Here is a 56,698-nt window from a genome sequence, read left to right as displayed (position 1 = left end):
ATCGTCAACGACATCGAAGCCGCGGTCGAGGGCGCCAAACTCGACGCGATGATCTGCCTCAGCTCGTGCGACAAGACCACCCCCGCGCATCTGATGGCGGCCGGGCGTCTGGACATCCCCACCATCATCGTGCCCTGCGGGTACCAGCATTCCGGACTCGCGGAGGGCCGCGAAGCCGACGTCGAGGAGGTGTTCCTGCTGGCCGCCAAGGCGGCCGTCACCGGCGAGTCCACCGAGCACCTCGAGGAGCTCGCCGACGACGCGATCCTCGGCCCGGGGGTGTGCGCGGGGCTGGCGACGGCGAACTCGATGCACATGGTCGCCGAGGCGATCGGCATGGCCGTCCCCGGCGCGGCTCCGGTCCGCGCCAACAGCGAACCGATGTGGGATTCGGTCCGCCGGTCCGCGGTCGCCCTGGTCGACCTCATCGAACGGGACATCCGGCCGCGTGCCATCATCACGGACGGCTCCATCCGCAACGCCGTGCGCACGATGCTGGCTGTGGGCGGCTCGATCAACACGATCAAGCACCTCCAGGCGATCGCGGTCGAATCCGGTCTGGACATCGACGTGTGGGAGACCTTCCGCACGCTAGGCCGCGACACGCCCCTCCTGGCCTCGGTGCGCCCGAACGGTCCGTGGCTCGTGGAGCAGTTCGAAGACGTCGGCGGCGGGGCGACCATCCTGCGCGAGCTGCTGCCGCTGCTCGACGGCGACCAGCTCACCGTGACCGGCAAGACGATCGCCGAGAACGCCGCCGACGCCCGGCCGGCCGACGGGGAGATCATCCGCCCGATCGCCGACCCGTTCGGCACCGATCCCGCGATCGCGGTGCTGCGAGGCACGCTCGCGCCGGGCGGAGCCGTCGCCAAGCGTCCGGTGCCCGACCCCGGGCCGCGCCGGTTCACCGGCCCCGCCCGCATCTTCGCCAACCGCGAGGAGGCCATCGACGGCATCTCGAACGGGCGGCTGCGCCATGGCGATGTCGCCGTGATCCGCGGCATCGGCGTCTCGGGCGCACCCGGCATGGGGCTGACCAGCGCGTTCATCTTCGCCCTGCACGCGAAGGGCCTCGCCCAGAGCGTCGCTCTGGTCACCGACGGACAGTTCAGCGGCCTGGTCAACCAGGGCATGACGGTGGGCGAGGTCTCCCCCGAGGCCTCGGCCCCCGGGGCGCCGCTCGGCCTCGTGCAGGACGACGACATCATCGACATCGACCTGGCCACCGGCAGCCTCGATCTGCTCGTGGATCCGGCCGAGCTCGCCGCCCGGCCGCCGTACGCGCCCCCTGCGGACCGCGACACCGGCGGCGGCATGCTCGACCAGTACGAGCAGCTCGTCCAGCCGCTCAGCTGCGGAGCCGTGCTGTGCGCACGCCCCGCCGGGCCCTGCACGTCGGACGCCTCGGACGAGGCATCCGCCCTTTCACTGACGGAGACCGCATGAGCACCCCCACCATCCACCTGCCCGCCGCCGACGTGCCGGTCATCGGCGAGTACGACGTCGTCGTGGTCGGTGGCGGCCCCGCCGGCATCATGGCCGCCACCGCCGCGGCGCGCGCGGGCCGATCGACTCTGCTCATCGAGCGCTACGGCTTCCTCGGCGGCGCCGGGACCATGGGCGGCCTCGCCACGTTCTGCGGGCTGCACGCGCGGATCTACGGCGAGGACCGACGCGTCATCCGCGGCTACGCCGACGAACTGCTGGACCGCATGGCCGCGATGGACGGACTGAACGAGCCGCACCTCTCGGTGGACAACCGCATCCAGGCGCTCTCGTACGACATCTCCGTCCTGAAGATCGCCGCCGACGAGCTTGTCCTGGCCAGCGGCGCCGAGCTGCTCTTCCATACCGCCGTCGTCGACGTCGTGATGGCCGACACTGCAAAGATCGACGCTGTCGTGGTGGAGTCCAAGTCCGGTCGCGCCGCGATCCGCGGCCGCTTCTTCATCGACGGCTCGGGCGACGGCGACCTGGCCGCCTGGTCGGGGGCGCCGTTCGAGCGCTCCGAACACCTCATGTACCCGTCGCTGATGTTCCGCATCAACGGGGTGCACCCCGAAGAGGCCGGCGAGGCGTGGAAGACCATCCGCCGGATCATGGAGGAGGCCGAAGAGGCCGGCACGCACAGCTTTCCCCGCAAGAAGCCGATCGTGCGCCCGCAGCGCAACCCGCTGGAATGGCGCTCGAACCTGACGCAGCTCTCCAACGAGGACGGCTCGGCCGTCGACGGCACGAACGTGGAGCAGCTCACCCGCGGCGAGATCCAGGGCCGCCAGCAGGTCAAGGACACGTTCGCATTCATCAAAGCCGTCACCCCCGGCTTCCAGGACTCCTACATCGTGGACATCGCCCCCTCGATCGGAATCCGCGAGACCCGCCGCATCGTCGGGCCGTACCAGCTGACCGAGGACGACGTCCTCGGCTGCGCCGACTTCGACGACACCATCGGCGTGAACGGCTGGCCCGTCGAGGCGCACGTGGTCGGCGACGTGGAATTCCGCTTCGCGCCGGTCGACTCCCGCGGGTACAACCAGCTCCCGTACCGGATGCTGGTGCCTCAGGTCGTCGAGAACCTGCTGGTCGCCGGGCGCTGCGCATCGATGACCCAGGGTGGCCAGTCCTCCGGGCGGGTCACCGGACCGTGCTTCGTGATGGGCCAGGCCGCAGGCACGGCCGCCGACCTGGCGCTCAGTGGGGGCACCAGCGCTGCCGGCATCGACATCGGCGAGCTCCAGGCCCGCCTCACCGCCGCAGGCGCCTACCTGGGCACCACCCTTCCGACCGGCATCGCCGCGCCGGTCAGCTAGCCAGTGCGCCCGGCATTGCGCGCGACACGCGCGCGATGACCGGGCGCCGCTATGCCCGGGCCGCCCGGAACAGCTGCGGATTCGCGCTGCGATAGGTGCGCGCGACCCGCACAGCGGCATCCCGCAGGACCGGGACGACGTCCTCGATCATGCTCTGCTCCGACTCGCGCACCGTGGTCGATGACGCTGCCAGCGCCCCGACCGCCTCGGAGTCGACGAGGATCGGCACGGCGGCCGCGAGCATCCCGGGATGAAGCTCCTCGACCGAGACGTCGAAGCCGCGCTCACGCACCAGCGCGAGTCGGTCGCGCAGGTCGGACTCGTCCACGATCGTCTGCGGTGTGTGACCCTCGAGGGGGGCGACGCGGAAGTAGTCGTCCACCGCCGTATCCGGCGCGTTCGCGAGCAGCACCTTGCCGAGCGCCGTCGCGTGCGCCGGCAGGCGCATCCCCACACGCACCGCGTCGGGAAGCGGACGGCGGTCCTCCACGCGGGCGACGTGGATGATGTCGACGCCGTCCAGCACGCCCACACTGCAGGTCTCGCCCGTGCGCTCGACCACCTCTCCCATGAAGGGGTAGGCGACCTCGGGCAGCGAGGCGGTGGAGAAGTATCCGGCGCTGAGCTCGAGGATCCGGGGGGTCAGGCTCCACATGCCGTTCTGCGAGCGGGCGTAGCCGAGGTGGGCGAAGGTGAGCAGGATGCGTCGCACCACCGGGCGCGGAAGGCCGACCCGGGCGACGATCTCACTGGGGCTCAGCGCCGCGTCGTGACCACCGAAGGCCCGGAGCACCTCGATGCCGCGCTCGATGCTCTGGATTCGATCGCGGGACCTGTCTTCCGCCACTGGTATGCCGCCGTCCCGATACACGCGCGCTTCGCGTTGCGATCCCATCCTAGGGATCGCAACGCGAAGCGACGTGGAGACCCGCTGCTGCTACGCGCTGACGTTCCGCAGCCCGTACACGGACTCGTGCCACGGGATCACGAACCGCTTGGCCTCGTTGACGATCAGATACAGCACGAGGCCGATGATCGACAGCAAGAGGATCAGCGCGAACGTCCTCGCCGCATCCAGGGAGTTCATCGCGGAGACGACCATGTTTCCGAGGCCGTTGTTGCCGCCCAGGTACTCGCCCACGATGGCGCCGATCGTCGCCAGGACGATGCCGACCTCCATGCCCGCGAACAGGTACGGCTGCAGGCTGCGCATGTCCAGCTGCAGGAACGTCTGACGCCTGCTCGCGTTCAGGCTCTGCATCACCTCACGGTGGCCCTGCTCGACCGAACGCACGCCGAGCAGCACGTTGAGCATGATCGGGAAGAACGCCAGCAGCGCCGCCAGGACGACCTTGGAGGTCAGACCGAAACCGAACCAGATCACGAACAGGGGCACGAAGGCCACCTTCGGAGCAACCTGCGCGATGACGATCAGGGGCCGGAGGCTGAGTTCCAGCCATTGCACCTTGCCCAGGACGACGCCCACCACCACACCGCACACGACCGCGATCACGAAGCCGATGATGACCTCGCTCACCGTCACGACGACGGCCGCCCACGTGCGCGGTTCGGACAGCAGCTGGATGAACGATGCGCCCACGGCCTGCGGCGGCGGGAAGATGAACGGGTTGACGTTCAGCAGCGTCACAATCGCCCACCAGGCGACGACGATGATGACCACGAGCGACGGCGTGACGATCCACGGCAGTGCTTTCAACATTCGGGGTGACATGTCGTCATTCCTCCTCGTCGAGGTCGCGACGCAGGATGCGCACGATCTCGTTGAACTCAGGGGTCGTGGTGACCTCGACGGCGCGAGGCTTGGGGAATTCCGCCGGCAGGATCTGACGGATCCGACCGGGACGGGGGGTCATGTGCACGACCCGGTCCGCGAGGAAGACCGCCTCGGGGATGTCGTGCGTGACGAAGACCACCGTCGAATTCGTCTCCAGCACGATGCGCTGAAGCTCCAGGTTCATCCGCTCTCGGGTGAGCGCGTCCAGCGCCCCGAACGGCTCGTCCATCAGCAGAAGTTCCGGCTCCGTGCTCAGCGCCCGCGCGATGGCGGCGCGCTGGCGCATCCCTCCGGACAGCTCACGCGGGTAGGAGCGCTCGAACCCGGTGAGGCCGACCAGCCGCGCCAGCTCGGCAGCCCGCTCCCGCCGCTCGGCTTTGCCCACGCCTCGGAGCTTGAGCGGTAGGGCGATGTTGTCCAGGATGGAGAACCACGGGAACAGGTTGCTCTCCTGGAACACGAAGCCCAGCTTCGTGACCGCGGACGGATCCACGTGACCGCCGCGCCACAGCGACTTGCCGTCGACCTCGACGGTGCCGGTGCTGGGCGGGAGCAGTCCGCCGATCATGCGCAGCAGGGTGGTCTTGCCGCAGCCGGAGCGGCCGATCAGGGCGACGAACTCGCCCCGCTCGATGCTCAGGTTCACGCCGGAGACCGCGTGGGTGACGCCGTTGCGGGTGTGGAAGTCGCGCCCGATGTCCTGGATGCGCAACCGCGGTGGCTCTACGGCGACGGGTGATGCGCTCGGCACGAGCGTCTCATTTGTCATGGGAGGTGTTGCCTCTCGTATCGGTGTGCCGCGCCGTCCCACCCGGGAAACGGGTGGGACGGCGCCGGCGGGAGTGCTCGGTCAGTCGGTGGGCAGGTAGTCGTCGGTGATCCACTCCAGCGGGTCCTTGCCGCCTTCGAGGAGACCGGACTTCGCGTACGTCTCGTACGCTGCAACCCATCCGTCGAAGTCGTTCTCCAGCAGCGCGCGGTCGCCCTCGGCATCGATCCACGTCTGGCTGGTGTACACCTCGAGCGCCTGGCGTGCCACATCGTCGTCATCCAGCGCGGCGAAGGCGAAGTCGCCGCTGTCGCGGAGAATCTGAAGGACGTTCTCGAAGTCGTTCTCGGCGTCGTCGATGACGAACTGGGTCGCCTCGCGGATCGCGGAGAGGAACGCCTGAATGTCCTTGACCTTGTCCGGGTCCTCCAGGTTCGCCGGGGTCGTGATCCAGGTCTGCAGGTCGGGCGCGTCGCCCAGATCGGCGGAGCTGATGACCGCGTCGGGGTTCTGCTCCGCGAGGGCGATGGAGGTGTCCAGGCTCACGATGTAGCCGGCCAGTTGCTTCTGCTTGACCAGCTCGAAGGTCGCTCCGGTCACCGGGACCGCCTGACGCGTCACCGAGTCGCGGGGGACATCGGCGTCGTCGAGGGCGAGGTTCAGCATCTTCTCGCTCGTTCCACCGATCGAGCCCATGCCCATGACCTGGCCCTCCATGTCGGCGGCCGACTCGATCGCGTTCTCCTTCGCGGATGCGACCCGCAGGTTCGACTTGTATGCCATCGTGCCGATGGCGACGATGGGCTGGCCCTTCTCCATGGCGGGGAAGACGTCGACCGTGCTGGCCCGCGTGATCGGAGTCGCGCCGCCCAGCAGAGTCTGGATCGCCGCGGCGGTGCCCTGCACGGGCTGCAGCTGGACATCCAGTCCGTGCTTCTCGAAGTAGCCGCCGGCGTAGGCGAACATCTCCGGTGTGAAGGTGAAGGACTCCAGGGGAAGGAAGGTGACGACCACCATCTTGGTGAGCTTGGCCTCGGGAGCCGCTTCGGTGCCACCGGGCTCAGGGGCGGAACTCGCACATCCGGAGAGCGCGAGCGCTCCGGCGGCAAGGGTGGCCGCGACGATCTTCGCGATCCGCCGCTTCGGGGATCGTGTGGTGCGGTGTGTCACTGCTGTGATCATGCCTGACTCCTGTGTCGGGTTCCGCCTGCCCGCGGCATCGCGGGGGGCGGGTTGAGTCTGCCTAGTTGTGTGCGCGGGCTCCAGCACTCCTTTCACTCAGTGAAACCCGCCTGCTGCCTGCCTCGGTCGAGGATCGTGATGAGCCCGGTGTCGCCGTCCACGCGCACGCGATCGCCGGTTCGAATGGTCTCGAGGGGGTCCGGCATCGCCTCCACGACGGTCGGCACCCGCGTGACGATAGCACCGAGCACCGCCTTCGTCGTGATCACGCGGAACACCATCGCCGCAGGTGCCGTGCCCATCAGTCGCGTGCTCTGGAAAAACCCCGACCAGCCGGATGAACCCTTCGCGCCGGGGAAGACCAGCACCTTACCGGTGAAGCAGACCCCGAACAGCTCGTGACGTGGCTCGATCACCGTGCCGGTGGCGACATCGATGCCGCCGAAGCCCGAGATCGCGTCGCGGGTGACCAGGGCTTCGGCCTCGACGACGCCCGGGACGATACCGCGTCCACGTAGTTCGATCACGGGCGCAGCCCCCCGCGCCAGCGGCCGGTGACGGCCGCGTCGATGCATTCGTCGAGCGTTCCGAACCAGGCTTCGATACCGAGGATCGCGGGCAGGTAGTGCGCCTGCTTGGCCGAATCGGTGGCGAACACGCGGGTTCCCGGAGGGGCCGCCTTGGACATCGCGGGGCACGAGTCGGTGAGGACGTGCCCACCTGCCTGGGTGATGATCCGGGTGTAGCCGTTTCGGTCCGCCATCGTCCGCAGCGCGCGCGGGGTCATCACCCACAGCTCGGTGTCCGCGTGCAGGCGTCGACCCTCCAGCAGGTGGGCGATTCGGGCGACCTGGTCCAGCGACGCGTGCGGGCAGCCGAGGAGGACGAAATCGACGTCGGTGCTCGTGCCCTGCGCGTTGAGGGTGTCGTACACCCACTGCCGCTCGCGCGGTCCGTACGCGACCGGCTCCGGGATGTGCAGGCCACCGAACGCCGCCTCGAGCGTCGGGGCCTCAGGGGTGACGCCGGGCATGTGGAAGAGCTCGACACCGCCGGACGTGGCCGTCGCAGCACCGAAGTGCTTCAGGTCGGCGAGGTCCGGCTGCGCCAGCGATCCGATCACCGCGGGCCGCGCTTCTTCGACGGTCTCGCCGACGAAGTACCCGAACATCCCCCACTCCTGGAAGTTGTCGATGCCGACGTCGGCCCGCACGACGTGCGTGGCGAGGCGGTTCTCGGGAACGTGGTTGCCCCAGTACGGGATCTTGCCGGTCAGCCCGGCGGCGCCGGTCGAGGCCGAGCCTTCGCAGTTCGTGCGGGCGCCGAGCACCGAGTTGGCGTAGACAACCGCGGAGGACTCCATCCACGCCACGTGCTCGCCGCGGACCGGCAGGTTTCCGACCTGGTAGGGAGTGCACGTCGCGAGGATGTTGACGCCTCGCTCGCTGAAGTAGTTCTCCGCGCTGCCCTGCAGCTCGATCGAGGTCGTCGGATACGCGGTGAGACCCGCGGCGTCCTCGGCGAAGCCGTGCTGCAGCTGACACGTCGGCACCTTCATGCGCGGGATCTCGATGTCCCGATCGCAGTCCAGATTGATGACGGCGTAGGCGCGCGCCCAGCCGCCCTCCCGCTCCAGCTTCGCCTTGGCCGGCGAAGGCTGGGTCATCGTGCCCGCGACGTTGCGCGTGTCCACGAGCCGCTCCGCCCCGAGGGCCTCGCCGTAGCGGATGAGCAGATCCATCGCCGCGGCGACCGCTTCGCCCTCGGCGCCGTCGCGCATCACGCGTTCCTCGTCAGTGAGTCTCACTTGTTCCTCCCGCGGGCGGCGTGTACCGCCGCCCGCCCCGATGCCGCTGGCGGCTTATGCGCCGATCCTGCTGTACGAGAAGGGGTTCTCCCGCGGCGGGTTCAACGTGAAGATCTCCACGACCGCCGAGACGCCCGCGTTGTTGGCGCCGGCGACCATGATCTGGATCGAGCTGGGGTGGCTCAGCGCGCGGACGACGTCCGGCTCGTCGGTCGTGCTCGCCGTGTCGGGCATCGAGTCGGGGTGCTCCGACGAGAGGCGCCAGCGGGTCTTGTGCGAGAGCGCGTCCTTGCCCACGGCGACCAGCTCGGAACGGCGGCGCACGGAGTGCTCGAACACGAAGTTGCGCAGATCGTCCTTGCTCCATCCCGCCGACGCGAAGACCTCGGCGTGCTCCGGCACGATGACCAGGAGTGCGCTGGTGTACTCGTGGATCAATGCGCCGGTACGGCAGATGCTGTCCACGAAATCCAGCGCGAGCTGCTCGGGCTCCATGGTGTGCCGCGCTTCGATGTGCATCACCGAGCGGATCACATAGGCGGTGACCACGCTGTCGGACGCATCGAAGCCGTACTCCGTGTGCAGCGCGGGCCAGGGGCTCTCCTCCTCGTTCTCGGCGATGCAGGCCGAGTACTTCGCCGGAGTGCCCTGGGTGGCCTGATCGAGCTTGTGCGGGTGCAGGCCGAAGACGTTGATGCATCCCAGGCGGATCGCACGACCGATGGTGGCATTGGCGCGAAAGCCGGAGCCGAAGATGTTGCCCTGGCTGTTCAGACCGATCTCCGCGCGGATCGGTCCGTTGACCACGAGGAACGGGGCGGTGCCGGTCGTGCTCTGCCAGATGCCGCGCGCGGGGTGCGGCTCTTTGGCGATGGCCTCCCATGCCGCCAGTACGACGGGGAAGTATTCGGGCAGGCACCCGGCCAGCGCGGCGTTGATCGCCGCGAGCCGGACCGTGAGGTGGCGGTTCAGGTGGGTGATCGTGAACAGGACCTCTTCCGGATCGCGGTCCACCCCCGCGAGGAACTGGTTCAGGTACGACTCGGTGACCGGGACGACCGGAAGCCCGTCGGTCCACTCCTTGGTCCAGTAGTACTCCATGGCCTCGCGGATACGGTCGGCGTCGACCTCCGGTGCGGCTGCCTGGTCCAGTGCTGTCGTGCTCATCATCAACCCTCAACTCCAAGAATGCGCAGCACGTCCGGCAGCGCGGTCAGCGCGCGTTCGCGCACTTCGTCGGCGTTCAAGCTGGCCATCGGGTGCTTGACCGCATAGAAATCGAATCCGGGGAACCCCTGCACGGACGCCATGGCCGCACCGGACATCAGGAAGGAGTCGGACGTGATGCTCACGGTGGGCACGCCGGCGCGCTCGAGCAGGATGCCGTCGGCGACCGTCGCCGCGCTGCATGACCCGCAGTCGCCCACGGCCGTGATCACGACATCGCACTCGCCGGCGATCTCCTCGAGCAGCTCCTGGCTGAGCGGGGTGCCGAAGTAGTCCTTGGTGTAGAGCCGGGACTCCCCGGCGCCGTGGTGGTCCTGCAGCTCGCGCGCTATCTCGTTCAACAGCATCGTCGAGTTGGGCTTGGTGTTGTCGAGGAGACCGATCGTCAGTCCTCGCAGGCTCACCGGGCGCGGAGACAGCGTGCTGTTCTGCGCGCCGTCCTCCATCCCGGTCGGGTCGAGCAGCAGCTCCTGGGTTGCCATCGCGACACTCCTCTTTCATCTGTTCAGCGTCGGATCAATATGCCACCGGGGCACGCGGCATCCCCACCCTCGCTTTCACTGAACGAAAAGACTCGTGCCGGAACGGCCGCAGACCCGACAGGATTCCACTGTCACCCCCAAGAGATTCGAGGATCCCGCCGTGCCCAGAGCTCTTCCCGCGACGATGCGGGCCGCGATCCTCGTCGGGGACCAGCCGCATCTGGAGATCGCCGAGATCGCCACGCCGACTCCGCGCGCCGGCGAGGCGCTGCTCGAGGTGATCGCATGCGGGGTGTGCCACACGGATCTGCACGTGCTCAAGGGGGAGGTCGCCTTCCCCCGCCCCGCAGTGCTCGGCCACGAGGTCAGCGGACGGATCGTGGCGCTGGGCGCCGGGACGACGGACGCCCGTGGCCTGGCCGTCGGCGATCTGGTCGCTGCCGGCTTCATCATGCCGTGCGAAGACTGCGACCAGTGCCGTCGCGGGCGTGACGACCTGTGCCTGAACTTCTTCGCCCAGAACCGGTTGCGGGGCACGCTCTACGACGGCGAGAGCCGGCTGGCCATGCCGGACGGCTCGTTCCTGGCGATGTACTCGATGGGCGGCCTGGCCGAGTACGCGGTGGTTCCGCTGTCCGCACTGACGGCGATCCCCGACGGCCTGGACCCCGAGTCGGCGTGCATCCTGGGGTGCTCCGGACTGACCTCGTACGGCGCGGTGTTCCGGGCGGGCGAGGTGGCGCCGGGCGACTCGGTCGCGATCGTGGGCGTGGGCGGCATCGGATCGAGCCTCATCCCGATGGCACTGAGTGCGGGCGCCACCACCATCGTCGCGATCGATGTCGCCGACGCCAAGCTCGACCGTGCCCGCGAGCTGGGTGCGACGCACGTGGTCAACGCCGCAGAAGTGGACCCCGTGGCCGCGGTGCGCGAGATGGTGGGCGGGGTGCGGGTGGCCTTCGAGGCGCTCGGTCATCCCGCGACGTTCCGTGAGGCGGTGGGGATGCTGGACGACGGCGGCCGCATGGTCGCCATCGGCATCGGCGCGGGAGCGGCGGCGGCCGAGGTGGAGATCACGCCGCTGGTGCGGCGCGGCTATCACATCGTCGGGTCGTTCGGCGGCCGCACCCGCACCGACTTGCCCGAAGTCGCGGCTCTGGCCGCGTCCGGGCGGTTCGATGTCGGGTCGCTGGTGACGCGGCGCTACGACCTGGCCGAGGCCGACGCCGCCTATCAGTCGCTCTCCCGCGGAGAGATCACCGGCCGGGCGATCATCACCATGGGCGGCGCCAGCTGAAGGCCGTCCAGCCCCCTCGGACACGCAAAACGTCACAGGTAAACTGACATTCAATTTCCACACCATTCAGAAGCAGCATCAAAGGAGTCGACATGACGGAATCACCCCACGTGTTCGTGACGATCGACGAGGTCGGCGACATCGCCGGCGCGACGTTCGGTCCCTCGACGTGGCGGGAGATCCCGCAGGAGGACATCGACATCTACGCGCAGCTGTCGGGCGACGACAACCCGATCCACGTCGACGCGGAGGCCGCCGCCAAGTCGCCCTTCGGCGGGCGCATCGCGCACGGGATGCTCACCCTCAGCATGGTGGTCCCCCACCTGCGCGAGATCTACCGCGTCAGCGGCACCTCCACGGGCATCGTCTACGGATTCGACAAGATCCGGTTCCCGAGCCCCGTGCCTTCGGGCTCCCGCATCCGGGTGCGCGGCGAGGTCGCGGACGTGACCGAGATCAGCGGAGGCTGGCAGGTGAAACTCGCCCTGACATTCGAGGTCGAGGGATCGGCCAAGCCCGCCGTCTACGCGGAGCTCATCCTGAGGCACTACCGGTGAGCGCCATCAGGCTCGACGGTCGATCGGCCATCGTCACGGGCGCAGGGCGCAGCCTCGGCCGCGCCTACGCCATCGCTCTCGCGGATGCCGGCGCAGCAGTCGTGGTGAACGACGTGGACGCCGCCAGCGCCGCCGAGACGGTCGGCGAGATCACCGCCCGCGGTGGCCGTGCGGTCGCCTCGATCGGGGCAGTCGGCCCGGCCGAGACGGCCGAGCAGCTCGTCGCGGATGCCGTGCAGCAGTTCGGTCGCGTGGATGTCCTCGTCGCCAACGCTGGTGTGCTCCGCGACCGGGTGCTCTGGAAGATGTCCGACGACGATTTCGACGCCGTCGTCTCCAGCCACCTCCGCGGCACCTTCACCTGCGGCCGGGCAGTGGCCACGCGGCTGCGGGAGCAGGGCGAGGGCGGGCGGCTGATCCTGGTCGGATCGCCGGCCGGGCAGTTCGGCAGCTTCGGCCAGACCAACTACTCCGCCGTGAAGGCGGGCATCGTGGCGATGGCGCGCACCTGGTCGCTCGAACTGGCCCGTGCCGGAATCACCGCCAACGCGGTGATCCCCACGGCCCTCTCCCCGATGACCGCGACCATCCCGGCCTACACGGAGCTGTACCAGCGGTACCTGGCCGGCGAGCCGATCCCGCACGCGTTCCGCCACGACAACGCCCTGGGCACCCCCGAGGACGTCGCCCCTCTCATCGTCTGGCTGGCCTCCGCCGCGTCCGGCGATGTCACCGGGCAGGCGATCGGCATCGGCGGCGACAAGCTCACCCTGTATTCGCACCCCGTGGAACAGGACGCCGAGTATTCCGACGGCGGGTGGAGCGCCGAGACGATCGACTCCGCATGGCATTCCCGGTTCGCCGGCCAGGCACCCCGTTCAGGACCCCCCGTTCGCGATGGAGGCGAGAAGTGACCGCACCGCACTACAGCGATCTCTGGCAGGGGATCGCCCACGCCGACCCGGATCGCATCGCCATCATCACGCGTGACGACCGGGTGACGTGGGGCCGCCTCGCCGCTGAGGCGGGCGCGCTGGCGCGCCACCTGAGCGAACGCGGGCTCTCGGTCGGCGATGCCGCCGGCATGCTCCTGTACAACCGTCCGGAATACCTCAGCTTCACCTGGGCGTGCCTCGCGATCGGCGTCGCTCCGGTCGCGATCAACTACCGCTACCGCGCCGGCGAGGTGCGGGACCTGATCCTGGACTCCGATCTGCGCGTGCTGCTGGTCCCGGCCTCGCTGGCGGAGCTGGCCCGCGAGGCGGTGGCCGGGATCGAACCGGCGGTGGAGCTCATCGTCGTCGACGACAGCGCTGCGCACGGCGGTGACGCGATCGACGGGGCGACCCGCTACGAAGACGTCGTCGCAGCCGGCGGCGTCCTTCCTCCGCAGGCGCCGCGCGGCGCCGAGCTGCGGCTGTACACCGGTGGCACCACGGGCATGCCGAAAGCGGTGGTGTGGGATCTGGACACGCTTCTGGTGGCACGCCAGCAGTCGACGTGGGGCCTGATCGGCGTCACACCGCCCACGGACCTGGACGGAGCGATCCGGATCGCCGTGGACCCGGCGACACCGCGTGTCGTCACCCTCCCGCTCACTCCGCTTCTGCACGGCACAGCGCAGTCCACCACCATGGGCACGTTGGCGCTGGGCGGTACCGTGGTGCTGCACGCCGCACCTCGGATGGACATCGAAGAGGCGCTGCGTCTGACCATCTACTACGACGTGACGCGGCTCATCGTCGCCGGCGACGCGCTGGCGCTCCCGTTCGTCGAGGCGGCGGAACGGCTCGAGGTGGCCCTGTCCGGCGTGAACTCCATCGTCAGCTCGGGCATGCGCTTCAGCGACGACGTCAAACGACGCCTGCACGCGCTCGGCGACATCGCGATCGTCGACATGCTCGCCTCGAGCGAAGGCGGTCCGTACGCGTTCGGGATCACCCACAGCGCCCAGGACCTGCCCGCCAAGCTGATGATCACCCCCGGCACGGTGCTGCTGGATGAGGATCTGAACGAGATCCAGGCGGATGCCGGTGCGCTGGGCATCCTCGCCTTCCGCGGCATCCTCCCCAAGGGCTATTACCGCGACCCGGAGAAGACCGAGAAGACCTTCCCCACGATCCGCGGGAACCGCTACGTCATGCCGGGTGACTGGGCACGCGCGCGCGGAGACGGGTCCGTCGACCTGCTCGGCCGACTCGCCGCCGTCGTGAACACCGGCGGGGAGAAGGTGTTCCCGGCCGAGGTCGAGGACGTGCTGCTGGAGCACGAGGGCGTCGATGACGTGATCGTGTTCGGGATGCCCGATCGCCGGTTCGGCGAAGTCGTCAGCGCCATGGTCGCCCCGATGCCCGGTTCCCGCATCGACGTTCCCGAACTGCTGGCGTTCCTGGACCAGCGACTGGCCGGCTACAAGAAGCCGCGCCACGTCTTCGTCCGCGACTCACTGGAGCGCTCCTCCACCGGCAAGGTGGAACTGGCGCGCGTCAAAGCGGACGCCGCGCGCGAGCTGGCGAGGCTGGCCGAGACCGCGGACGTGGCGAAGTGACCGCGGCTGCGCCGACCGACCTGTTCGGCTACCACGAGCTGCTGACCGACCTCGAGCTGGCCAAGCTGCAGTCGCTGCGGGATCTGCTTCAGGAGCACGCCCGGCCGCACCTGTCCGATTGGTGGGAGCGGGCGGAGTCGCCCGTGCATCTGCGGGCGCTGCTGGCCGAACTGCACCTGGAGGACGATCCCGGTCTACTCGACCAGGACGGCCGGCTGAGCCCCTTCTACGTCGGCTTCCGGCATTTCGAGCTGGCCCGCTTCGACATGTCGATCGGCACCCTCTACGGCGGCCAGGTCAGCATGTTCCGCACCGTCGTGCGCGAGGGCGGATCACCCGAGCAGGTCGCACGCCTGGATCCCCTCATCCCGTCGTTCGCAGTGACCGGCTGCTTCGCGCTGACCGAGCCGCTGCACGGGTCGGATGTGGCCGGAGGCATGGAGACCACCGCGACTCGCGAGGGCGACACCTGGCGGATCAGCGGCAGGAAGCGCTGGATCGGCAACGCGGCGCAGTCGGACATCATCGTCGTCGTGGCGCGGGATGCCGCCGATGGCCGCACCAAGGCGTTCCTGGTCCCCCGCGACTCTCCCGGGCTGAGCCTTGCGGACATCACCGGCAAGATCAGCCTGCGCATGGTCCGCAACGCGGACATCCTCCTGGAAGACGTGCGCGTGGACGAATCGCAGCGGCTGCAGCGGATCGACTCGTTCCGCGATCTGTCCGCCATCCTCGCCAAGCTGCGCTACGCGGTCGGCTGGAACGCCGCGGGTCTCCAGGCCGGCGCCTACGAGGCCGCACTCGCGTACGCGCTGCGCCGCGAGCAGTTCGGGCGTCCGATCGCCGGCTTCCAGCTGATCCAGGAGAAGCTGACCCGGATGCTGGGCAACGCCACCGCCACGCTCGCGATGACGGTGCGCTTGACCGAGCTGCATCGGCGGGGGGCCATGGCCGATGAGCACGCCGCTCTCACCAAGACATGGGCTGCCGACCGCGCGCGAGAGACGGTCGCCCTGGCCCGGGAGATCTGCGGCGCGGAGGGCATCCGCGTCGAGAACGACGTGGCACGCTTCTTCGCCGACGCCGAAGCCCTGTACACGTTCGAGGGCACGCACGAGGTCAACTCGCTCATCGTCGGCAAGGCCATCACAGGGCTGAGCGCCTTCACGCGCTGACGCTCAGCCCTGTGCCGCGGCGGTCAGTCGTGACGGATGCCGCCGCGGATGTTGCGACCCTCGAGAAGGTCGACATAGCCCTGCTCGACGTCGTCGAGGGAGTAGAAGCCCGAGATGAGCTCGTCCAGCTTGAGCTGGCCGGCCTGATACATGGCGTACTGGCGCGGGATGTCCGCCCTCGGGTTGCTGGAGCCGTAGATGGCCCCCTGGATGCGCTTCTGGTAGCGGGTGATATCCAGCACCGGCACGGGGATGCTGGTCTCCGAGGCCGGAGCGATCCCGGTCACGACGACCGTTCCGGCCTTGCGGATCGCGTAGAACGCGTCCGCGACGTCCTGGCCGGACACGACGCCCACAGTGACGATCGCGCGGTCGGCGCCCTGCCCGTTGGTGATGCTCTTGACGAACTCGGTCGCCTCAGCGATGGTGGCGAACGCGTGCGTCGCGCCCACTTCGAGCGCCTTCTGCCGCTTGAACTCGACCGGGTCGACGGCGATGATCGCGGTGGCTCCGGCGTGCTTCGCGCCCTGGACGGCGTTGATTCCGACACCGCCGACACCCATGATGATGATCGCGTCGCCGGGGCGCGTCTCTGCGGAGTAGACCGCCGATCCCCAGCCCGTGCCGACGCCGCAGCCCAGAAGCCAGAGCTTCTCCAGCGGCGCGTCGGCGGGCAGCTTCACCGCGGAGTTGACATCCACGACGGTGTGGCCGGCGAACGTGCCGAGTCCGCACATCTGGCTGACCGGTGTGCCGTCCGGCAGCGACACGCGGTAGCTGTCGATGTCGGTGAAGCGGCTGCCGCGCATCAGGAACGCGCCGAGATCGCAGAGGTTGGTCATGCCCTCGTTGCACCAGCGGCATTTGCCGCAGCTGGCGATGAACGAGAACACCACCTTGTCGCCCACTTCCCAGCCGGGTGTGTTCGGACCGACCTCCTGGACGATGCCGGTCCCCTCGTGCCCGCCCACCATCGGCAGCGTGCCGGCGGTGCTGTCACCGGTGACCAGGTGATAGTCGGAGTGGCAGAGGCCGCTGACGACCATCTTGACCAGGATCTCTCCCTGGCGCGGATCATCGAGCTCGACATCGACCACCTCGAACGGGCCGGGCTGCTCGCGGATGATCGCGGCTCGAGTCTTGGTAGGCATGGTCTCTCCTTCGAAACGGCGTGCCGGCCACAGCGCTCTGGCGAGCAGAACGACCGGCGGTGCGCGGGTAAGCCTATGTATGCCGTCGCCGGAAAGGCAAGGCATTTGTACCGCATAGCGTACGCCGGTACGCATTGTGGCGTGAATTGCTGGACAACGGTCGGTCCATATGTCACGATCCAAGTGAAACTGGCAACGGAGGCAGTCATGGCAAAATTCACCCGACCCCTGCTCGGCGCAATCGGACTGATCGCGGCGGTCGCATTGACCGCGTGCAGTTCGGCAGCGCCGGCACCCACCGAGACGGCGGCCGCCGACGCGCCCGTCGAGATCCAGCCGCTCGTCGCCGGCGTCATCCCGGTCACCGACATCGGCCCGGTCTACATGGCCCAGCAGAACGGCGTCTTCGAGGAGAACGGCTTCGACCTGACTCTTCAGTCGGCCGGCTCGTCGAGCGAGATCATCCAGGCCATGCAGTCCGGTCAGGTCCAGATCGGATACGGCGGCACCACCGGTGTCTTCCAAGCAGTCGAGAACGGCATCGACCTGGTCGTCATCGCCGCGGCCAGTGCCACCCCCGATGACCCGGAGAACGGCATCAACGACCTCCTGGTGGTCGCCGACAGCCCGCTGAAGTCGGCCAAGGACCTCGAGGGCAAGAAGGTCGCCGTCAACGCCCCCGGCGGTTACACGCAGCTCCTCGCCGACATCGCGATCAAGGCCGACGGCGGCGACCCGACCAAGGTCGAGTACGTGCAGATGGGCGTTCCGGACCAGCCGGCGGCCCTCGAGAGCGGCGCCATCGACTCCTTCGTCGCCGGCGAGCCGTTCGGCACGCTGGGCCGGGAGGACAAGGGCTTCAAGACCCTCGCGAACCCGTTCGTGGAGCTCTCGGACCACGCCGTCGTCGCGGGCGTCTGGTACGCGATCCGCTCGGAGGTCGAGAAGAACCCCGAGTACTACGCCAAGGTCGCCGAGACGATCGACGTGGCCAACACGTACGCACTGGAGAACGACGAGGAGCTCCGCGAGAGCATCGCAACCTTCACGAAGATCGATCCGGCACTGGCTGCGCGGATCCGCCTCGGGTCCTACGGCAAGCTGCCCCTGACCGTGGAGAACCTGCAGCCGATCGCGGACTGGTCGCTCGAACTCGGGTACATCAAGAAGCCGGTCGACTTCGACAACCTCATCTGGGAGCCGTGACCGCGGTACAGGAGCGCCCCCGCTTGACGTTCAGCCGGACCCGCTGGTCGACCCCGGTTCTCGGCGCTGCGGGCGTGCTCGCCTTCATCGCCGTCTGGGAGGTCGCGTCCCGCCTGAGCATCGTCAATCCCGACTACCTCCCACCGTTCTCGCAGGTCTTCGCCGAGGTCTTCCAGGTCGTCGGCGGAGAGCAGCTGCGGGGCGAGTTCTGGGAAGCGCTGGGGATGACGATGTTCGGGTGGGCGGTGGGGCTCGCGCTCTCCCTCGTCCTGGGTGTGGTGCTGGGCGTGATCCTCGGCTCCAACCGCTGGATTCGCGAGTACACCCACTCGACCATCGAGTTCCTGCGCCCGATCCCCTCGGTGGGGCTCATCCCGATCGCGATCGTCATCTTCGGGGTGCGTCCGTCGGCGACGATCTTCGTCGTCGTCTGGGCGTGCTTCTGGGTGATCCTGATCCATGTGATCGCCGGTGTCACCGACGTGGATCCCGTGGCCGAGGCGACTGCGCGCAGCTACGGCCTCGGGCCTCTCGATCGCGCGCGCTACGTCGTGTGGCCCACCGTGCTGCCGTACCTGATGACGGGTGTGCGCCTGTCCGGCACCATCGCACTGGTGGTCGCGATCACGATCGAGATCGTCGTCGGTGCGCCCGGCATCGGCCAGATGATCGCCACCTACCAGTCCGCCGGCAACGTCACCGTCGTGTACGCGCTCGCGCTGCTGGCCGGCGTGCTCGGCCTCGTGATCAATCTGCTGCTGCGCACCCTCGAGAACGCGGTGCTCGCATGGCACCCGTCGATGCGTTCCGAGGTGGTGGCATGAGGATGCTGAAGGCCGTCTCGGCCGCCCTCGCCCTGCCGATCGCCATCGTGCTGGTGTGGTGGCTGGCCACGCTGAACGAGACCAACCCGTTCGTGCCCAAGCCCGGACAGCTGGTCAGCGATCTGTTCACCGTGTGGGCGGGACCCCTGCTGGTCGAAGAAGTGCTGCCCTCGATCTACCGCCTCGCCGTGGGTCTCTGCGGTGCCATCGTGGTCGGCATCCTGCTGGGACTGCTGATCGGGTCCAACCGGTTCGCGCGCAAGCTCACCGGCCCGATCTTCGAGTTCATCCGCGCCGTGCCGCCCCCGGTCCTGCTGCCGGTGCTGCTGCTCATCCTCGGCATCGACGACCGTTCGAAGATCTTCCTGATCTTCCTGGGATGCCTCTGGCCGATCCTGCTGAACACGATCGACGGCGTCCGGTCCGTGGATGCGGTCCTGGCGGACACGACGCGCACGTACGGGATGCACGGCTGGTCGCGGCTGCGCTATTTCGTGCTGCCTGCGGCGACGCCGCGCATCATGACCGGCATCCGGCTGGCCCTGCCGATCGCGATCATCCTGATGGTCGTCTCGGAGATGTATGCCGCCCTGGATGGCCTGGGGTATCGCATCATGCTGTTCAAGCAGACCTTCCAGATGGGCCCCATGTGGGCGGGCATCGTGATCATCGGACTGATCGGCATCCTGATCGCCGTGCTGTTCCGCGTGATCGACCGCCGGGTGCTGGCCTGGTACTACGGACAACGAGAGGTGGAATCCCGTGAGTCGTGAATCACCGACGCCCGTGACGGGTGAGGCGCTGCTGTCCGTCCGCGGCCTGCAGAAGATCTATCCGACGCAGGGCGGCGCGGTCGAAGCCGTGCGCGACCTGACCTTCGATCTGCGCAAGGGGGAGTTCGTCTGCCTGGTGGGGCCCTCCGGGTCGGGCAAGACGACGCTGCTGAAGTGCATCTCGGGGCTCATGGCGCCGACGGCGGGAACCGTCACGCTGGACGGCAAGATCGTCGACGGCCCGCCGCGGAACATGGCACTCGTGTTCCAGGAGTACGGGCGGTCGCTGTACCCGTGGATGCGCGTGGCCGAGAACGTGGAGCTGCCGTTGAAGGCAGCCGGCGTGCCGAAGGCGGAGCGTCAGGAGCGCGTGCGCGAAGCCCTGGAGGCGGTCGGGCTCTCGCACGTGCCGAAGTCCTACCCGTGGCAGCTGTCCGGCGGGATGCAGCAGCGCGTCGCGATCGCGCGGGCCGTGGCATACCGGCCCGAGGTGCTCCTCATGGACGAGCCGTTCGCCGCGGTCGACGCGCAGACCCGCGCCGATCTGGAGGACCTGATCCGCTCGGTGTGGAAGAAGCTCGGCCTGACGGTGCTGTTCGTCACCCACGACATCGACGAGTCCGTCTATCTCGGCGAGCGCGTCATCATGCTCTCGTCCTCGCCGACGGTCATCCTGGAGGATCTCACCGTCGACCTGCCGCTGGAGCGCGACCAGCTGGAGACGCGCTCGGACCCCCGCTTCGTGGAATTGCGCCATCACGTTTACGAGCAGATCCAGCTCGCCAAGACCTACACCGGCGACACCGAGGGCATCCGCACGCTCAGGGCATCGCCCGGCGCCTGAAGCCGGCGCCGCGTCACCCGACCTGCCGACCCGAACCCTGAAGCCGAACGGAACTCCTCCTCGCCATGAAGTACACGACGCTCGGCGCGAGCGAACTGCCCATCTCCCGCGTCATCCTCGGCTGCATGAGCTACGGCGAACCGGGACAGGGAGCGCACGGCTGGTCACTGGGCCTGGAGGATTCCCGGCCGTTCTTCCGCGACGCCGTCGAAGCCGGCATCACCGTCTTCGATACGGCGAACGTCTACTCGCTGGGATCGAGCGAGGATATCACCGGGCAGCTGCTGCGGGAGTTCACCTCGCGCGATCGCGTGATCATCGCGACCAAGCTGGGGATGCCGATGGGCCCGGGGCCGGACGACGCGGGGCTTTCCCGCAGTGCGATCCGGACGCAGGTGGAGGGGTCGCTGCGGCGGCTGCGCACCGACTACATCGACCTGTACCAGATCCACCGTCTCGACCACCGCACTCCGATCGAGGAGACGATGGAGGCGCTGCACGAGCTCGTCGTCTCGGGCAAGGTCCGCGCCATCGGCGCGTCGTCGATGCACGCCTGGCAATTCGCGAAGATGCAGTACACCGCCGACGTGCACGGCTGGACCCGGTTCGTGTCCATGCAGGACCAGTACAACCTGCTCATGCGCGAGGAGGAGCGGGAGATGCACCCGTTCTGCCTCGATCAGGGCGTGGGAGTGATCCCGTGGAGTCCGCTCGCGCGCGGCCGGCTCACGCGCGACTACGGCGCCCACAGCCCGCGCCTGGACCTGGATGCGACGGGCGCGCGACTGTACCTGCAGGACGAGGAGTCCGACCGTGCGATCGCGGAGGCGGTCGGCGAGATCGCGGTGGAGCGCGGCGCGTCCCGGGCGCAGATCGCCCTGGCGTGGCACTTCACCAAGCCCGCGGTCTCGGCGCCGATCATCGGCGCCACGAAGCTCGGGCACCTGCACGATGCGATCGGCGCGCTGGAGATCGAGCTCACCGCCGACGAGGTGGCCCGGCTCGAGGCGCCCTATCGGCCTCGCCGGCCCGAAGGCTTCTGAGCAGCTCCGTCCGCGCTTGATCAGCCCCCGGAGGCTGCACCGCCGACGGTTCGTCCGGTCAGCGCCAGATGGACTTGATCTCCTGGAAGTTGCCGACCGCCTCGGCGCCGAACTCGCGCCCGAGACCGGAGTCCTTGTAGCCGCCGTACGGCTGGTTCAGGTCGGGGCGGTAGCCGTTCAGTCCGATCGATCCGGTGCGCACCCGCCGCGCCACGTCCAGCACCGCATCCGGGTCGCCGTAGACCGCGCCGGCCAGTCCGTACCGCGAGTCGTTGGCGATTCGGACCGCGTCATCGACATCCTCGTAGGGCAGCAGGGTGATCACCGGTCCGAAGACCTCCTCCTGCGCGATCTGGCTGTCCGAGGCGGCGCCGGTGACGATCGTCGGCGCCACGTAGTAGCCCTGCTCGGGCAGTGCGGTGTCGCCGGCCAGGATGGTGGCTCCCGCTGCCCGCGCAGCGTCCACCATGCCCGTGACGCGGTCGTAGATGCGGCGTGAGACCAGCGGCCCGAGCTCGGTGGACTCATCCAGCGGGTCGCCGACGCGGAGGTCGCGGGCCAGATCCACCAGTCGGTCCCGGACTGTGTCATAGAGGCTGCGCGGCGCGAGCACGCGCGCCATGAGGGCACACGTCTGCCCCGTGTTGTCGAACGCGGCGTTGCGCAGGCTCTGGAAGGTCGCATCCAGATCGGCCGATTCGAGCACGATGGCGGCGGATTTGCCGCCCAGCTCGAGCGTGACCGGCACGAGCCGGCGCCCCGCGACCGAGGCGATGTGACGGCCGGCCTCGGATGAACCGGTGAAGGCCACCTTGTCCACGCCGGGGTGCGCGACCAGCGCCTGGCCGGTCTCGCGGCCTCCGGGGACGATGTTGATCACGCCGGGCGGCATTCCGATGGCGAGGCTGGCATCGGCGAGGTTGAAGATGTCCAGCGGCGTCTCGGCGGCCGGCTTGATGACGACCGTGCACCCTGCGGCCAGCGCCGGTGCGAGCTTGAGCGTGGTGGAGGCCTGGGGGTGGTTCCAGGGGACGATGAGCGCGGCGACGCCGAGCGGCTCGCGGCGGACGATGGATGTGCCGGGCCGACTCACGTTCGCGCGGATCTCTTCGGCGTCCGCCTCGCGCGCGACCTTCGCGTAGTAGCGCAGGTGACTGACCGGACGGATGCCGCCCCACGGACGTGACAGCGCCACGGGCTGCCCGATCTCAGCGGTGATGAGCGCGGAGGTGTCCGCCCCGCGCCGCTCCAGCTCGTCGGCGAGGCGATCGATCCAGTCGGCGCGTTCCGCGGAGCTCAGGTGCGGCCAGGGCCCGTGGTCGAACGCCTCGCGGGCTGCGCGGACCGCGCGATCCACGTCCTCGGCCGAGCCGTCCGGCGCACGGCCGACTTCGGTGTAGTCCACCGGACTTTCCACGACCACTTGTGCGCTCGTGGACGGGCTGATCCACTCGCCCCCGGCAAAGATTCGATCCCGCGACACCGCCATTGACGTCATGGGCGAGAGCCTAGCATTCATGGCTATACCCATAGGTATATTTCTCGGATGCCGGAGCTCAGCCGCTCGACCCGTCGAAGCCGGCCGCCTCCAGTGCCCGCGAGATGGACGCAGCGGTGAGGCGCACGAGGTGGATCATGTTCTTGCCGTCGACATCCTTCTCGGTCAGGGCGAGCGAGACGGCCGCGATCACGGTTCCGTCCGCGCCGCGCACCGGAGCCGCCACACCGATGTGCACGTTGTCGATCTGCCGGTCGCTGACCGCATAGCCGGCCCGCGCGATGTCGGCGAGTGCCCGCTCGAGCGCGGCGCGATCCGTGTAGGTGCGCGACGTGTACGGCTCCAGCTCGCCGGAGAGCACCTGCTCGCGCACGTCCTCCGGAGCATGTGCCAGCAGGACCTGGCCGATGGCCGTCGCGTGCATCGGATAGCGTCCCCCGACGAGCGGCCGTCGGGTGGGACGACGAGGGCTCTGGAAGCGTTCGATGGAGACCAGCTCGAGACCCTCCCGGATCGCGAGGTGCGATGCGTAGCCTGTGGTCTCGTAGAGGTCCTGGATGTACGGTCTCGCCAGCCGTTGCAGACCGACCGCGCGCGGAGCAAGTGAGGCCACCTCCCACAGGCGGAGGCCGACGCGGTACTTGCTCTCACCGTCCCGCTCCAGCGCGCCCCAGTCGGTGAGGCGCTGGACGATCCGGTAGCAGGTCGCGATGGGCAGACCCGTCCTCCGGCTGATGTCCGACAGGGACTGGCGGATGCGTCCGCCCTGGAACGTGCCCAGAATCGCGAACGCCCGATCGATCACCGAGCGCGGCGGGCCGCCCTCGTCCTGCTCCGCCTGCTGCTCCAACGCCACCGTCTCATTATCGACCGCCGCGCGCGCCGCCCGTGCCGCGGGGCGGCTCAACTGGCCAGGACCAGGCGCAGCTGCTCGACGGCCCAGTCCAGCTCGGTAGCTCGCACCACGAGCGGCGGTGCGATGCGGATGGTCTGACCGTGCGTGTCCTTGACCAGAACCCCTCGGCCGATCAGTCGCTCCGCGATCTCGCGGCCGGTGCCGCTTGCCGGATCGATGTCGATGCCGGCCCACAGCCCGACCACCCGCACCGCGGTGACCCCCGCGCCGATGAGCTCGGCGAGTTTGGCCTCGAGGTGCTCGCCGAGGGCGGCCGCCCGGCGCTGGAACTCGCCGGTGGTCAGCATCTCGACGACGCGGGTGCCGACCGCCGCGGCCAGCGGGTTGCCGCCGAACGTGGAGCCGTGCTCACCGGGGCGAATCACCCCGAGGACGTCGCTGTTCGCCACGACCGCCGACAGCGGCAGAATGCCACCGCCCAGCGCTTTGCCCAGCAGGTACATGTCCGGCACGACGCCTTCGCGGTCGCATGCGAACGTCTCGCCCACTCGGCCCAGTCCGGACTGGATCTCATCGGCGATGAACAGCACGTTGTGCCGCTCGGTGATCTCGCGCACGGCGCGCAGGTAGCCCTCCGGCGGGAGGATGACACCGGCCTCGCCCTGGATCGGCTCGAGCAGCACCGCCGCGGTGTTCTCGTCGATCGCCGCCTCCAGCGCCGCGGCATCCCCGAACGGCACGGTGCGGAACCCCGGCGCGTACGGGCCGAAGTCATCGCGCGCCTGTGGGTCGTCGCTGAAGCCGACGATGGTGGTGGTGCGGCCGTGGAAGTTCCCGCCTGCGACCACGACCGTCGCCCGGTCGCGGGCGATCCCCTTCACGCGGTAGCCCCAGGCTCGCGCGACCTTGATGCCGGTCTCCACGGCCTCCGCGCCGGTGTTCATCGGCAGGACGAGGTCCTTGCCGCACAGCCCGGCCAGTGCCGCGCCGAAGACGCCGAGCTGGTCGTTGTGGTACGCGCGGCTGGTGAGCGTCAGGCGGGCCAGCTGCTCCTGGGCGGCGGCGAGGATCGCCGGATGCCGGTGCCCGAAGTTCAGCGCGGAGTAGGCCGACAGCAGGTCGAGGTAGCGCTTGCCCTCGACATCGGTCACCCACGCTCCCTCACCGCGCGCGATGACGACCGGCAGCGGGTGATAGTTGTGTGCCACGTGCGCGGCCTCGGCCGCGATGACGGCAGAGGTGGCGGCGTCCAGGACCATCGGGACGGTCATGACGCCGCTCCGCGAAGCTCCAGCGTGCAGCATTTGATGCCGCCGCCGCCGAGCAGGAGTTCGGACAGATCGATCAGCACCGGATGGTAGCCGCGCTCGCGCAGCTGTCGTTCGAAGCCCTTCGCGCGGGGCGAGATGAGGACGTTGCGCCCGTCGCTGGCGGAGTTGAGACCGAACACCGAGCCGTCCTCGTCCGAGACGTGGACGGCCTCCGGGTAGCGGTCGGCCAGGATCGCCTGGCTGCGCGCGTCGAACGCGGCCGGCAGGTAGGCGATGTTTGCCCGTTCCGGCCCGCCGTTGTCCACGCCTTCTACGGGGTCGAGCACGGTGAGCGCTGTGTCCAGGTGGTAGAAGCGGGGATCGGTGAGGCTGAGCGAGACGACCTCGCGGCCGAACACCTCGCCGACCTCGCGGTGGCTGTCGCCGGTGGAGCGGAAGCCGGTGCCGGCGAGGATCGTGTCCCCGACCAGCAGGAAGTCCCCCTCGCCCTCGTTGACCTCCGTGGGCACGCGAGTGTCGAACCCGTGCGCGCGGAACCAGTCGATGAACGGCCCCGCCTCGCCGGCGCGCTCCCGGAAGCGGAACTTCGGCCCGTACGCCACACCGTCGATCACGAACCCGCCGTTGGCGGTGTAGACCATGTCGGGCAGCCCCTCGATCGGGTCGATGAGCTCGACCTCGTGTCCGAGCGCGAGGTAGGTGTCATACAGCGTCTGCCATTGGCGCACGGCGACGGCCGTGTCCGTGGGGTTCGCCGGCACCATCCAAGGGTTGATCGTGTAGCTGACCGTGAAGTGCTCCGGACGGCACATCAGGTAGCGGCGATGATGCTGCGTGCGGGCGGAGGCGCTCAGCGCTTCGGCTGCCGGCGCCGTGTTCTGCGTGGACATTCTGCTCCTCAGGCAGGGGCGGCGGACGCTGTCCAGGGGCCCGGCGGCCCTTCGGCCCGCTGCCTTCGCTCAGGTGCGTGGGGTGGAAGGGTACGACTCAGGCACGCCGCCACCCATTCTCGCATGCGGGCAGTCGGGATCCCCGGTGCAGACGACGAATCGCCCGCGTCGGCCGCGGCATCCGTCCTCACCTGTTCTGCGGCGTTCGCGCTGCGCTCGGCCGGAAGAAGCCGCCGGGGAATCTGTCTCGTGCGTCGGTGACGCGCGGCCTGCTGCGCGCCTGCCAGGCTGGGAGCATGCCGCGCCGCACCGCTGACGAGACTCGACGCCTGATCCTCGAGGCCGCCATCCAGATGCTGCTGGAGCGCGGCGTGACCGCGGGCGTCCAGCACATCCGGCTGCAGGAGGTCCTCCGCTCGGTCGGTCTGACGACCGGAGCGGCCTACCGGATCTGGGCGGACCAGACGGAGTTCCACCGCGATCTGGCGGTGGAGATGGTCGGGCTCCGGTTCGCCCCGCCGGTGGCCAGCGCAGTGGGCGCGATCCAGGACGTGCTGGCCGCGGACGGCTCGATGCACGAGGTCGTGCGCGCGGCGGCACAGGACCACGTCACCTATGCCTCCAAGTTCCATCTCGAACCGGAGTCCCGCGACTCGCACGCGTTCATCACCGCGCTCGCGCTGCGCACTGCGGCGGGGGCGTGGCCCGAGCTGCGGGTGGCCAGCGCGGAGCGGCACCTCGGGTCGGTGGCAGCGTTCGCCGACTTCTACGCCGCTCTCCTGGAGCGGTACGGGCGCCGGATGCGCTCGCCGCTGACCATCACCGACTTCACCGAGGCGATGGCGGCGCTGGGTGAGGGCTTCGCCATCCGATCCGCCGAGGGACTGGGCCACCCGCGCTACGACATCCCGCAGGACGCGGAGGTCCCGAGCGGACGGTGGACCCTGTTCGGCCTCGCGATCCTGGGGCTCGTGGAGGGGTTCACGGTCGCCGCCTCGGAGGGGAACGCGGCCCCCGGCCAGCCGGCGCGGACGCCGGTGGCCGGGGTCGCAGATCCCCCAGCAGAAGGACGCACCGTCGAGACCTGAAATCCGGCAGTACGTCCGTCCCCCCACAGACCATCGTGGTGGCACATCGCGCTGACGGCTAGAAAGATAACTTCTTTCTCCTCGGGAATCCGTCGCGCAGGCGGTCGGTCAGATCACCTGTTCCGACCAGGCGTCGGGGTTTCCGAAGCGGTGCGCGGTGATAGTGATGGACTGCTCGTGCAGGAACGGCAGCAACTCGAGCCTGCCCGAGGTGGTCACCTCGTTCGAGTAGATCGCCAGGTCGGGGTCGCCTGACACGGCGTCGGCCAACGCGCGATGCAACGCCGAGGCCGACGGCGCGGGTCCGACCAGGCGCGCACGGGGCGGACGGGGACCGGACGCCTCATCCTCGGCCACCATCCGCTCCAGCCACTGCTCCTCGGTCTCGACGAAGACCGCCGCGCCCTGGTCGCTGAGGGACCGGCGCACTGCGGCCGGCAGCCCGACCGGAGCACTCAGCGTGAACTCGGAACCGGCGCGAAGCCCGGCCACGACGACCCGCAGCAGTGCCTGCCACGACGCATCCGCCGTCGCCCGGACGGCGACCGGCAGCGGGCGATAGCGGAACAGGTTCCGCTCCACGCCCAGATGCGAGACGTCGCGGACCTGACCGAACTCGCGGTCCCAGGCCAGCGCGTCCGAGAGCGCGCCGCGGCGCAGCCACTCGAACGACTCGTAGTCCAGCGACGGCTGGGCCGCCTCGATCACGGTGGTGATCCGCGAATCCAGCCCGCGCAGGTGCAGCGTCGCCGAGGTCGCAGCGCCTCCCGACGGGCGCCAGGAGCCCAGGCCGATGAGGTAGTTGGGTCCACCCGCCTTGGCGCCGGCGCCGACCGAGGAGCGCTTCCAGCCGCCGAACGGCTGGCGCTGCACGATCGCGCCGGTGATCCCCCGGTTGACGTAGAGGTTGCCCGCTTCAACCTCGCTCAGCCAGGCGGCCAGATCGTCGGGGTTCTGCGTGTACAGGCCCGCGGTGAGACCGTAGGCCACCGCGTTCTGCAGCCGGATCGCGTGCGCCAGCGAGTGGGCATGCATCACGCCCAGGACCGGGCCGAAGAACTCCTCGCGATGGAACCGAGATCCCGGCTGCACGCCGGTGCGGATGCCGGGACTCCAAAGGCGCCCGGCGAACTCCCCTCCCTCATCCAGCGGGCGTGGCTCGACGAGCCAGTGCTCGCCCTCCTCGAGGGTGGTCAGCGCCCACGCCAGCTTGCCTTGCGGGGGCTCGATGACCGGTCCCACCTCGGCCATCGGGTCGCTGGGGGGTCCGATGCGCAGCGAGGTCGCGGCATCCACGAGTTGACGTGCGAAGCGCTTGGAGCGGCCGACCGGACCGACGAGGATCGCCAGGGACGCCGCGGAGCACTTCTGTCCGGCGTGGCCGAACGCGCTCTTGACGAGGTCCGCCGCCGCCAGGTCGAGGTCGGCGGAGGGCATCACGATCATCGCGTTCTTGCCGCTGGTCTCGGCCAGCAGCGGCAGGTCGGTGCGCCAGGAGCGGAACAGGGCCGCCGTCTCCCAGGATCCGGTGAGGATCACGCGGTCGACGTGCGGATGGGACACCAGCCGCTCCCCCAGTGCGCCCTCGTCGATGTCGACGAGGGCCAGGACATCGCGAGGCACCCCGGCATCCCACAGTGCCTCGGCGACCACGGCCGCGCAGCGGCGAGCCTGCGGCGCGGGTTTGAACACGACCCCGGAGCCGGCGGCGAGCGCTGCGAGCACCCCACCGGCGGGGATCGCGATCGGGAAGTTCCACGGCGGCGTGACCACGGTCAGGCGGGAGGGCACGAACACCGCCCCGCTGACGCGGTCCAGCTCTCGCGCCGTCGCGGCGTAGTACGCGGCGAAGTCGACCGCTTCACTGACCTCGACGTCCGCTTCGGCGAAGACCTTGCCCGTCTCGGAAGCAGCGACCTCGATCAGCTCACCGCGGCGCGCCTCAAGGGACCGGGCCGCCGCCTCCAGCACTGCGGCCCGCTCGCTCGCCGGCTGAGCGCCCCACGCCTCGGCGGCCTGGCGCACGCGCGCGACGGTGTTCTCGAGCGCGTCGGAGTCGGTGATCCGCGCCGCCGCGATGGTCGCGCTTCCGGGCATCGCCTCCGGATCCGCGGCCGCCCCGCTGCGCGAGATCCGGATCCGGTCCAGGATGCCGCGGCTCCACTCCCGGTTGGCCGCCAGCGACGGGTCGGAGTCCGCCGCGTTGCGGAAACCGGGGGCGCCGGCCGCGCGGCCGTCAGCCTCCCGCGAGGCATACACCGCAGTCTCGACGAAGGCGGCGCCACCGAAGAGGCTGGCCGCGGCCGAGGGCTCGATCGGCACCGTGTCGCCGTCGCCCGAGCCGGGCCGGCCGATGCCGAGCACGGCCTGCGTCAAACGCGCGGGACCTTCCTCACCTGCGCCGTCGTTGCGGTCGCTCGAGGTGCCATCGGTCCCCGTTCCTTGACCAGCCGGGCCTCGCACGAGGCGCTCGGTCGCGCCCGCGCCTGGGTGATCGGCGGGCGGTCGGGTCCGATCCTGGCTGCGGTTCGGTCCGGTGCGCAATGAGGGATCCGCTGAGCGGGCGATGGAGGCCACGAACCGATCGCGTTCGCGGTCGAACAGCGCCGGGTCCTCGGCCAGCTCGAAGGCCGCGGAGAGGAAGTTCTCGCTGGACGCGTTCTCTTCGAGCCGGCGGACGAGGTAGCTGATCGCGACGTCGAACTCGTCGGGGCGGACGACCGGCACGTACAGCAGCACCTGCCCGACCTCGCGGGCGACCGCCTGGACCTGACCCTGGGCCATGCCCAGCAGCATCTCGACGTCGATCTCGTCCCGGACTCCGCGCTGCCCGGCCAGCAGCCACGCGTAGGCGATGTCGAACAGATTGTGTCCGGCGACCCCGATCCGCACGGCCGCGGTGTGCTCCGGGCGCAGCGCGACATCCAGGCACCGCAGGTAGTTGGCGTCGGAGTCCAGCTTGCTGTCGAAGGTGGCCTGCGGCCAGTCGTGGAGCACGGCATCCACTCGCTCCACGGCGAGGTTCGCGCCTTTGACGAGCCGGATCTTGATGCGCGCGCCACCAGATTCCACCCGCATCCGCGCCCATGCCGTGAGCTGCTCGAGCGCGGGGAGGGCATCCGGCAGGTACGCCTGCAGGACGATGCCCGCCTCGAGCCCGCGCAGCCTCGGATCCTCGAGGATGCGGGTGAACACCGCGATGGTCAGATCCAGATCGCGGTACTCCTCCATGTCGAGGTTGATGAACGTCGGCCCGTCCGCGGCGTCCGGCGAGGCCGCGGTCAGGTAAAGCGGCTTCAGCCGTTCGACCACTTCGTCGACGAGTTCGTCGAACGCCCACATCGAGATGTGACTGGCGATCGCCGAGACTTTGACCGAGACGTAGTCCACGTCCGGCCGCCTGATCAGCTCGTGGATGCCCTCCAGCCGCCGAAGCGCCTCCTGCTCGCCCAAAACGGCCTCGCCCAGGAGGTTCAGGTTGAGCCTGGCCCCGCTCTCGCGGATGCGCGCGATCGCCGGACCGAGCTTGTCGGGGCGCGCGTCGACGACGAGGTGCCCGACCATCTCGCGCAGGGCCCGGCGCGCCAGCGGAACGACCGGTGCAGGCAGCACCGGCGCGACGACACCGCCGACCTGCACGGCGCGGCGCAGGTACCAGGGCAGGAACTTCGGCACCAGCGGGGCGACGCGGCTCAGATTGGATGCCGCAGCGACGAGGCTCTCGGGGCGCATCACTCCGTCCACGAAGCCGATCGTGAACGTCAGGCCGCTCGGGTCTTTCAGCACGCCCGCCAGCCGCGCGGCGGCGGGGTCGACGTCGGCCTGAGCGCTCTCGGCGACCCACCGGCGGGCGAGCTCGATGGCCCGGTCCGCGAGCGTATCGGCGGGCGCGGTGGGCGGCACGGGTGTCGAGTGCATGAGTCAAGCATGCGGCATCCGATCGTTCACGAAAAGTGACCATCTATGATCGATACCAATCAGTCTCATCGACTGTTTTTCCTGAGCGAGGATCGCCGTGTTCGAACTGCGCCGGCTGCGGCTGCTGCACGAGCTCGCGCTCCGCGGCACCCTGGCGGCGGTCGCGGAGGCGCTGTCCTACAGTCCCTCGACGATTTCGCAGCAGCTCGCGCAGCTCGAGCGCGACGCGGGGGTTCCCCTGCTGATTCCGGACGGCAGACGCGTGCGCCTCACCGAGCACGGCGTCGCCCTCGCCGCGCACGCGGCGCGGGCGCTGGAACTGGAGGAGCAGATCCGCGGCGAGCTGGAGTCGCTGCAGGCCGGCATCGCCCCCGTGCGTGTCGCGGTGCTGCAGACCGCGGCCCAGGCGATCCTGCCCGGCGCGCTGACCCTGCTCGCCGATCGCGAGCCGCGGTTGCGCGTGGAGATCGCCGAAGTGCCCCCCGAAGAGGGACTGTTCGAGCTGTCCGCTCGCGGTTTCGATCTGGTGATCGCAGAGCAGTATCCGGGGCACACGCGCGCGCACCGTGGCGGGTTGGAACGCGAGAGCCTGGGCAGCGATCCCATCCGCCTCGCCGTGCCGCGCGAGGATCCCGCCGGCGGGGTGGCCGAGCTGCGCGACCGCGCGTGGGTGATGGAGCCGGCCGGGACCGCCGCCCGGTACTGGGCGCTCCAGCAGTGCCGGGCCGCCGGTTTCGAGCCGGATGTCCGCTTCGAGGTCGCCGACCTCACCGCGCAGGTGCGCCTGATCGCCGCCGGCCGCGCGGTGGGCGTGCTGCCCGACCTGGTCTGGGCCGATCTGGATCCCCCGGTCCGGTTGCTGGATCTGCCGGGGAATCCTGCGCGCGAGATCTTCACTGCTGCGCGGCAGTCGTCGGCGTCGCGCAGCGGGATCCGTGCGGTGCGCAGCGCCCTGCACGACGCGTTCGCCGCCCGCTCCGGCACGGTGAGCCGCCCGCCGCGGTGAGCCTGGCCGCGGGCGCCGGCTGCGACGCCGGACGAATCGGCGCGGGAGCTCTGGCGCGCCGGCGACGGGGGCCTCTGATCAGGCGCGCCCCGGAGCGGACGGACGGTCGTCGGTGCGGATGTCGCCGTCCTGGTCGCGGACGACATCCCGGCGGTCGCGGGCGGCGGTGCCGTCGTCGAACACCGGCTCTTCGTGGCCCTGGACGGCGCGGCGGTCATCTGCGGTGCGTCGCGACCCGGCGGTGGTGACCGCCGGATCGATCTTGTCGGCTTCGCGCAGCTTCTCGGCCTGCTCCGCGCGCAGCTTCGCGGCGTCGGACGCGTGGTCGTCGATGGTCGCCGCGGCGCGGTCGGCCTCGACGCTGGCCTGAGCGGCGCGTGCCTTGGCCTGCTCCGCCTCGGCGGCAGCACTCGCGGTGTCCGCCCGCGCCTGCGCCGCCTGCGCCTCGCGCTCCCGGGCTGCCGTCTCGGTCTTGCGGGCATCCTCGCGCAGACCCTGGGCCTTCTCGTGCTGCGCTTCGAGCCGCTTCGCCGAGTTCCGGCGCGAGAGCACCACCGCAATGATGATGACCACCGCCACGACCACGACGATGCCGACGATGATCCAGATGAGTGTCGAGGTATCCACGAGTTCACTCCTTCGCGTTGCGGACCGCCCCGGGGTCGGGCGATTCCATGGGACAGGCAAGCGCACCGCGGCAACGCGTCACAACGCCTTGCGCGGGAGCATGGGGTGAGCTAACGCGCGCACATAGGGTGAAGAGGTGACCACGGAGGGCGAAGACTCGGCGGCGCCGCCGCGGCGGCGGCTGGATTGGCTCCGCGCGGCATCCGATCGTCTTCCCACCAGCTGGTTGACGGGGATCGCGACCGGCCTGTTCCTCGTGGCCACCGCGGCGTTCGGCGGGCTGGCCACCGCCGCCGAGCCCGCACCGGTCACGATCGAGCCGGGGCAGGAGCATCGGAACGATCAGTTCGCTCTCACGATCGAACGGGTCGTCCTGGTGGACGAGCTGACCGAGGCCGGCGTCTACGTCGAAGACGGGGAACGCGTCCTGGCCGTCGTGGTCGATGTCGAGAACACCTGGACCCGGCCGATCGCGGTGCATTCCACGAGCAGTCTGACGGAGTCGCTGCGGCTGGAGGGTCTCGCCGACACCCCTCCCGATTCGATCGCCCGCTACGACGACGGGACGGTGGCGCCGTGGCTGCAGCCCGGGGTTCCCGCCCAGCTCGTTCTGGCGTGGGCGGTCACTGCAGGGCGGTTCACGGACGGACAGCCGGTGGGGATCACCCTGTCCGACATGACACTGCACACCGGATCGTTCGTCGCGAACGGACAATGGTGGACCGACCCGGTACCGGCCGCGACGATGACGGTGATCCTGGACGACATCGGAGCCGGAGGGTGAGGGCATGGCTGGCGTGGCCCGCCGGCGCCGCCCTGATCGCCGCCGCCTGGGGGATCGCGGTGATCACTCCCTCCGAGGCGGCGCCGGAACAGCCGTTCCCCGTGATGGTCGAGGTCGGTGAGACCGGCATCGGGCGGGACATCGCCGTGACCGTCGTCGATGTCCGTCGGGCCGAGACGGCCCGCACCGACGAGTGGAGCGCGGCCGGCAACTGGGTCGTGGTGGATCTGGATGCCGCCGCCGTGGTCTCCGAGGCCGGGAACTCCCTCGCTCTGGCGACGTTGGACCTCGGCGGCCGCACCTTCCGGGCCAGCGAGCGGCCCGAATCGCTTCTGGGGCACCCGCTGTCAGTCGCTGCCTCACGCTCCGGCAGCGTCGCGTTCGAGCTGCCCGAGGATGTCACCGGCGGGTTGGCGGTGCTGACCTTCGGGGTCAGCACGGATCCGCGCCTGGACTCGCTCATCGTGCTCGAGGTGGATCTGGCCGGCATCCCCGTCGAGGAGCGGGCCGAGCTCGCGCCGGTCGGCTGGAGCAGCCGGTGACCGTCGGCTGGTGGCGACGCAACGCCGTCTCGCTGGGACTGGTCGCGGTGCTGCTCCCCGTCACCGCGGGGGTGGTCGCCCTCAATGAGTGGTCCGACTGGGATCTCGGCCATGCCACGAAGCCGATCACCGTGGAGCCGGGCGGTGCGGTGGATTACGCGGGCGCAGCCATCGGTCCGGCGCGGGCGCGGTTCGCGGACGATCCGGCCGCCCCGGAAGGGACCCGTCTGGTCAGCGCGACGGTGCTGGTCTCCCCCGGCACGGAGCCGATCAGCTGCCTGAGTCCGCAACTGCGCGAAGCCGGTGGCGCGGGCAGGCAGTGGAACGAAGCATCCGCCGGACTGGATCGCGGGTACGACCCGGACCGCCTGACGTTCTGCGACTCCGATCTTTCGATCCGCTATTCGCTCACGCTGGACTACCTGGTGCCGGAGGACGCGGCCGGACCGTTCTTCATCGAGCTGGCGTCCGCGGCCGCGATCCCGCAGTTCGTCCGTCTCGTCATCGAGCCCTGACGCGTTCAGCGCGGCGCGTGCTCCTCGGTGGGCTCCCCCACGAGCGGCTGCGGAGCTTCCGGCGACGCGGCCGGTGGAACCGGTGCCATTGCGGCCGGTCGAGCCGGTTCCTCGGCCGGCGGCGCGACCGGAACCGAGACGAGCCTGCCGATCACCGCGTCGTACGCGCTGGCCACCAGCACCACCCGGAGCGGCTCGATCACGAGCGGGACGAACAGGAAGATCAGCGGAGCATTGACCATCCAGAATCCACCGAGTTCCTGCGGACCGATCACCCGGGTGATGCCCAGCTCGAGCGCGGCGTCGAGGAACAGCAGGACGGTGAACAGCAAGACGTACGACCCGACCAGCACGGGGCCTGCGCGCCACATCAGCAGCAGTGCCCGACCGATGGGCTGGAAGCGCGAGAGCAGGTCCGCCCACAGGTCCCGCAGCCGGGCACGCAGCCGCGAGGGAAGTGTGTCGAAGCGCGCGCGGGCACGGACCACGACGGGGACTCCCAGCTGCAGCGTCTGCGGGGCGACCGCCTGCCCGTAGATGACACCGGCGATCGCCAGCCACGCGATCGGAAGCAGCACGATGCCGCCGAGCTCGCTGAGGAACCATTCCGCGGCATCCCACGTCCACGCGACCGGCGCGAGCTGGCCGCCGACCCACTCGCGGACATCGGCGAGCCAGACCATGGCCTGGCGCTTCTGCGCCCATGCGACGACCGTGTTCAGGGCGTCCGCGATGAGCGTCACCGACAGATAGACCCAGAGCACCTCGAGATAGACGGCCACCGCGGCGAACGCCTTCGGCACCCGTCCCCGATAGCGCTTCCACAGCCACCGCCCGGTGAACGCGGCCACGATGATCGCGATCGTGACGGGGCCGAAGCTCAGCTCGCCCACCGCTGCGTCGCCCGCGCGCTGCGCATCGCCGAAGATCTCATCGGCGATCAGACCGGCGTTGATCTCGAGGAGGCGGCTGAAGTACGCCGCGGCATCCTCTCGCAGGTAGCCCCACGCCGCATAGAAGGCGACGAACGGAAGGATGCCGGCCAGCAGGGCGTCGATGAACGCACGGCGCCGCTCTGACCGGCCCGCCGGGATCGGGGCGATCACCCCGAGCTGGGCCATTCCGTCTCGGAGCACCAGCAGCATCGCCACCAGTGCGACCAGGCGCGACAGGATCGCCAGCGGGAACAGCAGTGCGCCGGCGACCGCGCTGTACGCGCCGACGAAGCCCGCGACCTCGATGGCGACGTATCGGCCGAGCGTTCCGGCGAGGTACAGCGCCAGCAGCGCCGGCCAGTGCCTCCACAGGAGGAGCCCGGAGACGCGCAGGACGGCGATCATCCGTCCACGCTATCGGGTCACTTCCAGAGGCTCGGTGCGGGCACCCGGGTCGAGGGCAACGCGGATGCGGCAGCCCATTGCGTCACCCACGGGGCGAGCTCCGGCAGATTGTCCGGTCGGTGCAGCGCCCCGAACAGCTCCTCGTGGGGGACCAGCCCGCCGGAGCGCCGCAGGAACCTCGCTCGCACGATCATCTCCGCGTACACCTCCCCGTCCACCACCGCTCGGTGCATCAGGTAGGCCGACTTGTCATCGTGGCCAAGCAGCCGGGATTCCACGGTGAACCGCTGCCACAGCTGAAGCGACTTGCGGAACGTGATCGTCTCGTTGGCGACGACCGCGTACCAGCCGCGCTCCTTGAAGACGTCCCAGATGCCGGTGCGGATGAGCAGATCGAAGCGGCCCAGGTCGAAGAGCGACGCGTACCGGCCGTTGTTCATATGGCCGAGCAGGTCGAGGTCCGTCGGCAGCGTGCGCACCCTCACCCGCCCGATCGCGGTGGGCTCGAGCGTCCCCTTGCGGCGCAGCTGCAGCTTGGCGCGCCAGATCGTCAGGAGGGTTCGCCAGATCACGTTCACGAGATGCGATCGTAGCCATCGGCGGCCCGCGCAGCGATTGTGTTGTGGTCGACCGACAGCCCGGGCCGCGGCATCCCCTCCTCCCGAAGGGCCCCGCGAACACCCGAATCGGTGGATTTCTTCTCCGCGCCGCGCGCGCGTAGAGTCTGGCCATGGGAGCCGAACTGCAGACCGACATCGTTGTCCGTCCGGTGCGGGACGTCGACGCTGAAGCGCTCGGACGCGTCCACGCAACCTGCTGGCACGAGACCTACGACCACCTGATCAGCAAGGCAGCGCTGGAGCAGGTATCGCCTCGACGCCTGGCCGAGCTGTGGACGCACTGGGCCGCACAGGGCCCGGACTTCCGCATGAGCGCGGCGCTGGTGGGCGGCGAGATCGTCGGTTTCGTCGGCTCCGGCCCCGCGCGTGACCGGGATGCCCCGCGCCTGCGCGAGCTGTACTTCATCTACCTGCTCGACGCTTACCACGGCACCGGCATCGGCCAGCAGCTGTTCGACGCGGCCGTGGAGAAGACCGAGTCGGTCTACCTGTGGGTCGCCGAGGACAACCCGCGCGCCCACCGCTTCTACCAGCGCAACGGCTTCACCCTCGACGGCGCCACCCACACGGAGCCGTTCCTCGGTGAGACGCTGACCGAGGTTCGGTTCGTCCGCTGACGCGCCGGCGCCGACGTTCCGATTACTGAGTTGCTGCAGATCTGGGCTCTCGAGGGCATCCCCGAGATCGTTCCGCACACGAACCTGTTCGAGGTCATCCTGGATGCCGCGGGCTCGTCTCTCCAGGACGGCGACATCCTCGTCGTGACCTCCAAGATCGTCTCCAAGGCGGAGGGACGCATCGTCGCCGCCGACGACCGCGAGGACGCCATCACCGCCGAGACGGTGCGCGTCGTCGCGACCCGCACCTCGGCCACCGGCCACACCACGCGGATCGTCGAGAACAAGCTCGGCATCGTGTCGGCCGCGGCCGGCGTGGACGCCTCGAACACCCCGGACGGAACGGTGCTGCTGCTTCCCGCGGATCCGGACGGGTCGGCACGGGCTCTGGCCGCGCGACTGCGGCAGCGGCTGCGGATCCGGGTCGGAGTGATCATCTCCGACACCCTCGGGCGTGCGTGGCGCGACGGCCAGACCGACAGCGCGATCGGCGCCGCCGGCGTGGAGGTGTTCGAGGACATGCGCGGACAGACGGATGCCGAGGGCAGGCCGCTCGTGGTGACCCTGCCGTGCGTGGCCGACGAGCTGGCCGCCGCGGCCGATCTGGTGAAGGGCAAGGCGGCCCGGTTGCCGGTGGCCGTGATCCGTGGTCGCGCGGACCTCGTCGGGCCGCTCGACCTGCCCGGGGCGCGCGCGATCGTGCGCGATCCGGAGCGCGACATGTTCTGGCGTGGTGCCGATGAGGCGTACGCCGACGGATTCGCCGCGGGCGCGGCATCCGGCCAGACCGACGCGTAACCGCTGGTCGCCCTGGGCCCCTGCGCCCGTCGCGGTTTCACTGCTGCTCGCCTGTCGCGGCTTTCACTGCTGCTCGCCTGTCACGACACGCCGGCGGCCCCCGCAGAACGCGACGGGGGAACCCCGATGAGCCGCTCGATCAGCGCTCGGTCAGCGTTCGATCACAGCGCGATCAGCGCTCGGTCTCGAGGAACGCGAGCTGCGCGTAGGTCGACGCCTCCGCCGCGAAGCGCACACCGGGATGCGTGTGCGGGTAGACGAAGTCCGTCACCCGGGTGACCACCTCGGGATCCGAACTGGGCTGCAAGTCGAGCGTCCGCAGCGCCGCCGACACCTGCGCGAGGCGCTCGCGGCGGTGCTCGAGGTAGGAGTCGACGACGGCCGGGAGGCTGGGCAGGGCGGGGCCGTGACCGGGCAGCACCAGGTCCACGCCCGCCAGGTCCCGCAGCCGGGCGAGAGAGCCCAGGTAGTCGCGGAGCGAGCCGTCCGGACGCGCGAGGATCGTGGTGCCGCGGCCGAGGATGGTGTCCCCGGTCAGCAGCGTGCCGCCCGTCCCGTCGGTGCCCGCCACGATGTCGTCGGGCAGCAGGAAGCACACCGAGTCCGCGGTGTGCCCCGGGGTCGCCACCACGACGATGCGCGTGCCGGCCGCCTCCATCACCTCGCCGTCGTACAGCGCCGGGGCGTCGATGCACAGGGCGGGGTCGAGGGCGCGCACGACCGCGCCGGTGCGCTCGGCGAACTCCGCGGCCCCCTCGATGTGGTCGAAGTGGTGGTGGGTGAGCAGCACGAGCGAGATCGGCCCGAATGCTTCGAGGCGATCCAGGTGCGCCGCCGTATCGGGGCCGGGATCAACGACCACGGCGGAGCCGGCGTCCTCCGCGCGGATGACGAACGTGTTCGTGCCGTCGAGGGTCATCAGGCCGGCGTTGGGCGCGAGGATCCGGGTGGTCAGCGCGCTCCAGCGTTCCGCTTCGTCCAGGCCGGCGGCTGCCCCGCCGTTCGCGGGCTCGTGATTCTGGTTCGTCATACGTGTCGGGCTAACGCCCGCTGACCTTTCCGAAGAGGCGGGCGATGGGTGCCAGGACGAGCGGGCGGGCTGCGACCCAGGCGGCCGCGATGACCACCATGGACGCGGCGAAGATCCAGAACCCGGCCCAGTTGTCGGCGTAGGCGAGCCCGTCGGCCGAGCCCTGCGCGGCGTACATGTGGTTCAGGTTGCGCAGCGCCCCGGTGGCGAAGACGAGGGCGACGTGCACGATGATGAAGGCGACGAAGTACAGCATCACCGGGAAGTGCACCGCACGGGCCCACTCGACGGGGTAGATCCGGTTCAGGGTCTTCGCTTTGCTCGGCCAGATGCCGCTCATCCGCACCCCGGTGATCACCGCGAGGGGGGCGGCGATGAAGACGGTGGTGAAGTAGGCCAGTTGCTGCAGGCTGTTGTAGTTGACCCAGCCGTTCTCGGTCGGCCAGTCCAGCGACACGTACTGCAGCGCGGCGCTGAGCGCGTTCGGGAACACCTCCCACGAGGTGGGCACGATCCGCATCCACTGACCGGAGACGAACAGCAGGACCACGAAGATCACGCCGTTGAGCACCCAGAGGATATCCAGCGCCTGGTGGAACCACAGCGTCAGGCTGATCTTGCGTTTGCTGTTCCACCGCGGCGACCAGAACACGCTCGGCCGCTTCTCCGAGCGCACCCGCAGCCCGGAGCGGATGATCAGCACGATCAGGAACACGTTGAAGAAGTGCTGCCAGCCCAGCCACGCCGGGAACCCCACCGGGGCCCCCTCGGGCAGGTGGTAATCGCCCGGGTAGGTGGTCAGGAACTCCTGCAGCGGCTCCAGGCTGAGCAGCCACCGCACTGCGGCGACCGCCATGCCCGCCGCGATCAGCAGCCCACCGCCGCCGACGATGACGGCGCCGGCCCACTGCAGCCGGGTGAACGGACCGATCCGCTTCGGCTCGGTCGCGGACGCCGGCTTCGCGCGGCCCCCGGTGCCCGCCCATACGGTCCGCGTGAACGGCAGCGGCACGGACAGATCGGTGGTCTGCGGGGGCAGCGTTGCCACGGCCGCGGTCACGTCGTCCGGGGACGGCGCCTGGTCAGGCAGCCGGGCCGCTTCGTCGGATGCCGACCCCGGGCTCGCCGCGCCGCGGAGCTCCTCGTCGTGCGCCGGAGTCGTGGTGGCGGGAGCGGCGGCGGCCGGAGCCGCGGCGGGCGCGAAGCCCGCCGGTGGCCACGCCTCCCCGCCGGGCACGCGGGGCAGGCCGCGGCGCAGCGGGCGATCAGAGCTGTCGGCGCCGTCGGATGCCGGAACCGCAGCCACAGCGGGCGCGGGAACGGCGGCAGCGGGCGCGGAAACGGCAGCCGATCCGGATGCTGCGGCCGCGGCATCCGGAATCGACGAGGTCATCGCGCTGTCGGACTCCTGCGGTTGCACGGCGGTCGCCGTCGTTGCGGGACCGGCCGCGGCCGTGTCGGCGACGGATGCGGCGCCCGCCGCACCGACCGGCACACGTCCCGCCGGTGGCCACGGCTCGCCGCCGGGCACGCGCGGCAGTCCGCGGCGGATCGTCCGCGCAGCGCCCGCCGCTTCCGCCTGCGGAGCAATCGTCGCCGCGCCCACACCCGGCTCCGCAGTCACCTTCAGCGGCTCCGATCCCGTCGAACCCGCCGCTTCCGCCTGCGGAGCAACCGTCGCCGCGCCCACAGCCGGCTCCGCAGTCACCTTCAGCGGCTCCGATCCCGTCGAACCCGCCGCTTCCGCCTGCGGAGCAATCGGCTCCGGCTCCGGCGCGGCCTCGCCGGCGGGGGGCCACGGTTCGCCGCCGGGACGCCGGGGCAGTCCACGGCGCCGGGTCTGCGGGTAGGTCGCCATCGGGTCTACGCCTTCCGGGCCTCGAGTGCGGCGATCAGCTGCGGCACCACGGTGAACAGATCACCCACGACACCGAAGTCGGCGATCTCGAAGATCGGGGCATCCCCGTCCTTGTTGATCGCGACGATCGTCTTGGCGGTCTGCATGCCGGCCTTGTGCTGGATCGCACCGGAGATGCCCAGGGCGACGTACAGCTGCGGCGAGACCGACACCCCGGTCTGCCCCACCTGGAACGACTGCGGCACATACCCGGCATCGACCGCGGCCCGCGAGGCGCCGACCGCGGCACCCAGCACGTCGGCGAGCTGCTCGACCAGGACGAACTTCTCCTGCGAGCCCAGCCCGCGCCCGCCCGAGACCACCTTCCCGGCGCCACGCAGCTCCGGACGCGAGGACTCCACGACCGCCTCGTCCACGGACTCCACCGTCGCAGCCCGACGACCGGATGCCGTCACCTCCAGCATCTCCACCTCCGGAGAGGTCACCGCCTCCGCGCGCGCCTCGACCGCGCCCTGCCGGATCGTGATCACCGGCGCACCCCAGGTCACCGCCGAATCGACCTCGAACGCGCCCCCGTACACCGAGTGATGCGCGACCACGCCCTCGGCATCCCGGGACACCCCGACCGCGTCCACGCACAGCCCCGACCGGGTCCGCGCCGCATACCGACCGGCGACATCGCGGCCCTCGACCGAGTTGGAGATCAGGATCGCGTCCGGGCGGACCAGATCCGCCGCGGCGGTCAGAGCATCCACCACCGGCACGGTCAGACCCTCGCCCGGGGAAGCGACCAGCACCTGCGCCGCGCCCAGCGCAGCCGCGGCATCCGCCACCCCCGCCGCATCCGAGACCAGCAGCGCCACCGGCGTGCCCACCCCGGCCGCAGCGCCGAGCAGGCCCGCGGCGGACTTGGCCAGCTCGCCGCCGGGGGTCACATCCAGCAGCACCAGAACCGAGTCGTCCGCAAAAGTCATCTCCGCCACCCCTACACCAGCCGGTTCTGGACCAGGAACTCCGCGAGCTTCTGGCCCGCATCACCCTCGTCCACGATCTTCGTACCCGCCTGCCGCGGCGGCTTCTCCGACAGACCCAGCACGATCGACCGGGACGCGCTGGCATCCTCCGGCTCGATCGCCAGATCCACCAGCGACAACGTCTCGAACGGTTTCTTCTTCGCCGCCATGATGCCCTTGAAATTCGGGAACCGCGCATCCGGCAGACGCTCCGTGATCGAGATCACCGCCGGCAGCGCAGCCGACACCTGCATCGTCGCCGCATCGCTGGCCCGCTCGCCGGACACCACACCATCGCCGATCACGACCGTGTTCAGCGCGGTCGCGGCCGGCACATCCAGAAGCTCCGCCACCATCGAGGCCATCACCCCTCCGGACCCATCGGTGGACACGTTCCCGGCGATCACCAGATCGAACCCGGTCCGCTGCACCGCCGCCGCCAGCACCTCCGCCGTCAAGCCCAGATCCGCACCGACCAGGCCCTCATCCGCGATGTGCACCGCAGACCCCGCCCCCATCGCCAGACCCTTCCGCACCGTCGCGGCCGAACCGGCCGGAGCCATCGACATCACCACGACCTCGGTATCCGGATTCTCATCCGCGTAGCTCAGCGCGACCTCCAGCGCCCGCTCACCGATCTCATCCAGCACCGTCTCGCTCGCCGCACGATCGGCCAGCCCGGTCTCCAGATCCAGCTTGCGATCCCCATACGTATCCGGGACCTCCTTGACCAGGACAATGATCTTCATCGACAGCTCCTCACGCCACCGGCGAGTCTAACGTGGCGGCGGCAATGTACCCATTCGCCGATGAGTCACCGGCGTTTACGCCGGGCACTCGCAATAATGTATACATTCATCCCTCCCGTGGTGGCCGCGCCCGTGTTCGGAGGGCCGGCCCCCGGTCAGTACCGTGTAAGGGAGAGGGGAAACGTCACATGTCGAGATCAGGACCACTCCCCGTCGACCCGATCGCCGAGGCCAAACGCCAGTGGACGGCGCACGGATGGGCGGACGCCGCACCGGGCATGTCCGCGGTCACCTCCATCATCCGCGCGCAGCAGTTGATGCTCGCGCGCATCGACGCCGCGCTGAAGCCGTTCCACCTCTCCTTCGCGCGATACGAGATGCTGCGCCTGCTCGGTTTCACCCGCGCGGGCAGGATGCCGATGGCCAGCGCCATCGCGCGGCTGCAAGTGCACCCGACCAGTGTCACGAACACGGTGGATCGTCTCGTCCGCGACGGACTCGTCGAGCGGGAGCCGCATCCGGGCGACGGGCGGGCGGCGATGCTCGTGCTCACGCCGGCCGGCCGGGACCTGGTCGAGAAGGCCACGGATGCGCTCAACACGGAGGTGTTCGCCGATCCTGGTCTGTCCGGCGACGACACGGTCGAGCTGGTGCGCATCCTCGCCCGCTTCCGCAAGGACGCCGGGGATTTCGCCGACCCGCGCCCCCTGCCCGAGCCCCTCTGACCCGTCGCCGGCCGCGCCCGGCCTTGGCGCCCGCCGCCGCGAGACTGCAACCGCGTGGCGAGACGGTGGGGTGTGCCCGCAGTCTCGACGCCCCGTTGCAGTCTCGCGCCCTCCGATCGGCGCGTCAGCGGTTCGTGAAGTCGGGGGTGCGCTTCTCACGGAAGGCTGCCATCCCTTCCTTCTGATCGGCGGTGTCGAACAGCGCCGCGAAGACGTGACGCTCGAAGCGGATGCCCTCGGTCAGGGTCGACTCCAGCGCGACATCCAGCGCCGCCTTGGCCGCGTACACCGACGGCAGCGACTTCGACGCGATCGCCTCGGCCGCCTTCCCCGCCTCGGCCAGCAGCTCCGCCGCCGGCACCACGCGGGACACGAGCCCGGCGCGTTCGGCCTCCGCGGCATCCATCATCCGTCCGGTCAGCACCAGGTCGGCGGCCTTGTAGTACCCGACGGCCCGCACCAGCCGCTGCGAACCGCCCATGCCCGGGATGACGCCGAGGTTGATCTCGGGCTGACCGAACTTGGCCGTGTCGGCCGCGATGATCAGGTCGCACATCATCGCCAGCTCGCACCCGCCGCCCAGGGCGTACCCGGACACCGCGGCGATCACCGGCGTGCGGAGCGCCGCGAACTGCGCCCACCCGCCGAAATGGTCGCTCATCACCATGTCCAGGCCGGACTTGGCTTCCATCTCTTTGATGTCCGCCCCGGCCGCGAACGCGCGCTCCGAACCGGTCACCACGATCGCCCCGATGCGCTCGTCCGCATCGAAGACGGATGCCGCGGCCACGATGTCCCGCATCACCTGCGTGTTCAGCGCGTTCAGCGCCTCGGGACGGTTCAGGGTGATCCAGCCGACCCGCCCGCGGGTCTCCACCAGGATCGTCTCGTAGGCGGTCGTGCTCTCGGACTCGGTCATCTCTCTCCTTGCTCGGTGCGGGATCGCTGCTCGTCGGTGCGGGATCGCTGCTCGCCGGTGCGAGATCGCTGCTCGCCTGTCGCAATGCGCGGCTCCGGTCGGCGTGTCGTGACAGGGGAACCCAACCAGACTCGGCTCCCCTGTCGCAAACTGCACGGCACGGCGGCGGGTCGTGACAGGGGAACCCACGGGGGCACGGGCGCTATGGCTGGGGGCCTTCGGCGCGGATGGTGCGGATGATCCCGGAGAAGTCCTGACCCGCCCCCTCGCCGGCTGCGAAATCCCGGTAGATCTCGCGCGCCAGCCGCCCCATCCGCGCGTCGACGCCGGTCAGATCGATCGCCTGTTCGGCCAGCCCGAGGTCCTTGTTCATGAGCGCGCCCGCGAAGCCGGGCCGGTAGTCCCGGTTGGCCGGACTCGACGGCACCGGTCCGGGCACCGGACAGTTCGTCGTCAGCGCCCAGCACTGGCCGGACGCGTTGGAGGCGACGTCGAACAGGGCCTGATGCGAGAGGCCGAGCCGCTCGCCGAGCACGAAGGCCTCTGCGACCGCGATCTGCGAGACGGCGAGGATCATGTTGTTGCACACCTTCGCGGCCTGCCCGAGTCCTGCCCCGCCGCAGTGCACCACCCGCCGCCCCATCGCCTCCAGGATCGGCCGAGCCGCCTCGAAGTCCCGCTCCGAACCGCCGACCATGAACGCCAGCGTGGCGTTCTCGGCGCCGACGACGCCGCCGGAGACGGGAGCGTCCAGCGCCCGGTGGCCGGCCGCGGCAGCCAGGCCCGCGGCCTCCTGCGCCTCGTCCACCGCGATGGTCGAGGAGTCGATGAACAGCGTCCCCGCCGGGGCCACCGCCAGCAGCCCGGGCGCCTCGGCGGATCCCCGATACGCGTCGATCACATGACGGCCGCTCGGGAACATCGTGATCACGATCTCGGCGGATGCCACGGCATCCTGCCCCGAGTCGGCCACAGGTAGCGCGGCAACGCGTGCGGCCTCGGTCGCGGCCGGAACCACGTCGAAGCCGACCACGTCGTGACCTGCCGCAGCGAGGTTGGCGGCCATCGGCAGCCCCATGTGCCCGAGACCGAGGAACGCGATCCTCATCGCTGCATCTCCGCTCCGAGTGCGCCGGTCATCGCGACGGCCCCAGCAGCTCGCGGCCGATGATGACGCGCATGATCTCGTTGGTGCCCTCCAGGATCTGGTGCACCCGCAGATCGCGGACGACCTTCTCGAAACCGTACTCGTGCAGGTACCCGTATCCCCCGTGCAGCTGCAGGGCCTCGTTCGCGATGCGGGAGCCGGCGTCCGTCGCGAAGCGCTTGGCCATCGCGCACTGCATCGCCGCATCCGGCGCCTGCTCGTCGATCGCCGTCGCGGCGTCGCGCACCAGCGCGCGGGCGGCCCGCAGCTCGGTCGCCATGTCGGCGAGCGTGAACACCACGGACTGCTTCTCGGCCAGCGGCTCGCCGAATGTGAAGCGCTCGTGAACGTACTGGACAGCCCGGTCGAGCGCCCACTGTGCGCCGCCGAGCGAGCACGCGGCGATGCTGATCCGCCCCCCGTTCAGTCCGGACATCGCGATCTTGAACCCCTGCCCCTCGGCGCCCAGCACATCGGATGCCGCGACTCGGACCTCGTCCAGGATCACCTGCCGCGTGGGCTGTGCGTTCCAGCCCATCTTCTTCTCGTTCACGCCGAACGACAGCCCCGGTGCGTCGGCGGGCACGAGGAACGCCGTGATCCCGCGAGCACCCGGCTCTCCGGTCCGGGCCATCACGACATACACGGATGCCTCGCCGCCGCCCGAGATGAACTGCTTGACTCCGGTCAGAGCGTAGGAGTCGCCGCCGTCCGCATCGGTGATCCGGATCGCACTGGTGGTGATGGCGGCGGCGTCGGAGCCGGCGCCGGGCTCGGTGAGGCAGTAGCTGCCGAAATCCGTCATCGCGGTCAGGCCGGGCAGCCAACGTCGCCGTTGCGCGTCGGTGCCGTAGGAGTCGATCATCCACGCCACCATGTTGTGGATCGTGATGTACGCCGCGATCGAGGGGTCCGCCTTGGCCAGCTCTTCGACGACCGCGACCGCGTCGGCGCGGCTGAGCGCCGAGCCGCCCACGTCCTCGCGGACGTAGATGCCGCCGAGACCCAGCTCGCCGGCGCGGGCGAGCACATCGCGGGGGAAGTGCTTGCGCTCATCCCAGTCCAACGCGTGCGGCGCGATCTCGGCCTGCGCGAAGTCGCGCACCGCGGCGACAATCGCGGCCCGTTCGTCGGCGTGGGATGTGGGCATCGTCATGGTCATCACTGCCTCCGTTGGCGGATCATCCTGGTGAACGTCACCGTGCCCACGTGAGCACTCTGCCTATTTTACAGGGGGTCCCGAGTATTTGCGAGGAACACAAAGAACCGCCGCAGCATCCCCATCAACCCCTCCGTTCACTTGCACTGGATGTACGTCCGAGAGGCCTGGGGCGTACATCCAGGGCAAGTGAACACAGAGAAGGCGCGCGCTCGCGGCGGCGCCGGCGAGGTGCGGGATCAGAGCCGCTCGATGATCGTGGCGTTGGCCATGCCGCCGCCCTCGCACATCGTCTGCAGCCCGTATCGCCCACCGGTCGCCTCGAGCTCGGCCAGCAGCGTTCCGAGCAGTCGCGTGCCCGACGAGCCGAGGGCGTGACCGAGCGCGATCGCACCGCCCCATGGGTTGAGCCGGTCGGGGTCGGCACGCAGCTCGCGCGCCCACGCGAGCGGGACGGAGGCGAACGCCTCGTTGACCTCATACGCGTCGATGTCATGGATGCTGAGGCCGCTGCGTTCGAGGATCCGCCGCGTCGCGGGGATGGGACCGGTGAGCATGTACAGGGGGTCATCGCCGACCACGGCGAAGGCGTGGAACCGGGCGCGCGGGGTGAGCCCGAGTTCGAGCGCCTTCTCCTCGCTCATGATCAGCGCCGCGGAGGCCCCGTCGGTCAGCGGGGACGAGTTGCCGGGTGTGATCCGCCAGTCAAGCTCAGGGAAGCGCGCGGCGAGCTCGTCCGTGCGGAACGCCGGGTGCAGACTCCGCAGCCCATCGATCGTGGTTCCCTCGCGCACGGTCTCGTCGCTCGCGACCACGGCGCCATCGCCCACAGGCACCGGAAGCAGCTGCGAGTCGAACCTGCCCTGCGCCGCGGCATCCGCTGCCCGGCGATGCGACTCCGCCGAGTAGGCGTCCAGCACGTCGCGCGACAGCCCCCACTTCTGCGCGATCAGCTCGGCCGAGACACCCTGATTGATCAGCCCCTCGGGGTAGCGCTCGTCCAGGAGGTGCGAGCGGGATCCCCCGGCGCGCGAGGATCCGAGCGGAACTCGGCTCATCGATTCCACGCCGCCCGCGATCACGATGTCGTACGCGCCGGCCATCACGCCCTGCGCGGCGAAATGCGCCGCCTGCTGACTGGACCCGCATTGCCGGTCGATCGTGGCGGCCGGGACGGTCTCGTCGAACCCGGCCGCGAGGACCGCCTGACGGGCGATGTTCATCGCCTGGTCGCCGACCTGGCTGACGCACCCGAGCAGGACGTCGTTGACCTGCCGCGAATCCAGACCGTTGCGCTCGAGGACGGATCGCAGCACACCGGCGGCCAGATCGACCGGGTGGACGCTCGAGAGCGCTCCCCCCGGCTTGCCTCGGCCGGACGGTGTGCGGACGACATCGACGATGACGGCGGTGGGCATGTCAGCTCCTCGGGATCGGTGTGGTGGCGGTGCTCAGCCCGCGGCTTCCTCGGGCCGTTCGCGCGTGGCCTCGGCCTCGGCATCCGGGACGTAGCCTTCGATGTGCCGCTCGTCCGGACCGTTGTAGGCCGACAGTGGGCGGATGAGGGCGTTGGATGCCGCCTGCTCCATGATGTGCGCGGTCCACCCGGTGACGCGCGCAGCGACGAACAGCGGCGTGAAGGTCGGGGTGTCGAACCCCATCAGGTTGTACGCCGGCCCCGACGGGTAGTCGAGGTTCGGGTAGATGCCCTTGCGCGAGACGAACTCCGACTCGAGCGCGTCGTACAGCGCCGCCAGGTCCGCGGCGTCGTAGTGCGCGACGAGCGTGTCCAACGCAGCCTTCATCGTCGGCACGCGTGAGTCGCCGTGCTTGTAGACGCGGTGCCCGAAGCCCATGATCTTGCGCTTCTCGGCCAGCGCGGTGTCCAGCCACGCCGAGACCTCCGCAGCCGATCCGATCTCGTCGAAGATGTGCATGACGGCTTCGTTCGCGCCGCCGTGCAGCGGTCCCTTGAGGGCGCCGATGGCACCGACCACGGCCGAGTACAGGTCGGCGATGGTGCTGGTGATCACGCGCGCGGTGAAGGTCGAGGCGTTGAAGGAGTGCTCGGCGTACAGGATCATCGAGACGTTGAACGCGTGCGCGACCACGGGATCGGGCACCTCGCCGAAGGTCATCCACAGGAAGTTCTGCGAGTAGTCCAGATCCTCGCGCGGATCGACCAGCTCCTGCCCACGCCGGCGGCGCTGGTCGTATGCGACCATCGCCGGCAGCTTCGCGAACAGGCGCTTGGATTTGGCGAGGTCGGACTCGCGCGAGTTGTCGAAGGCGGCGGGATCCGATGCCCCGGCCAGCGACACCGCTGTGCGCAGGACGTCCATCGGGTGGGCCTCCAGCGGCACCAGGTCGATCGCCTGCTTGACGTTCTCATCAAGCGCGCGGCCGGCCCGCTCCTCGGCGACGAACTCGGCCAGCTGCGCGTCGGTCGGCAGTTCGCCGTACCAGAGCAGGTAGGCCACGGCCTCGAAGGACTGCGTGGCGGCGAGCTCCTGCACCGGGTAGCCGCGATACAGCAGGCTGTTGGTGTCCGGGTTGACCTTGGAGACGGCGGTGTAGTCGACCGTCACCCCCGCCAGGCCCTTCTTGATCTCGATGTCTGTCATTTCTCTCCTTCGAGGTGCGGCGTGTTCCGCTCTTGTCCGCTCAGCGGTCGTTCTGGGGGAGGTTGTCGGGACGCGCGGCGCGGGGGACGCGGATGCCGCTCAGCGGGTGATCTGGAAGTCGAACACCGAGGTGTCGAACCGGTTGTAGCCCTCGTAATCGATCAGGTCGTAGAGATCCGCACGGTGCTGCATCTCCCCGAGCGTGGAAGTGAGGTGGCCCTCATCGATCAGCGTATCCAGCGCACGGCCGGCCGCGCCCATCGCGATGCGAAGCAGCGACACCGGCCAGATGACGATGTTCACCCCGACGTCGCGCAGCTGGTCCACCGAGAACAGATCGCTCTTGCCGAACTCCGTCATGTTGGCGAGGATCGGCACGTCGACCGCCTTCCGCACCGCCGCGAACTCGTCGAGCGTGCGCATCGCCTCGGGGAAGATCGCATCGGCACCGGCATCCACCAGCGCCTTTGCCCGGTCCACCGCGGCATCCTGACCGTCCACGGCGCGGATGTCGGTGCGCGCCATGATCAGGAAGTTCGGGTCGCGGCGGGCGTCGACGGCTGCGCGGATGCGCTTGACGGCGGTGTCCTGGTCCACCACCGCCTTGCCGTCGAGGTGCCCGCAGCGCTTCGGGTTGATCTGGTCCTCGATGTGCGCGCCGGCCAGTCCGGCGTCTTCGAGGGTCTGGATCGTGCGGGCGACGTTCATCGGCTCCCCGAAGCCGGTGTCGGCGTCGATGATGGCCGGCAACTCGGTCATCCGCGCGATCTGCTGTCCGCGGCCGGCGACCTCGGTGAGGGTGGTCAGTCCGATGTCGGGCAGGCCGAGGTCGGCGGCCAGAACGGCACCGGAGATGTAGACGCCCTCGAACCCCTTCTGCTCGATCAGGCGCGCGCTGAGCGGATTGAACGCGCCCGGGAAGCGCAGCAGCTCGCCGGATGCGAGCCGCGCGCGGAACAGGCGCCGCTTCTCGGCGGCCGGAGTGGTGGCATACAGCATCAGCGGGCTCCCTCGCGTGAAACGGCGGGGACGGATCGGATTGCAACCGGCGCGGCGACCGCCGCAACGCCGTTCCGTCCCGCGCTCTCGACCGATCGCAGCATCAGAACAGTCCCTTCGGTGCCGGCGCGGTGGCCAGGACCCCGACCTTGGCGACGATGGTCAGCTGCTGCACCTCGTCCGCCGTCAGCTCGGGCAGGCGCTGGGCCAGCTCGAGGAAGCGCTCGATCTCCTGCGGCTCGAGCACCGGCTCGGCCAGGTTCCGGAACTTGCGGATGTAGTCCGCCCGCGCGAACGGATGCGCGCCGAGCGGGTGCGCGTCGGCGACGGCGATCTCATCGACCAGCTCCGCGCCATCCGCGAAGGTGATCACCACTCGCCCGCCGAAGGCCTTCTCGTGGGGATCCGCCGAGTGGTAGCGGCGCGTCCACTCCTCGTCCTCGGCCGTGGTGACCTTGTGCCACAGCGCGACGGTGTCCGGCCGACCGGCGCGCTCGGGCGCGTAGGAATCGACGTGGTGCCAGGTGCCGTCCTGCAGCGCGACCGCGAAGATGTACGGGATCGAGTGATCGAGCGTCTCGCGGGATGCGGTCGGGTCGTACTTCTGCGGGTCGTTCGCGCCGGAACCGATGACGTAATGCGTGTGGTGGCTCGTGTGCAGCACGACGGACTCGATCTCCTGGCCGTCCGGGCCCTTGCCCTCGCGCAGGGACGGGTGCTCGTTGCCCAGTCTGCGGGCCAGGTCGATCCACGCCTGAGCCTGATACTCGGCCGAATGCTCCTTCGTGTAGGAGTCCAGGATGCCGCGCTTGGGCTCGCCGTCCCCCGGGAGGGGTACCTCGTACGCGGCATCCGGCCCGTCCAGCAGCCACGCGATCACGCCGTCCTCGCCCTCGTAGATCGGGCTGGGCGAGGTCTCGCCGCGCATCGCGCGGTCGACCGCCTCGACGGCCATCTTGCCCGCGAACGCCGGGGCGTACGCCTTCCAGGTGGAGATCTCGCCCTTGCGGGACTGGCGCGTGGCGGTGGTGGTGTGCAGGGCTTGGCCGACCGCCTGATAGATCGTCTCCACCGGCAGTCCGAGCAGCGTGCCGATGCCCGCCGCCGCGGACGGGCCGAGGTGCGCGACGTGGTCGATCTTGTGCTTGTGCAGCGAGATCGCCTTGACCAGGTCGACCTGGATCTCGTACCCGGTCGCGATCGCACGGACCAGCGCCGCGCCGGCGGACCCGACGTGCTGGGCGACGGCCACGATCGGCGGGATGTTGTCGCCCGGGTGCGAGTACTCGGCGGCGAGGAACGTGTCGTGGTAGTCCAGTTCGCGCACCGCCACGCCGTTCGCCCACGCCGCCCACTCCGGGCTCGTGCGGCGTTCGATGCTGCAGCCGAAGACGGTCGCGCCCTTGCCGCTGATCGAGACGGCATGGTCGAGCGCCTGCTGACGGGCCGCGCTGACCGGGGCACGCGTGAGGGATGCCGCGGCGACGGCCGCGTTGTCGATGACGCGGTTGATGATCATGTCCACGACCTCAGGCTCGACCTCGACGGGGTCGGCGGCGACCTCCGCGATGCGCCAGGCCAGCTGTCCCTCTCGGGCGAGCTCCTCGTCGCTGCGGTGGACGCGGAGATGGTGGTCGATCGTCATGATGGGCCTTTCCTGAGGCGGGGGGGATTCGGCTCCCGCCGGGTCGAGTCGCCGCGCGTGGTTGCGGCGGGGTCCGGGAGGGAGCTGAGGATGTTGGTCAGCGCGTTGTGCAGGTGAACGTGGGTGGCGTGCGCGGCCAGCTCTGCGTCGCCGGCGGCGATCGCACTCGCGATGAGCCGGTGCTCGGCAACGGATTCCTCCAGCCGGCCGGGATTGTCCCGCGCGAGCCGGCGCACCCGAACGAGGTGCGTGCGGATGGTGCGCAGCGCCCCGGTGAGGTAATCGTTTCCGACAGCCGCGTCCAGCGCCGCGTCGTAGTCCGCGATGCGCGCGTAGTACGCATCCAGCGCGGCGTCGTCGTCGAGTCGCGACGCCGCAGCGGTGAAGTCCGCGGCGAGTGCTGCGAAGGTGTCCGAGACGTCCTGCCGCTCGCACGCCGTCTCGGCGGCGAGCCGGGACGCGGTCTCTTCGAGCGCCCGGCGCACCTGGAAGAGCTCGCGGATGTCGCTGGCGCCGAGATCGGTGACGACCAGGACCCGCGGAGACTGCTGAGCGACCAGTCCCGCGGCGGCCAGGCGCCCGAGCGCTTCGCGCAGCGGGGTGCGGCTGACCCCGAGCCGCGCGGCCTGCTCCACCTCGGCGATCACCGTTCCGGGCGGCAGCGCGCCGCGCTGGATCTCGTCGAGGAGCGCCGCGTAGGCGCGGTCGCTGGCCTTCACGCGCATCTCTTTTGCGATCGACACCTCCGTATTGTATACACAGAGGCCGCATGGTGGCCAGGTTGGCGATCCGGCCTGTCACCCGGTATACAAACGTGTGCCGCAGTGGTCCCGCGGCACACCCGCAGGCGACGCCCGCCGCATGGCCCGCGAGACCGGACAATCGCCACGACGCCCGTGCAGACGCACTCAGTCTCGCGGCGACCATCCTGTCTCGCGGGCGATCACCCGGAGCGTGTCGGCCAGCGCCTCGGCGAACCGGTCGATGTGGGCGGGCGTGTTGTAGAAGTACGGAGACACCAGCACGCGCCCCTCCTTGTCCGAGACCGAGACGTTGCGCAGGGCCATCTCCGCCGCGACGCGGGTCGAGTCCGGCACATCGAATCCGACGATCCCGGCCCGCGCGTGCTCGGGTGTGACCGGGCGGATGCCCAGCCCGCGCAGCGCGCCGATGGTCCGCCCGGTGAGATCCTCGACCTGTTCGTGGATGCGGTCCCAGCCCAGGTCCTCCAGATACTCCAGCGTCGCGTCCAGCACGTACAGCCCGGGCACGTTCGGTGCGGCGTAGGCGAAGGACGTGCTCGGGGCCGGATTGGCGTAGCTGCGGAAGATCGGAGTCAGCATGCTGCGGGCACGCTCCCGGAACACGCCCACCGCGGTGCCGAAGCCGGAGAGCATCCACTTGAACATCCCGGCGCCGTACACGTCGACGTAGGACAGGTCGACCGGCGTGGCTCCGAGCGCCTGGATTCCGTCCACGATCAGCAGCGCATCAACCTCGCGACAGGCCCTGCCCAGCCGGGTCAGGTCCACCTTGGTGCCCGTCCAGGGGTGCACGTGCGAGACGCTGAGCACACGGGTGCGCGGCGTGAGCGCGTCCAGCAGCTGCTGCTCGCGGTCCAGCTCCGGGTCGGGCTGGATCCGCACGACGGTGACGCCCTGCGCCTGGGCCGCCTCCCACGGGAGGACGTTGCACGGGTACTCGTCGGCCATCCCGACGATGGTGTCGCCGGGCTGCCAGGCGACGCTGTGCGCGGCGATGTTGATCACCTCGCTGGTGTTGCGGAAGAACCCGACTTCGTCGGCGGGAACGGACAGCAGCCGCGCCATGCGCTCCCGCGCGCTGGAGACCGGACGCTGCCACAGCGACTGCGCGTCACAGCCCAGTCCGGCGACGTCGAGATAGTACTGGCCGGCCGCTGCGGCGGCCCCGGGAAAGGCCAGGCCGGTGCCCGCCGACTGCAGGTACACCCAGTCCGGCCGGTACGGGAAGTCCCGTCGCACTCGCTGCAGCCACTCGTCCGTGCTCATTGCCGACATCCGACCGACGATACGAAATCCCCGCCTGCCGATCGACCGGTCTTCCGCCCCAAGGCAGGGACGTGTTCGGCATCCGGGCGTTCGGGTAACGTCGGCCGGACCCCGGACCGGAACCGTCGCACCGCCAGAGCCGTCAAGGAGAGACCCATGAGGAAAGAGATCCGCGCCGAGAAGCTGCACCCGCCGATCGGTCACTATACGGATGCCGTGGCGCACGGGGATCTTCTGTTCCTCTCCGGATGCGGCCCCACCGACAACGACCTGGTCGTCGTCGGCGGCGATGACGTCGCCGAGCAGATGCGGCAGGTGCTGGCCAACATGCGCACCGTGCTCGAGGCGGCCGGGGCGACGCCGCAGGACGTCGTGTCGATCACCACGTTCCTCACCGACATGGACGACCGCGCGAAGATCGCCCCGATCGCTGCCGAGTTCTTCGGCAGCGCCCGTCCGGCCAGCGCCACCGTGTCGGTGACCGGGCTGGCCGTTCCCGGCGCGAAGGTGGAGATCAAAGCCGTGGCCTCCATCCCGGGCAGGAGCTGACACCCTCCCGTGCTGACCCTCGACGAGTGGGAGGTGCGCGCCAAGGCCGACTTCCCCTACCGCGCCGGACGGGTGTACCTCAACTCCGCCGGGGCGGGACTGCCGTGGCCTGGTGCGCCCGCCGCGGCCGCCGAGTACTACACGCACCTGGCCGCCTGGGGCGCCTCGGCGCAGCCCGAATGGGTCCGCCGCGCCGAGCTGGCGCGCGTCCGCGTCGGACGGCTGCTGCGGGTGCCGTCCGAGGATGTGACCTTCCTGCGCAACACCAGCGACGTCATGAACCTTGCCGCCAACAGCGTCGCGTGGCGCCCGGGCGATGAGGTCGTCGTCGCCGCCGACGACTTCCCCTCGGTGGTGCTGCCCTGGACCACGGCCGAAGCGGCCGGCGGCACGCTGCACCGGGTCGAGATCGACGATGAGCGGCTGCGCGAGGACCGCCTGCTCGAGCGCATCGGCGCCCGCACGCGAGTCCTCGCCGTGACCCACGTGCACGCCGTGACCGGCTCCCGGCTGGACCTGGAGCGGCTGGGCCGGGCGTGCCGGGAAGTCGGCGCGCTGCTGGTCGTGGACGGGATAGAGGCGCTCGGCGCGATCGATGTCGACCTCACCTGGGTGGATGTCTACGGCGCCGCCGTGTTCAAGTGGATGCTGTCCGGATTCGGACTGAGCATCGGTGTCTTCGCGGATCGCGCACGCGACCAGCTCACCCCCGCCTATCGCGGCTACCGCAATGCGCCCCCGAGCCGCAGCTTCGAGTACTCCGACCCGAACTACCCCGGCCTGTACGTGCTGGACTCGACGCTGCAGTATCTGGACTCCCTCGGCTGGGAGTCCGTGCACGGCAAGGTCGCCGACCTGACGGCCATGGTGGACGCCACGGTGTCCGCACAGGGGTTCACTCCGGTGACGGATGCCGCTGCTCGGGCCGGGATCATCAGCTTCGGCGTCGACGACGCCGAAGGACTGGTCACGCAGCTGCAGGATCGCGGGATCGACGTGGTCCACAAGCGAGGGCTCGTCCGGGTGTCACCGCACTTCTACACCAGCCGGGAGGACGTCCGCCTGTTCGGGGAGGCGCTCGCGGACGCCGTCGCCGCGGCGGGGATCCGGCCGGTCGACGCGCGCCGACACGACGCCGCGGACCGCTAGGCGCCCGCGTCGGCGAGCTGCCTCTCCAGGGCATCCAGCGCCGGGCGCTGCCCCTTGACCAGCCGCTCCCGCGCGTTCTCCCACCCTGTCCACTCGACGCGGTCCACCTCGGGGAAGGACTGCCTCCGCCCTGAGCGCGGAGGCCACTCCAGATCGAACTCCCCGAACCGAAGGTCCTCGAGCGGGAGCCCCGCGCCGTCGGCGACGAAGACCGTCACCCGCTTGCCCGAGGAGTACGGGAACGTGCCCAGCTCCGCGTACGGCACGGCGGGCGCGGGAACGCCGAGCTCCTCGGCGAACTCGCGCAACGCGGCATCCAGCGCAGCTTCGGAGTCGGCGTCGTATTCGCCCTTCGGGATGGACCACGCTCCGGCATCCTTCGATGCCCAGTAGGGCCCGCCCATGTGCGCGATGAGCACCTGCGGCGCCCCCTCCACCAGCCGGTAGAGGAGGATGCCGGCGCTGGTCACAGCCATCGGATCGCCCGGGTCAGTCGCGCGACTTCGGCGAGACGGAATAGGTCTCCTCGGGGTCGGTGACCGCCACGCCCGCCACGGCCGCGTCGATGGCGGCCATGGTGTCGGCATCCAGGGTCACGCCCGACGCGGCCACGTTCGAGGCGATCTGCTCCGGTCGCGACGCCCCGACGAGTGCGGCGGCGACGTTCGGGTTCTGCAGCACCCACGCGATCGCCAGCTGCGGCATCGTCAGTCCGACCTCGTCCGCGATCGGCCGCAGTCGCTGCACGGCCGTCAGCACGTCATCCTGGAGGAAGCGCTGGATGAAGCGGGAACCGTTCTCATCCGTCGCGCGCGAGCCCTCCGGCGCGGGTTCGCCGGGAAGGTACTTGCCGCTCAGCACGCCCTGCGCCATCGGCGACCAGACGATCTGCGAGATCCCGAGTTCCTCCGCGGCCGGGACCACCTTGCCCTCGATGACGCGCCACAGCATCGAGTACTGCGGCTGGTTGGAGATGAGCTGGATGCCGTAGCTCTTGGCCAGCGCGTGACCCGCGCGCAGCTGCTCGGCGGTCCACTCCGAGACGCCGATGTACAGGACCTTCCCCTGCCGGACGAGATCGGCGAAGGCCTGGAACGTCTCCTCCAGCGGCGTCTCGTAGTCGAAGCGGTGCGCCTGATACAGGTCGACGTAGTCCGTGCCCAGCCGGGACAGGGAGCCGTTGATGGCCTCGACGATGTGCTTGCGGGAGAGCCCGCCGTCGTTGGGACCCTTCGGCCCGGT

The 56,698-nt window shown here is 70.0% G+C and carries 54 protein-coding genes (2 of these 54 only partly in view); 22 read left to right on the top strand and 32 right to left on the bottom strand.

What is annotated here, in order from left to right; all coding sequences use genetic code 11:
- Together QNO12_RS15405 and QNO12_RS15400 are read left to right on the top strand one after the other, a co-directional pair.
- Positions 1-1,446 carry the 3' portion of a dihydroxy-acid dehydratase domain-containing protein gene (locus QNO12_RS15405; RefSeq protein ID WP_257501272.1) on the top strand. The gene continues 321 nt to the left of window position 1, outside the view, so the window shows 1,446 of its 1,767 coding nt (coding positions 322-1,767); its start codon lies beyond the left edge, outside the window; the stop codon is at positions 1,444-1,446.
- Positions 1,443-2,810 (top strand): FAD-dependent oxidoreductase, encoded by a 1,368-nt coding sequence (locus QNO12_RS15400; RefSeq protein ID WP_257501273.1) that lies wholly within the window; start codon positions 1,443-1,445, stop codon positions 2,808-2,810. The genes QNO12_RS15405 and QNO12_RS15400 overlap by 4 nt, the downstream gene beginning before the upstream one ends.
- Positions 2,811-2,859: 49 nt before the next feature.
- Here the strand turns inward: QNO12_RS15400 and QNO12_RS15395 are convergent, their stop codons facing one another.
- The 8 genes from QNO12_RS15395 to QNO12_RS15360 form a co-directional block, all read right to left on the bottom strand.
- A complete protein-coding gene (locus QNO12_RS15395) occupies positions 2,860-3,705 on the bottom strand; it encodes an IclR family transcriptional regulator domain-containing protein (protein WP_257501274.1) in 846 nt (281 codons plus the stop codon).
- Positions 3,706-3,747: 42 nt separating this feature from the next.
- Positions 3,748-4,542: an ABC transporter permease gene (locus QNO12_RS15390; RefSeq protein WP_257501275.1), complete on the bottom strand. Its 795-nt coding sequence runs from the start codon at positions 4,540-4,542 to the stop codon at positions 3,748-3,750.
- 4 nt (positions 4,543-4,546) lie between these two features.
- Positions 4,547-5,374, bottom strand: coding sequence for an ABC transporter ATP-binding protein (locus tag QNO12_RS15385; protein ID WP_257501276.1), 828 nt, complete (start codon positions 5,372-5,374; stop codon positions 4,547-4,549).
- Between the two features lie 81 nt (positions 5,375-5,455).
- Positions 5,456-6,556 carry an ABC transporter substrate-binding protein gene (locus QNO12_RS15380; protein WP_257501283.1) on the bottom strand — a complete coding sequence of 367 codons (1,101 nt, stop codon included), beginning with the start codon at positions 6,554-6,556 and terminating at the stop codon, positions 5,456-5,458.
- Positions 6,557-6,648: 92 nt separating this feature from the next.
- Positions 6,649-7,083: an aconitase X swivel domain-containing protein gene (locus QNO12_RS15375; RefSeq protein WP_257501284.1), complete on the bottom strand. Its 435-nt coding sequence runs from the start codon at positions 7,081-7,083 to the stop codon at positions 6,649-6,651.
- Positions 7,080-8,363: an aconitase X gene (locus tag QNO12_RS15370; protein WP_257501285.1), complete on the bottom strand. Its 1,284-nt coding sequence runs from the start codon at positions 8,361-8,363 to the stop codon at positions 7,080-7,082. The genes QNO12_RS15375 and QNO12_RS15370 overlap by 4 nt, the downstream gene beginning before the upstream one ends.
- Positions 8,364-8,417: 54 nt before the next feature.
- Positions 8,418-9,530, bottom strand: coding sequence for a hypothetical protein (locus QNO12_RS15365; protein ID WP_257501286.1), 1,113 nt, complete (start codon positions 9,528-9,530; stop codon positions 8,418-8,420).
- A gap of 2 nt (positions 9,531-9,532) precedes the next feature.
- Positions 9,533-10,072 carry a UGSC family (seleno)protein gene (locus QNO12_RS15360; protein WP_257501287.1) on the bottom strand — a complete coding sequence of 180 codons (540 nt, stop codon included), beginning with the start codon at positions 10,070-10,072 and terminating at the stop codon, positions 9,533-9,535.
- A gap of 160 nt (positions 10,073-10,232) precedes the next feature.
- Here QNO12_RS15360 and QNO12_RS15355 point away from each other — a divergent pair, with 160 nt between their 5' ends.
- The 5 genes from QNO12_RS15355 to QNO12_RS15335 all read left to right on the top strand — a co-directional run bounded on the left by QNO12_RS15355 (position 10,233) and on the right by QNO12_RS15335 (position 15,649).
- Positions 10,233-11,369: a zinc-binding dehydrogenase gene (locus tag QNO12_RS15355; RefSeq protein WP_257501288.1), complete on the top strand. Its 1,137-nt coding sequence runs from the start codon at positions 10,233-10,235 to the stop codon at positions 11,367-11,369.
- Positions 11,370-11,461: 92 nt separating this feature from the next.
- On the top strand, positions 11,462-11,926 hold the full coding sequence (locus QNO12_RS15350) for a MaoC family dehydratase (protein ID WP_257501289.1): 465 nt from the start codon (positions 11,462-11,464) through the stop codon (positions 11,924-11,926).
- Positions 11,923-12,840, top strand: coding sequence for an SDR family NAD(P)-dependent oxidoreductase (locus tag QNO12_RS15345; RefSeq protein ID WP_257501290.1), 918 nt, complete (start codon positions 11,923-11,925; stop codon positions 12,838-12,840). Before QNO12_RS15350 ends, QNO12_RS15345 begins: the two co-directional genes overlap by 4 nt.
- Complete coding sequence (locus tag QNO12_RS15340) at positions 12,837-14,474, top strand: AMP-binding protein (RefSeq protein WP_257501291.1); 1,638 nt, start codon at positions 12,837-12,839, stop codon at positions 14,472-14,474. Before QNO12_RS15345 ends, QNO12_RS15340 begins: the two co-directional genes overlap by 4 nt.
- Entirely contained in the window at positions 14,471-15,649 is a 1,179-nt protein-coding gene (locus tag QNO12_RS15335) for an acyl-CoA dehydrogenase family protein (protein ID WP_257501292.1), read from the top strand. The genes QNO12_RS15340 and QNO12_RS15335 overlap by 4 nt, the downstream gene beginning before the upstream one ends.
- Before the next feature lie 23 nt (positions 15,650-15,672).
- Here QNO12_RS15335 and QNO12_RS15330 read toward each other — a convergent pair whose 3' ends face one another.
- The gene (locus tag QNO12_RS15330; protein WP_257501293.1) at positions 15,673-16,800 is read right to left on the bottom strand and encodes an NDMA-dependent alcohol dehydrogenase; all 1,128 of its coding nucleotides are present in this window, start codon (positions 16,798-16,800) and stop codon (positions 15,673-15,675) included.
- 207 nt (positions 16,801-17,007) lie between these two features.
- On the opposite strand from QNO12_RS15330, the gene QNO12_RS15325 reads away from it, so the two are divergent.
- The 5 genes from QNO12_RS15325 to QNO12_RS15305 all read left to right on the top strand — a co-directional run bounded on the left by QNO12_RS15325 (position 17,008) and on the right by QNO12_RS15305 (position 21,490).
- A complete protein-coding gene (locus tag QNO12_RS15325; RefSeq protein WP_257501294.1) occupies positions 17,008-18,006 on the top strand; it encodes an ABC transporter substrate-binding protein in 999 nt (332 codons plus the stop codon).
- A complete protein-coding gene (locus tag QNO12_RS15320; RefSeq protein ID WP_257501295.1) occupies positions 18,003-18,830 on the top strand; it encodes an ABC transporter permease in 828 nt (275 codons plus the stop codon). The genes QNO12_RS15325 and QNO12_RS15320 overlap by 4 nt, the downstream gene beginning before the upstream one ends.
- Positions 18,827-19,603, top strand: coding sequence for an ABC transporter permease (locus QNO12_RS15315; protein ID WP_257501296.1), 777 nt, complete (start codon positions 18,827-18,829; stop codon positions 19,601-19,603). The genes QNO12_RS15320 and QNO12_RS15315 overlap by 4 nt, the downstream gene beginning before the upstream one ends.
- Complete coding sequence (locus QNO12_RS15310) at positions 19,593-20,447, top strand: ABC transporter ATP-binding protein (RefSeq protein WP_257501297.1); 855 nt, start codon at positions 19,593-19,595, stop codon at positions 20,445-20,447. The genes QNO12_RS15315 and QNO12_RS15310 overlap by 11 nt, the downstream gene beginning before the upstream one ends.
- Before the next feature lie 65 nt (positions 20,448-20,512).
- On the top strand, positions 20,513-21,490 hold the full coding sequence (locus QNO12_RS15305; protein WP_257501298.1) for an aldo/keto reductase: 978 nt from the start codon (positions 20,513-20,515) through the stop codon (positions 21,488-21,490).
- A 58-nt stretch (positions 21,491-21,548) separates the two neighbouring features.
- Here the strand turns inward: QNO12_RS15305 and QNO12_RS15300 are convergent, their stop codons facing one another.
- From QNO12_RS15300 to ddaH, 4 genes are all read right to left on the bottom strand, one after another.
- Positions 21,549-22,979, bottom strand: coding sequence for an aldehyde dehydrogenase (locus QNO12_RS15300; RefSeq protein WP_257501469.1), 1,431 nt, complete (start codon positions 22,977-22,979; stop codon positions 21,549-21,551).
- A 67-nt stretch (positions 22,980-23,046) separates the two neighbouring features.
- The gene (locus QNO12_RS15295) at positions 23,047-23,844 is read right to left on the bottom strand and encodes an IclR family transcriptional regulator (protein ID WP_257501299.1); all 798 of its coding nucleotides are present in this window, start codon (positions 23,842-23,844) and stop codon (positions 23,047-23,049) included.
- A gap of 47 nt (positions 23,845-23,891) precedes the next feature.
- On the bottom strand, positions 23,892-25,115 hold the full coding sequence (gene rocD / locus QNO12_RS15290) for an ornithine--oxo-acid transaminase (protein WP_257501300.1): 1,224 nt from the start codon (positions 25,113-25,115) through the stop codon (positions 23,892-23,894).
- The gene (gene ddaH / locus QNO12_RS15285) at positions 25,112-26,005 is read right to left on the bottom strand and encodes a dimethylargininase (protein ID WP_257501301.1); all 894 of its coding nucleotides are present in this window, start codon (positions 26,003-26,005) and stop codon (positions 25,112-25,114) included. The genes rocD and ddaH overlap by 4 nt, the downstream gene beginning before the upstream one ends.
- A 296-nt stretch (positions 26,006-26,301) precedes the next feature.
- On the opposite strand from ddaH, the gene QNO12_RS15280 reads away from it, so the two are divergent.
- Entirely contained in the window at positions 26,302-27,093 is a 792-nt protein-coding gene (locus QNO12_RS15280; protein ID WP_257501302.1) for a hypothetical protein, read from the top strand.
- 108 nt (positions 27,094-27,201) lie between these two features.
- On the opposite strand, the gene QNO12_RS15275 is transcribed toward QNO12_RS15280, so the two are convergent.
- Positions 27,202-31,011 (bottom strand): proline dehydrogenase family protein, encoded by a 3,810-nt coding sequence (locus QNO12_RS15275; protein ID WP_257501303.1) that lies wholly within the window; start codon positions 31,009-31,011, stop codon positions 27,202-27,204.
- A gap of 97 nt (positions 31,012-31,108) precedes the next feature.
- Between QNO12_RS15275 and QNO12_RS15270 the strand changes: the two genes are divergently transcribed.
- The gene (locus QNO12_RS15270; protein WP_257501304.1) at positions 31,109-32,017 is read left to right on the top strand and encodes a LysR family transcriptional regulator; all 909 of its coding nucleotides are present in this window, start codon (positions 31,109-31,111) and stop codon (positions 32,015-32,017) included.
- A 78-nt stretch (positions 32,018-32,095) separates the two neighbouring features.
- On the opposite strand, the gene QNO12_RS15265 is transcribed toward QNO12_RS15270, so the two are convergent.
- Positions 32,096-32,644: a hypothetical protein gene (locus QNO12_RS15265; RefSeq protein ID WP_257501305.1), complete on the bottom strand. Its 549-nt coding sequence runs from the start codon at positions 32,642-32,644 to the stop codon at positions 32,096-32,098.
- A 136-nt stretch (positions 32,645-32,780) separates the two neighbouring features.
- Here QNO12_RS15265 and QNO12_RS15260 point away from each other — a divergent pair, with 136 nt between their 5' ends.
- Genes QNO12_RS15260 through QNO12_RS15250 form a run of 3 tightly spaced genes read left to right on the top strand, consistent with a single transcriptional unit; the run spans position 32,781 to position 34,485 of the window.
- A complete protein-coding gene (locus QNO12_RS15260) occupies positions 32,781-33,428 on the top strand; it encodes a hypothetical protein (protein ID WP_257501306.1) in 648 nt (215 codons plus the stop codon).
- Positions 33,425-33,970: a hypothetical protein gene (locus tag QNO12_RS15255; protein ID WP_257501307.1), complete on the top strand. Its 546-nt coding sequence runs from the start codon at positions 33,425-33,427 to the stop codon at positions 33,968-33,970. Before QNO12_RS15260 ends, QNO12_RS15255 begins: the two co-directional genes overlap by 4 nt.
- Positions 33,967-34,485 (top strand): hypothetical protein, encoded by a 519-nt coding sequence (locus QNO12_RS15250; protein ID WP_257501308.1) that lies wholly within the window; start codon positions 33,967-33,969, stop codon positions 34,483-34,485. The genes QNO12_RS15255 and QNO12_RS15250 overlap by 4 nt, the downstream gene beginning before the upstream one ends.
- A 5-nt stretch (positions 34,486-34,490) precedes the next feature.
- Here the strand turns inward: QNO12_RS15250 and QNO12_RS15245 are convergent, their stop codons facing one another.
- Positions 34,491-35,825, bottom strand: coding sequence for a hypothetical protein (locus QNO12_RS15245; RefSeq protein ID WP_257501309.1), 1,335 nt, complete (start codon positions 35,823-35,825; stop codon positions 34,491-34,493).
- A 17-nt stretch (positions 35,826-35,842) separates the two neighbouring features.
- Positions 35,843-36,403 (bottom strand): acyl-CoA thioesterase, encoded by a 561-nt coding sequence (locus tag QNO12_RS15240; protein ID WP_257501310.1) that lies wholly within the window; start codon positions 36,401-36,403, stop codon positions 35,843-35,845.
- 152 nt (positions 36,404-36,555) lie between these two features.
- Between QNO12_RS15240 and QNO12_RS15235 the strand changes: the two genes are divergently transcribed.
- Together QNO12_RS15235 and cofE are read left to right on the top strand one after the other, a co-directional pair.
- Complete coding sequence (locus QNO12_RS15235) at positions 36,556-37,062, top strand: GNAT family N-acetyltransferase (RefSeq protein WP_257501311.1); 507 nt, start codon at positions 36,556-36,558, stop codon at positions 37,060-37,062.
- A 30-nt stretch (positions 37,063-37,092) separates the two neighbouring features.
- Entirely contained in the window at positions 37,093-37,860 is a 768-nt protein-coding gene (gene cofE, locus QNO12_RS15230) for a coenzyme F420-0:L-glutamate ligase (protein ID WP_257501312.1), read from the top strand.
- Between the two features lie 172 nt (positions 37,861-38,032).
- Here cofE and QNO12_RS15225 read toward each other — a convergent pair whose 3' ends face one another.
- Genes QNO12_RS15225 through QNO12_RS15210 form a run of 4 tightly spaced genes read right to left on the bottom strand, consistent with a single transcriptional unit; the run spans position 38,033 to position 42,510 of the window.
- Positions 38,033-38,890 (bottom strand): MBL fold metallo-hydrolase, encoded by an 858-nt coding sequence (locus QNO12_RS15225; RefSeq protein WP_257501313.1) that lies wholly within the window; start codon positions 38,888-38,890, stop codon positions 38,033-38,035.
- A gap of 10 nt (positions 38,891-38,900) precedes the next feature.
- Positions 38,901-40,748: a cytochrome b/b6 domain-containing protein gene (locus QNO12_RS15220; RefSeq protein ID WP_257501314.1), complete on the bottom strand. Its 1,848-nt coding sequence runs from the start codon at positions 40,746-40,748 to the stop codon at positions 38,901-38,903.
- Positions 40,749-40,753: 5 nt separating this feature from the next.
- Complete coding sequence (locus tag QNO12_RS15215; RefSeq protein WP_257501315.1) at positions 40,754-41,722, bottom strand: electron transfer flavoprotein subunit alpha/FixB family protein; 969 nt, start codon at positions 41,720-41,722, stop codon at positions 40,754-40,756.
- An 11-nt stretch (positions 41,723-41,733) separates the two neighbouring features.
- The gene (locus QNO12_RS15210) at positions 41,734-42,510 is read right to left on the bottom strand and encodes an electron transfer flavoprotein subunit beta/FixA family protein (protein WP_257501316.1); all 777 of its coding nucleotides are present in this window, start codon (positions 42,508-42,510) and stop codon (positions 41,734-41,736) included.
- A gap of 188 nt (positions 42,511-42,698) precedes the next feature.
- On the opposite strand from QNO12_RS15210, the gene QNO12_RS15205 reads away from it, so the two are divergent.
- Complete coding sequence (locus QNO12_RS15205; RefSeq protein ID WP_257501317.1) at positions 42,699-43,235, top strand: MarR family winged helix-turn-helix transcriptional regulator; 537 nt, start codon at positions 42,699-42,701, stop codon at positions 43,233-43,235.
- A gap of 124 nt (positions 43,236-43,359) precedes the next feature.
- Here QNO12_RS15205 and QNO12_RS15200 read toward each other — a convergent pair whose 3' ends face one another.
- From QNO12_RS15200 to QNO12_RS15160, 9 genes are all read right to left on the bottom strand, one after another.
- Positions 43,360-44,154 carry an enoyl-CoA hydratase gene (locus QNO12_RS15200; protein ID WP_257501318.1) on the bottom strand — a complete coding sequence of 265 codons (795 nt, stop codon included), beginning with the start codon at positions 44,152-44,154 and terminating at the stop codon, positions 43,360-43,362.
- A 202-nt stretch (positions 44,155-44,356) separates the two neighbouring features.
- The gene (mmsB, locus tag QNO12_RS15195; protein WP_257501319.1) at positions 44,357-45,262 is read right to left on the bottom strand and encodes a 3-hydroxyisobutyrate dehydrogenase; all 906 of its coding nucleotides are present in this window, start codon (positions 45,260-45,262) and stop codon (positions 44,357-44,359) included.
- A gap of 28 nt (positions 45,263-45,290) precedes the next feature.
- Positions 45,291-46,463 (bottom strand): acyl-CoA dehydrogenase family protein, encoded by a 1,173-nt coding sequence (locus tag QNO12_RS15190; RefSeq protein ID WP_257501320.1) that lies wholly within the window; start codon positions 46,461-46,463, stop codon positions 45,291-45,293.
- A gap of 236 nt (positions 46,464-46,699) precedes the next feature.
- The gene (locus tag QNO12_RS15185) at positions 46,700-47,878 is read right to left on the bottom strand and encodes a thiolase family protein (RefSeq protein WP_257501321.1); all 1,179 of its coding nucleotides are present in this window, start codon (positions 47,876-47,878) and stop codon (positions 46,700-46,702) included.
- 33 nt (positions 47,879-47,911) lie between these two features.
- Positions 47,912-49,084 carry a bifunctional 2-methylcitrate synthase/citrate synthase gene (locus QNO12_RS15180; RefSeq protein WP_257501322.1) on the bottom strand — a complete coding sequence of 391 codons (1,173 nt, stop codon included), beginning with the start codon at positions 49,082-49,084 and terminating at the stop codon, positions 47,912-47,914.
- 99 nt (positions 49,085-49,183) lie between these two features.
- Positions 49,184-50,083 carry a methylisocitrate lyase gene (gene prpB / locus QNO12_RS15175; protein WP_257501323.1) on the bottom strand — a complete coding sequence of 300 codons (900 nt, stop codon included), beginning with the start codon at positions 50,081-50,083 and terminating at the stop codon, positions 49,184-49,186.
- 103 nt (positions 50,084-50,186) lie between these two features.
- Positions 50,187-51,728 carry an MmgE/PrpD family protein gene (locus QNO12_RS15170; protein WP_257501324.1) on the bottom strand — a complete coding sequence of 514 codons (1,542 nt, stop codon included), beginning with the start codon at positions 51,726-51,728 and terminating at the stop codon, positions 50,187-50,189.
- The gene (locus QNO12_RS15165; protein ID WP_257501470.1) at positions 51,725-52,447 is read right to left on the bottom strand and encodes a GntR family transcriptional regulator; all 723 of its coding nucleotides are present in this window, start codon (positions 52,445-52,447) and stop codon (positions 51,725-51,727) included. Before QNO12_RS15165 ends, QNO12_RS15170 begins: the two co-directional genes overlap by 4 nt.
- Before the next feature lie 189 nt (positions 52,448-52,636).
- Positions 52,637-53,758 carry an aminotransferase class V-fold PLP-dependent enzyme gene (locus QNO12_RS15160; RefSeq protein ID WP_257501325.1) on the bottom strand — a complete coding sequence of 374 codons (1,122 nt, stop codon included), beginning with the start codon at positions 53,756-53,758 and terminating at the stop codon, positions 52,637-52,639.
- Positions 53,759-53,914: 156 nt separating this feature from the next.
- Between QNO12_RS15160 and QNO12_RS15155 the strand changes: the two genes are divergently transcribed.
- Both QNO12_RS15155 and QNO12_RS15150 read left to right on the top strand, forming a co-directional pair.
- The gene (locus QNO12_RS15155) at positions 53,915-54,307 is read left to right on the top strand and encodes a RidA family protein (RefSeq protein ID WP_257501326.1); all 393 of its coding nucleotides are present in this window, start codon (positions 53,915-53,917) and stop codon (positions 54,305-54,307) included.
- A 9-nt stretch (positions 54,308-54,316) separates the two neighbouring features.
- Positions 54,317-55,456, top strand: coding sequence for an aminotransferase class V-fold PLP-dependent enzyme (locus QNO12_RS15150; RefSeq protein ID WP_257501327.1), 1,140 nt, complete (start codon positions 54,317-54,319; stop codon positions 55,454-55,456).
- Here the strand turns inward: QNO12_RS15150 and QNO12_RS15145 are convergent.
- Both QNO12_RS15145 and QNO12_RS15140 read right to left on the bottom strand, forming a co-directional pair.
- Entirely contained in the window at positions 55,453-55,932 is a 480-nt protein-coding gene (locus tag QNO12_RS15145) for an NUDIX hydrolase (protein WP_257501328.1), read from the bottom strand. The genes QNO12_RS15150 and QNO12_RS15145 overlap by 4 nt on opposite strands.
- Positions 55,933-55,945: 13 nt before the next feature.
- Positions 55,946-56,698 carry the 3' portion of an aldo/keto reductase family protein gene (locus QNO12_RS15140; protein WP_257501329.1) on the bottom strand. The gene runs 255 nt beyond the window's last position, so only the last 753 of its 1,008 coding nucleotides appear in the window; the start codon falls outside the window, past its right edge; the stop codon is at positions 55,946-55,948.

Source organism: Microbacterium sp. zg-B185, assembly GCF_030246885.1.
GTDB lineage: Bacteria > Actinomycetota > Actinomycetes > Actinomycetales > Microbacteriaceae > Microbacterium.
The sequence above is the reverse complement of the archived record's forward strand: the minus strand, read 5'-3'. Positions and strand labels throughout refer to the sequence as shown.

Coding starts and splice junctions, on each gene's coding strand:
- QNO12_RS15400 (WP_257501273.1), top strand. CDS start 1,443: ATGAGCACCCCCACCATCCACCTGCCCGCCGCCGACGTGCCGGTCATC.
- QNO12_RS15395 (WP_257501274.1), bottom strand. CDS start 3,705: ATGGGATCGCAACGCGAAGCGCGCGTGTATCGGGACGGCGGCATACCA.
- QNO12_RS15390 (WP_257501275.1), bottom strand. CDS start 4,542: ATGTCACCCCGAATGTTGAAAGCACTGCCGTGGATCGTCACGCCGTCG.
- QNO12_RS15385 (WP_257501276.1), bottom strand. CDS start 5,374: ATGACAAATGAGACGCTCGTGCCGAGCGCATCACCCGTCGCCGTAGAG.
- QNO12_RS15380 (WP_257501283.1), bottom strand. CDS start 6,556: ATGATCACAGCAGTGACACACCGCACCACACGATCCCCGAAGCGGCGG.
- QNO12_RS15365 (WP_257501286.1), bottom strand. CDS start 9,530: ATGAGCACGACAGCACTGGACCAGGCAGCCGCACCGGAGGTCGACGCC.
- QNO12_RS15360 (WP_257501287.1), bottom strand. CDS start 10,072: ATGGCAACCCAGGAGCTGCTGCTCGACCCGACCGGGATGGAGGACGGC.
- QNO12_RS15350 (WP_257501289.1), top strand. CDS start 11,462: ATGACGGAATCACCCCACGTGTTCGTGACGATCGACGAGGTCGGCGAC.
- QNO12_RS15330 (WP_257501293.1), bottom strand. CDS start 16,800: ATGCCTACCAAGACTCGAGCCGCGATCATCCGCGAGCAGCCCGGCCCG.
- QNO12_RS15325 (WP_257501294.1), top strand. CDS start 17,008: ATGGCAAAATTCACCCGACCCCTGCTCGGCGCAATCGGACTGATCGCG.
- QNO12_RS15315 (WP_257501296.1), top strand. CDS start 18,827: ATGAGGATGCTGAAGGCCGTCTCGGCCGCCCTCGCCCTGCCGATCGCC.
- QNO12_RS15305 (WP_257501298.1), top strand. CDS start 20,513: ATGAAGTACACGACGCTCGGCGCGAGCGAACTGCCCATCTCCCGCGTC.
- QNO12_RS15300 (WP_257501469.1), bottom strand. CDS start 22,979: ATGGCGGTGTCGCGGGATCGAATCTTTGCCGGGGGCGAGTGGATCAGC.
- rocD (WP_257501300.1), bottom strand. CDS start 25,115: ATGACCGTCCCGATGGTCCTGGACGCCGCCACCTCTGCCGTCATCGCG.
- ddaH (WP_257501301.1), bottom strand. CDS start 26,005: ATGTCCACGCAGAACACGGCGCCGGCAGCCGAAGCGCTGAGCGCCTCC.
- QNO12_RS15280 (WP_257501302.1), top strand. CDS start 26,302: ATGCCGCGCCGCACCGCTGACGAGACTCGACGCCTGATCCTCGAGGCC.
- QNO12_RS15275 (WP_257501303.1), bottom strand. CDS start 31,011: ATGCACTCGACACCCGTGCCGCCCACCGCGCCCGCCGATACGCTCGCG.
- QNO12_RS15245 (WP_257501309.1), bottom strand. CDS start 35,825: ATGATCGCCGTCCTGCGCGTCTCCGGGCTCCTCCTGTGGAGGCACTGG.
- QNO12_RS15235 (WP_257501311.1), top strand. CDS start 36,556: ATGGGAGCCGAACTGCAGACCGACATCGTTGTCCGTCCGGTGCGGGAC.
- QNO12_RS15225 (WP_257501313.1), bottom strand. CDS start 38,890: ATGACGAACCAGAATCACGAGCCCGCGAACGGCGGGGCAGCCGCCGGC.
- QNO12_RS15220 (WP_257501314.1), bottom strand. CDS start 40,748: ATGGCGACCTACCCGCAGACCCGGCGCCGTGGACTGCCCCGGCGTCCC.
- QNO12_RS15215 (WP_257501315.1), bottom strand. CDS start 41,722: ATGACTTTTGCGGACGACTCGGTTCTGGTGCTGCTGGATGTGACCCCC.
- QNO12_RS15210 (WP_257501316.1), bottom strand. CDS start 42,510: ATGAAGATCATTGTCCTGGTCAAGGAGGTCCCGGATACGTATGGGGAT.
- QNO12_RS15205 (WP_257501317.1), top strand. CDS start 42,699: ATGTCGAGATCAGGACCACTCCCCGTCGACCCGATCGCCGAGGCCAAA.
- QNO12_RS15200 (WP_257501318.1), bottom strand. CDS start 44,154: ATGACCGAGTCCGAGAGCACGACCGCCTACGAGACGATCCTGGTGGAG.
- mmsB (WP_257501319.1), bottom strand. CDS start 45,262: ATGAGGATCGCGTTCCTCGGTCTCGGGCACATGGGGCTGCCGATGGCC.
- QNO12_RS15190 (WP_257501320.1), bottom strand. CDS start 46,463: ATGACCATGACGATGCCCACATCCCACGCCGACGAACGGGCCGCGATT.
- QNO12_RS15185 (WP_257501321.1), bottom strand. CDS start 47,878: ATGCCCACCGCCGTCATCGTCGATGTCGTCCGCACACCGTCCGGCCGA.
- QNO12_RS15180 (WP_257501322.1), bottom strand. CDS start 49,084: ATGACAGACATCGAGATCAAGAAGGGCCTGGCGGGGGTGACGGTCGAC.
- prpB (WP_257501323.1), bottom strand. CDS start 50,083: ATGCTGTATGCCACCACTCCGGCCGCCGAGAAGCGGCGCCTGTTCCGC.
- QNO12_RS15170 (WP_257501324.1), bottom strand. CDS start 51,728: ATGACGATCGACCACCATCTCCGCGTCCACCGCAGCGACGAGGAGCTC.
- QNO12_RS15160 (WP_257501325.1), bottom strand. CDS start 53,758: ATGAGCACGGACGAGTGGCTGCAGCGAGTGCGACGGGACTTCCCGTAC.
- QNO12_RS15155 (WP_257501326.1), top strand. CDS start 53,915: ATGAGGAAAGAGATCCGCGCCGAGAAGCTGCACCCGCCGATCGGTCAC.
- QNO12_RS15145 (WP_257501328.1), bottom strand. CDS start 55,932: ATGGCTGTGACCAGCGCCGGCATCCTCCTCTACCGGCTGGTGGAGGGG.